The organism is Bradyrhizobium sp. 154 (genome assembly GCF_023073875.1).
Lineage (GTDB): Bacteria > Pseudomonadota > Alphaproteobacteria > Rhizobiales > Xanthobacteraceae > Bradyrhizobium.
Map to the genome: position 1 here is coordinate 1 of NZ_JADPKG010000105.1, position 48,805 is coordinate 48,805.

Sequence of the window (48,805 nt, forward strand, 5' to 3'; positions counted from 1 at the left end):
CATCATCGGCGACAGCGTCAGCGCGACCACGCCCGACACGATCACCGAGCCCGCCAGCGTGAAGGCGAATTCGCGAAACAGCGAACCGGTGAGACCGCCGAGGAAGCCGATCGGCGCGTACACGGCGGCGAGCGTGATGGTCATCGAGATGACGGGGCCGACGATTTCGCGCGCGCCTTGCAGCGACGCCTGTACCGGCGTCTTGCCCTCTTCCAGATGGCGGTGGATGTTCTCTACCACAACGATGGCGTCATCGACCACGAGGCCGATCGCCAGCACCATCGCGAGCAGGGTCAAGAGGTTGAAGCTGAAGCCCAAGGCCAGCATCAAGGTGCAGACGCCGATCATCGACAGCGGGATGGTGACGACGGGAATGATGACCGAACGGAACGAGGCGAGGAATAGGAAGATCACCACGATCACGATGATCACGGCTTCGCCCAGCGTCTTCTCGACCTCGTCGATCGAGGATTGGATGAACTTGGTTGAATCGTATGCGACCTTCATCTTCATCGACGGCGGCAAATTACGTTCGAGCTCGGGGAACAGCGCGCGCACGCCCTTGACCAGCGTCAGCGGGTTGCCCTGTGGGGTCGCCTGCACGCCAATGAAGATAGCGTGTTCGCCATTGAAGGCGACGCTCGCGTCCGTGCTTTGGGCCGCAAGTTCGACGGTGGCGATGTCCTCCATCCGCACGAAACCGCCGTCCTTGGCCTTGACGATCATCTTCTTGAACTGGTTGACGTCGGTCAGGCCCGTATTGGTCGAGACGTTCGAGACGATGAGGTAGCCCTTGGTCTGGCCCGCCGCGGACTGGAAGTTGTTGGAGGCGATCGCGGCCGAGACGTCGGCCGGGGACACGTTGCGGCCGGCCATCTTCATCGGATCGAGCCACAGCCGCATGGCAAAGGTCTGGCCGCCCAAAATGTCGGCGGAGGCCACGCCGTCAACGGTCGACAGCACCGGCTGCACCACGCGCGTCAGATAGTCGGAGATCGCCGAGCCCGACAGCTCCTCGGACGAGAAGCCGAGATACATCACGGCCGTGGTCTGGCCCGTGGACTTGGTGACGATCGGGTCGTTGGATTCCTTCGGGATCAGGTACTTGACCGAGTTCGTCTTGGCCAGCACCTCGGTGAGCGCCTGGTTCGGATCGAAGTTCAGCTTGATGTAGACTTGGATCGTCGAGGTGCCGAGCACCGAGGACGAGGTGATGTAGTCGACACCCTCGGCGGAAGCGACCGCCTGTTCAATCGGCGTCGTGATGAAGCCCTGGATCAGGTCCGCGGATGCGCCGGGATACACGGTCGTGATGTTGATGACGGTGTTCGACAGCTTCGGATACTGCCGGATCGGCAGCACCATCGCCGCGCGCAGGCCTATCAGCAGGATCAGCAGGCTGACGACGACCGACAGGACCGGTCGCTTGATGAAAATGTCGGTAAAGGCCATCGCGGCGATCTCGATTTCTATGTCTCAAGAAAAGTGACCCGGCCAGGCCGGATCACTTGAGTGTGGGGAATCAGTAGCGCGGTGGCTGCGCGGGTATCTGCGGAGCGGGGTCGGTCGAAATCGACACCGCCGCGCCCGATTGCAGCTTGAGCTGGCCGACGGCGACGACCTTGTCGCCCGGCTTTACGCCTTTGAGGATTTCAACGCGACCCTCGACCCGGCTGCCGGTCTGCACGAAGGTGCGCACCGCGGAGAGGCTGGTCTTGCCGTCCTCTTCCTTCTTCTCGGTGATCACGAACACGGAGTCGCCGTACAGCGTGTAGTCGACTGCCGTCTCCGGCACGGTGATCACCGCCGGCTTGTCCGGCAGCACCACGGTGGTGGTCACGAACATGCCCGGCTTCAGGATTTTCTCCGGATTGGAGACGGTCGCCTGCACGCGGATGTTGCGGGTGTCGGCCGAGATCTGCGGCTCGATCGTGGTGATCTTGGCGTCGAAGGTGCGGCCCGGATAGGCGTCGACCTTGAGCCGAACCGATTGGCCGACCTTGAGGTTGCCCGAGTCCTTTTCCGTCACCGTGAAGTTCGCCCACAGCTGCGACAGATCGGTCAGAGATACGATCGCCGTGCCGGCCGTCAGATATTGTCCGACCTCGACCTTGCGTATGCCAAGATCGCCGGAGAACGGCGCGCGGACCAGCTTCTGCGAAATCAGCGCCTCGGTCTTGGCGATGCCGGCCTGCGCCTGGTCGTAGGCGGCCTGAGCCTGATCGACGGTCGCCTGCGGGCCGAACTGGCGCGAGGCCAGCTGCTTGGCACGGTCGAGTGACAACTGCGCGACGGTGGCCTGCGCCTTGAAGCTCGCCAGATCGCCCTGCTCGGCCGCGTCGAACAGCTGCGCCAGCGGCGTGCCGGCTTCGACACGCGTACCGGGCTCGAACTTGATCTCGGTGACGCGGCCGTTGACGTCGGCACTGACGTCGACCTGGTGCACGGCGGCGAGGCCGCCGACCGCGGTCAACAGGTTCGGCACCACTTCGGACTTCGCCTCAGCCGCACTCACCGCGGTCGGCGGCGGCTTGTTGTTGGCGAAGAACTGCTTGATCATCTGGCCGCGGAAATAGTTGAACCAGACCAGGCCACCGACGAGCACGCTGAGCAGCGTGCCGACGATGATGAACCACAGCACCGGCCGAACCGGTCGCTTGGGAGCCTTGTTGTCGATCGGTTCGCCCGAAATCTTGTGTTCGGTCACGATGTTCATGTCATGCACTTTCTGCAATCGCCGTCTTGCCGGCATTCGCGGCCTGATTGTGGCCCAGATGCGCAGCAATTGCGGCGTCGTTAAGTCCGATACCTCTCAGGAGAAACTCACAGAGCTGCCGCTCGAGGTCGTTCGCCTTGCCGTAAGCGAGACAGGGCGTGGCCGGCAGCCTGGTCAGTGCCGCCGTCATCAGCGAATGATGCGCGAACCAGAAAAGATTGAGCGGATGGCCGGTCCACGGCCGCGCGTCCCCGGCGGCAACGGCACGCTCGAGCGCGGCAACGAACACCGGCCCGATCAGCGTTTCGATCTTGGCATACAGCAAACGGGCGAATTCGCCACCATCCAAATGGCTCGTGGCCATCAGTCGCAGGCGCTGCGCCTCCTCCTGGTCGGGACCGTCGGCGATCTGAAGGAAGTGCCGGACCATGCCGCGGATCAGCTCGACCAGGGCAGCCGTCGACGGCTCCCGCTCGAGCAGCTCCATCAATGCTGGTTCCGCCTCGCACTCATCGCTGAGGATCTCGGCATACAGCGCCGCCTTGGAGGGGAAATGCTTGAACAGCAGCGCCTCGGAAATAGCAGCGGCGGCCGCCACGCTCTTGGTCGTGGTGCCGGTATAGCCATGCCGGGCAAAACAGCATTTCGCGGCACGGAGGATCAATTGACGCCTCAGGTCGCTCGTCATACGCAATGAGCTCATGTGAGTGAGCAAGCACTCACCCGCGCTAAAGTCAAGCTAATTGGTGCGACGCAACCTTTGAGACTATCAAAAGGTATCCTCGGGTTCTAAATCGGCCGGAAGCCGAGATCGCCGCGAATCCGGTTGAAGTCCCGTCCCGGCTGGGCAAAATCCGCTCAAGGCTAGCGCTGTCAATCTGAACATTGGCAAACCTGAACATTGGCAAACCTGAGCGCGCGCTCTCCTGGCCCCCGACCGTGGTGAAATGGTCCTGGTGGCCCTTGAGATAGGCCATGAATACGACGCCGGTCTTGTAGAAGCGCGTCGGCGCCTTGAAGATGTGGCGCGACAGCGGCACCGTCGGCCCGAGCACGTCGTGCCGACCTCGTCGCCGGCGGCCAATCGCGACAGCGCGTAGGACGCCGCCGGCGCAATAGCGTCGAAGATGCCGAGCAGCGCGTGCGAGAAACCCCGCTCATCCCGGCGATCAGCTCCGCATATTGAGGTCGTCGCCGGTGTACATCTTGATGCGCTTGTCGAGGCGCCGTCGCATGTCGATCTCGCGCTGCTTGTCAAGCAGCGAGACCTTGACACCATCGACCTTGGCGGCGTTGCCGTTGATGATGGCAACGGTGGTGTCCATCGCCTCGTCGAGATCTTGTGCCCAGTATCCCGTCAATGCGGGATCGAACATGCCGCCGAGCCAGTGGATGATCACGCGCTCTCGAACCTGCGGCAGCACGCGGTCATATACCTTGGCGTAGTCGTCGGCGTCCGGCCGAGTTTTTGCGAGCGCGCGATGCCATCAGAATGATGCGGCCGCCGACCTTCTCGACCGCGGAGATCTGCTCCTCATAGGCGCGGATCACGTCGTCGATGGTCTTGGCATCCTCCAGGCAAGACGATCGGTGCCGGCGCCCGAAAACACCAGCGCATTGCGCCGCTTCGCGGCAGACACCGAGCGCGTGATCAGCTCCAGCGAGGTCGGCCAGTCCAGGCCCATGCCGCGCTGCGCGCTGTCCATGGCCTCGGCGACACCAAGCCCGAGATCCCAGACGTGCTCGCGGAACGCGATGGTCTTGTCCCAATCGACCGCGACCGAGAGCCAGGGATCGTTGTCGCAAAGGCATCGGCGACAATGTGCACGGCCGAGAACGCGATGCAGTTGAGCGGACCTTCGAGCTTTGCGGGGAATTCTCGATCGAACGATCGGCTTTCGGCAGCTTGAGCGACAATGAGGACATCGGCTGGACGGGCCTGTTCATGATTTCGGACCTCTCCCCGTCATTGCGAGGAGCCACCCGGTCCGGCCTTCGGCCGGCCGGACCTAAACTCCGCGACCAAGCAATCCAGACTGTCTCCGCGGAGGCATTCTGGATTGCTTCGCTTCGCTCGCAATGACGGCTCAACAGACATCGACACTTGTGCAATAGACCTCAGGCCTTGATCGGGGCGACGTCGATCCAGCGCCGCTCCTTCCAGCTCTTGAGTGCGGATTCGGCGAGCTGCACACGTTTGACGCCTTCGAGCAGCGTGAACTTGTAGGGCTCATCCTCGTAGACGTGATGATCCTTGCGCGCGATGTCACGCTCGCACAGCAGGATCAGCGTCTCACGCGCCGACAGGTTCGCGCGCGCCGCCTCCTCGAGCAGGTTGTCGAGCTGGTCGCGGATGCCGGAGAGCTGCAACACCAGCATGGCCTCGAGCCGATCGATTGGCGCTTCGGTAGCTTTCTTTGTACGCGCCATCAGAAGCTCCCTCCGATCGCTGCTTCGTATTCGGCAAGAGGACGCAACAACGAGGGCAGTGAAGGCGCCGGCACTGTCGGTGTCGCGATTGCCGGTCGGCAGAAGGCGCCAGTGCGACCGGCAACCCCGTCGAGGTGGGCGGAATCGATGATCCGCAGCCGGCGACCTTCCGATTGCTTATGGACCGCAACCTCGCGCATGCCGTGGCGGATGCGCACGTCGCCGGCCGCAACCGTCACCGCCACGCGCTCGCCGATCGATCTTTTCAAGCGAGGTCTGATGCTTTGGCATCGCGGTCTCCGTTCCCGCAAAACATGGACGCATAAGCCCGACAACATTCATTAAAATAGGAAGAAACATAATTTACACCACTCCGACGCACCGGGGCGGCTATGCTAACGCCTGGACGGAGCGAGGTTCCCGTTGCGGGCTGGCTGATTCCTCGTGGAAAACGGCGAACCGTATCTGCCCAACCCGATCTTAGCCGAGACGGCAGACTCGGCGGCGTGCACCTCCCACCACAGGCCAGCGGTTCGCGTATCTCGCCAGCGCTGGTGAGGCGCCACGGGGCATCATCCGACGGTGTCTCGCCAGCCGACATGGAGGAAATCCATGAGGATCCAGACGCCGGACGGACCTGGGCAGCGAGTTCAATTTTGAACTCCTTGGATATCGGAGCGGGAGCACTCTATCAGAACTATGCGTTTCTCTGACAGTGCTTTTCGACGCGCGATTACGGAGCTCACGCAGACGCGAATGCTTGCTCTGGGAGGCTCAACGCAAGGGGGGTGATCGAACCAGCGGAATAAGAAAGACCCAATCAGCGACGGCTCCTTGGGGGCGGACCACCGCGTCTGGGCTGTGCGCTACAATTCGCCGCCAGCGGCCAAATTTTATTGATGGACGAGCCGGCGCTCCGCGGCAGCCACTACACATCTGCACGAGAAGCCGCGTGAACCGAGAACGGGTCCGCTATGCACCGGCCCCAGCAACAGACTTACGCCGCCGTCACCCGTAAGTATTTTTACTCCGCTTTGCTTAGCACATCTGCTCTCGACTACGCGCCTCATCGCCAGGAATGCCCTCACGCGCGCCGCGGCACTTCAAGAAATTCATTTTCATTCGACGCTGCCGAGGTCAGCATGAGCGAAGCGTTGCGAGTAATCGCTGCGGCTTGGCTGTAGCGCGGCGCAGAAATTTACGCTAGCTTCTGCTTGCGAGTTTGCAAATGCGTGCCCGCATCCGATCTCTCCGAAGACAACGAGCGACCATTCGACCGCTTGCCCCCTCCCATCGTCAGAGCTGGGATAATCCGGACAATGACGAAATCTGGTTTGAGTTGGCGCGTGCTATCGGACGTCAGCTCGCACGGGATGAACATCACGGTTCGGGGCAGCCGATAGAGGACCGGCATGACGACAGCGTCATCGAAGAAAACGGCCGTACTATACGCCCGTTATTCCAGCGACATGCAAAAGGCGACCTCGATTGACGGTCAGCTATTGCTCTGCCGGAAGGTCGCATTGCGCAACAACCTCGATGTCATCGGCGAGTTTGTGGATGCCGCAAAATCTGGTCTTACCGAAGGTGCGAGGGACGGCTATCAACGTTTGCTCAACGGGGTGCGAAACCAGGACTTTGACGTGGTCGTGGTTGAACATTTCGACCGCTTGTCGCGTGATCCCGCAACCATCCAGCGTCTCAAGCAGGTTTTCGAGTTCAATGGCGTCGAGCTGATGGATCAGAAAGGGGTCTATGCGACCGCCACTGACATCAGCATTGCAAGTCTCTACAACACGATTTACAAGCCGCAGCTCGCCGAAAAGGTTCGGCGCGGCCATGACAACGCTGTTGCCAACGGAAGAATTCCTGGCTCATACGCCTATGGTTATCGACCGAGGCCGGGCGCGCCGGGCGAACGCGTGATCGATGAGAACGAAGCAAAGATTGTGCTCCGCATCTTCACCGAATATGCAGCGGGCCGCTCGACCCGAACTATCGCCGCTGATCTCACCCGCGAAGGCGTGCCCTCACCCGGTGCAACTCGTCACAAGAACAAGGCTGGTCGTACCACCTGGAATCATCAGTGCATCACAGGCGGTCGGCATGGTCGCGGCATTATCGGCAACGATCTATATATCGGCGAGATACATTGGAACGTTCGCTCGACAATTCTCAACCCGGAGACCCAGAAGAAACAGAAGCGCCGCAATCCAGAAGAGCGCCACATCATAGTCAAAAAGCCGGAGCTACGGATCGTTCCGCAAGTGCTCTGGAATCGAGCGCAGGAGGTTCGTAGCGCGCGCGCCGTATCTATGTTCGGACCGACTGGCAAGCCGCGGCGTCGCGCCGTGATCCCGCGCAACAATGAGCACCCGCTTGCCGGTGTGCTCCGGTGCGGCGTCTGCAATGGCCACATGCGAATCGCTCAATCCTCGCGTAACGGTGCACCGCGCGCGGCATGCGCGAGCGCGCATCAGCGGGGCACCTGCGAGCACACCCGCAGCTTCGACATGGACGTTCTGCTCGAGGATGCCTCCGACAAAATCCAACTGAAATTGCTTTCGCCGAAAGCCATTGAAGAGGCGATGTGTGCCTGGAAGGAGGAGCGCAAAAACGATCGGAACAAGGGCAGCGAACACGCTAAGCTAGAGCGTCGACGCCGCGTGTTGACTACCGAGATCGAACGCCTGTCATATGCCATCGCAAATAGCCGTCGGAAGCCGGACGAGTTGCTCAAGCGGATCGATGAGTGCGACGTGGAGCGGGAAAGCGTTGAAGAGCGCTTGCGGCTGCTGGGCGGTGGCGGCGAAAATGTCATCGGCTTCGATCACTCGAAATTCAGTGACGGATACCGTTCGGAGGTTAGAAGGCTGGTCACCGCGCTCAAGACGAATCCGAAGGCGATCGAAACTCGCGTCGCGTTCCGCAACTTGATTGAATGCATAGTAGTGCATCCGGTTCCCAAGCGGATGCCCTACGAATATACCCCCTACCTAAACAGCTCCGCGCTTTACGGCAAGAAGCTTTTCCCTGAAAACCGTAGCAAGGAGCGAGAAATCAGCACGTTTGCCTACTACGACAATGGCAAGTCAGGGAAATCCGTGTCCTCGTAATAGACGCGGACCTGCATGTGGTGGCGGCCGTCGCGGATCTCGCCGTCGAGATGAGCTGTCACGTCGCGAGCCTCTTGGCTTGTCGATAACCAGCCCGTTTTGCGCAAAAACCGCCGGCCGCGCAAGCCGAGCTAGGATACAACCGGCCGCCTCGTCCCACCCAGCGTCACCTCGACGATCTCAGGCGGCACGCCGACGCGGAGCGGCATGATGCTGCAACCGAGGCCGCCGGAGATGATCACGTCGCATTTCAGTCGGACATGGCCATAGGCGAGCCGTATGCCATGCTGCGGCGGGACCGCCGGCGACCAGCCAAGCAGGCGCACCTGACCGCCATGGGTATGGCCGGACAGTTGCAGCGCGACGCGCGCCGGGACGCGCGGCGCGATGTTAGGCTCATGCGCGAGCAGGATGATCGGCGCGTCATCCGTGACCTTGGCGAGCGTGGCGTTGAGATCGTCGGCACCGAAGTGCACCATGCTGCGGAAGCGTCGCGCCGGCAGGAAGGCGAGCTGATCGCCGAGACCCGCAAGCCAGAACGGGCGGCCGTCCTTGGTGAGACGCACGACATCGTTCTCGTAGACGGGTATACCGGCCGCTTCCAGCGCCCGATGCGCGATGGTTGGGCCATACCCGGCCCGTTGCACGGTCTTGTCGTCCCAATAATCGTGGTTGCCCATGACGGCGTGAACGCCGAGCGGCGCCCTGAGGCCGCCCAGCACTCTGGCCCATTCGCTCGACGGGATGGTACGGGTGACCTGGTGCAGGCCGGCGACATAGTCGCCGAGCAGCACGATGAGGTCGGCATTCAGCGCGTTGGTGCGGTCGACGATGGCCTCGATCCGCTCCAGCGGCATCCAGGGATCGCAGGCATGGATGTCGGCGATGACGGCGATTTTCAGCGGAAGATCCGTCGGCCATTGCCGCGGCGTCGGATGATAGCGGGTAACGCGGAGCCGCAGCATCGGCTCGACGCCGACACCGTAGGCCGCGGTCGAGGCGCCGAGGGCGGACAGGGCGCCGATGGAACGGATGAAATGACGGCGAGTGATCATGGACGCTCGATGGTGATGCTGGTTCTCGATGCGACCCGATTGGAGCGGAATTGGGGTGCGCTCGTGCAGACCGTCTGCATCTCCGTGCAGGGACCTGCACAAGATTACCGGAAATTCATGAGAACTGGAGCACTTTGCACTTGCGCAAATCAGTCGTCGCTCTCGTCCGAGCCGAACAGGCCGAACTGGGCCGCGTCGCGCGAGGGCTCGGCGAGACCGAGATGACGGAAGGCGTGCGAGGTGAGCAGGCGGCCGCGCGGGGTGCGCTGGAGATAGCCGCACTGGATCAGATAGGGCTCGATGATGTCCTCGATCGCATCGCGCGGCTCGGACAAAGCGGCGGCCATGGTCTCGACGCCGACCGGGCCGCCGCCATAGTTCTGCGCGATGGTCGTGAGGTAGCGGCGGTCCATGGCATCGAGGCCTGCGGCATCGACCTCGAGCGCGCTGAGTGCGTGGTCGGCGATCTTGCGGTCGATCTTGTCGGCATCGGCCGCCGAGGCGAAGTCGCGGACCCGGCGGAGCAGACGGCCCGCGATGCGCGGTGTGCCGCGGGCGCGGCGCGCGATCTCGTTGGCGCCATCGGCGGTCATGCCGACATTGAGCACGCGCGCGCCGCGGCTGACGATGCTTTCCAGTTCTTCAATGGTGTAGAAATTGAGCCGCACCGGAATGCCGAAGCGGTCGCGCAGCGGATTGGTCAGCAGGCCAGCGCGCGTGGTAGCGCCGACGAGGGTGAATTTCGACAGCTCGATCTTCACCGAGCGCGCCGCCGGGCCCTCGCCGATGATGAGGTCGAGCTGAAAGTCCTCCATCGCGGGATAGAGCACCTCTTCCACCGCCGGACTGAGGCGATGGATTTCGTCGATGAAGAGCACGTCGCGCTCTTCGAGGTTGGTGAGGAGAGCGGCGAGATCGCCGGCCTTGGCGATCACCGGCCCCGATGTGGCACGAAAGCCGACGCCCAGCTCCTTCGCCACGATCTGCGCCAGCGTGGTCTTGCCGAGACCCGGGGGACCCACGAACAGCACGTGATCCAGCGCCTCGCCGCGCTTGCGCGCCGCCTCGATGAAGATCGAGAGGTTCTTGCGCGCCTGCTGCTGGCCGACGAAGTCGGACAGCGATTGCGGGCGCAGCGCGGTGTCGCCGACATCATCGCTGCGGCGCTCGGGCGAGACCATGCGATTGGCCTTGGGATCGCTCACTTCGCGAGTTCCTTCAGGCCGAGGCGGATGAGCTGCGCGGTCTCGGCATTCTCGCCCGCACTACGCGAAGCCGACGCAATCGCCGCGGCGGCCTGCGGTTGGCCGTAGCCGAGATTGACCAGTGCGGAGATCGCATCCGCCACGGGGCGCGGCGCGCGCTGGTCGTCGACGGCGCCGGCGAGATGCACCACGGCCGGATCGACATTGGCAAAGGCCGGCGCCTTGTCCTTCAGTTCGGTGACGATGCGCTCGGCGACCTTGGGGCCGACGCCGGGCGTGCGCGCGACCGCCGCCTTGTCGCGGAGCGCGATGGCATTGGCGAGGTCAGCCGGCGACAAGGTGCCGAGCACGGCGAGCGCGACCTTGGCGCCGACGCCCTGCACGGTCTGGAGCAGGCGAAACCATTCACGCTCCTGGTCAGTGCGAAAGCCGAACAGTTTGATCTGGTCCTCGCGGACATAAGTCTCGATCGACAGCACGGCCGCTTCGCCCGGCGACGGCAGATGCTGCAACGTGCGTGACGAGCAATGCACCTGATAGCCAACGCCGCCGACGTCGAGGATGACGAAATCCTCGCCGTAAGTATCGATCAGCCCCTTGAGCTTGCCGATCATATCCCCACGACCTTCAGCCTGAGCGCGGTGCTCTGGCGGTGATGAGCGTGGGTGATGGCGATGGCGAGCGCGTCGGCGGCATCCGCCGACGGCGGCTCGGCCTTGGGCAGCAAAATCTTGAGCATCATCGCGATCTGTTGCTTGTCGGCGTGACCGGCGCCGACCACCGTCTTCTTGACCTGGTTCGGCGCATATTCGGCGACAACGATGCCGAACATTGCGGGCGCCAGCATGGCAACGCCGCGGGCCTGGCCGAGCTTCAGTGTCGCAACGCCGTCCTTGTTGACAAAGGTCTGCTCGACCGCGGCTTCCATCGGCCGGTGATCGGACAGAACGGCCGCGAGCCCCTCATGGATCGCAAGCAGCCGGCTCGCCAACGGCAAGTCGTCCGGCGGTTCCACCGAGCCGCAGGCGACGTAGATCAGACGGTTGCCCTCAGCCTCGATCACGCCCCAGCCGGTGCGGCGCAGGCCGGGGTCGATGCCGATGATGCGAACGGGGCCGCGAATCGGGAGCGCAGTCATGGGCCAGTGATAGCGGCTGGCCGCCCGAAGCGAAACAGAAACAGAACGGAAGTAACAGGGGAAGTGGGATACCGCGGGGCGCACCGCCGCTCAGCACACATTCCGGTGTCATACCCGCGAAGGCGGGTATCCAGTATGCCGCGGCTTATCGGTATTGTTCGAACGTCTCTGGAATACTGGATCGCCCGGTCAAGCCGGGCGACGACAGCGGAGGGTTGAGGGCCTAGCCGCCCATCTTCGCCATCAGCGCGTCCGACACCTCGAAATTGGCGTAGACGTTCTGGACGTCGTCGTGCTCATTCAGCATGTCCATCAATTTGAGCAGCTTCTCGCCGGTCTCGTCGTCGACCGACACCGTGTTCTGCGGCTTCCAGATCAGCGCGGCCTTGCGCGGCTCACCGAACTTGGCTTCCAGCGCCTTGGCGACGTCGCGATAGCTTTCGGTCGAGGCGTAGATCTCGTGTCCGCCCTCGCCGGAGATCACGTCGTCGGCGCCGGCCTCGATTGCCGCGTCCAGCACGGCATCGTCAGACGCGACGCTGCGATCGTATTCGATGATGCCGGTACGGTCGAACATGAAGGAGACCGAGCCGGTTTCGCCGAGATTGCCGCCGGACTTGGTGAAGAAGGAGCGGATATCGGACGCGGCGCGGTTGCGGTTGTCAGTCAGCGCCTCGACGATGACGGCGACGCCGCCGGGGCCGTAGCCCTCGTAGCGGATCTCGTCATAATTCTCGCCCTCGCTGCCGAGCGCCTTCTTGATGGCGCGCTCGATATTGTCCTTCGGCATGTTCTCCTGGCGCGCGGCGATCACGGCGGCGCGCAGGCGCGGGTTCATGGCGGGGTCGGGTGTACCCAGCTTGGCCGCGACGGTGATTTCCCGCGCCAGCTTGCCGAACAGCTTCGACTTCTGGGCATCCTGCCGCCCCTTGCGGTGCATGATGTTCTTGAATTGGGAATGTCCGGCCATGCGTGGTCTCTTGAAGGGTCTTGGGATCGTTCGCCGATGGGTGGGAGGCGCGGCCTTATAGGCCGCCAACCCACCGGAATCAAAGGGATCTGCTGCTCTAAGGTAGCACTGTAAAGGTAGCCGCCGTAATGGCCTCTGCCTAGGTCTCAGGCATCGTTAACCCTGACTTCATTTCAGCCTGCGAAAATAGCGTCCGACCGTCCCCCGACCAGAGAGACCCGATGGCGTTCGGACTATTTCGGAAGCGTCTGCCGGACATGGCTGCGCCTGCGGCAGCCCCGCAGGCTGCGCAACCGGTGGCTCATTCCGAGCCCGCCGGGACCGCCGATGGCGACTCGGCCCGCGAGATCCTGGAACTGCTGGAACTCGAGCTCGGCGCGATGATCCGGCAGCTCGAGCGCGCCGCCAATTCGGTGGCCGGCGGCGCCGAGGCGACCGCGGCAACCCTTGCCGCCATTCGCGACCGCACCGACGCCCTGACCGGCCGCACCAACGCGGCGCAATCGACCGCCTCGACCTTCGCCCATGCCGCCGACAAGTTCACGCAGTCCGCACTGGGAATCGGAGCGCAGGTTCGCGAGGCAGGCAAGCTCGCCGACGAGGCCAGCGCCGCCGCGCAGGAAGCCCGCGCCAATGTCGATCGCCTGCGCGAGTCCTCCGCCGCCATCGGCAATGTCGTCAATCTGATCGCGCAGATCGCACGGCAGACGACGCTGCTCGCGCTCAACTCGACCATCGAGGCCGCGCGCGCCGGCGCGGCCGGCAAAGGCTTTGCAGTTGTCGCGACGGAAGTGAAGGCGCTCGCAGTGCAGACCCAGGGCGCGACCGAAGAGATCACCAAAAAGATCGATGCACTCCAGCGCGACGCCGCCGGCTCTGCGGATGCCGTGCACCGCATCTCGCAGGCGATCGAGGCGATCCGCCCGGTGTTCGAGACCGTCAACGGCGCCGTCGCCGAGCAGAACGCCACCACCAGCGAAGTCTCCGGCAACGCTGCCAGCGCCTCAGACTTCATCGTCTCGGTCGGCGAGAGCGCGGCCGAGATCGATGCAGCCACCAAAGCGGCCGAGACCCATGGCGAGAACGTCGCCAGCGCCGGCCGCGCCGTTACTACCTTCGCGCAAAAGCTGAAGTCGCGTTGCGCCGTGCTGCTCCGCCAGAGCGAGCACGATGACCGCCGCAAGACCGAGCGCTTGCCCTGCCATCTCAAGTTCGAAACCGCGCGCGGCGTGATGCCAGTCTACGAGATCGCGATGGACGGCGTGCTGATCGGCGGCGCGGACGCAGGCCGGCTTGCGCCGCAAGCGCTGGTCGAAGGCACCCTCGAGAACGTCGGCGCCTGCCGCCTGCGCGTGGTCGAGCAATCCAAAGCCGGCGCCCGCGCGCAATTCGTCGGCCCCAATGCCGAGCTCCGCGAGAAGATCGAGGACAGGCTGTGGTCGATCCATGAGGAGAACACGGAGTTCGTCACCCGTGCCATGGAAGCCGGCAACGCCCTGACGAAGATATTCGAGCAGGCGGTCGCGCGCGGCGAGGTCAAGATCGACGACCTTTTCGACACCGACTATGTAGAAATTGCGGGCACCGATCCGCAGCAATATCGCACAAGTTATCTGGACTGGGCCGACCGCGCGCTACCGCCGTTCCAGGAGGCATTCCTGGCAAAGGACCAGCGCATGGCGTTCTGCGCCATGGTTGATCGCAACGGCTTCCTGCCGGTGCACAACAAGATCTATTCGCATCCGCAGCGGCCGGGCGAGGTGGCCTGGAACACTGCCAACAGCCGCAACCGGCGGATATTCAACGATCCGGCGGGGCTCGCCGCCGCGCGCAACCTGCGCTCGTACCTGGTCCAGAGCTATGCGCGCGACATGGGCAACGGAAACACCGTGATGATGCGGGAGATCGACGTCCCCATCCGGGTGCAGGGCCGGCACTGGGGCGGATTCAGGACGGCCTACAAATTGTAGTGCACACTCAGGCAAGACGGCAGGCGCGAATCATCCTTTAAAGCTGAAGCTGGAATGGGAATGCCGCCGTGAGCCGGCGAACGGCTCTCCTTGAGGACTCATCGCACATGTCCGCCGTACAACTTGCAGTCATGGACACCGGCTCCAACCGGACGCTGGCCGAACGGCTCATCGACCAACTCGCCGATCGCATCGGCGGCCTCGGCGTGGAACTCGCCGACATCGCCGGCAATGTCCAGGAAGTCGCAAGCCGCGTCGCCAACCAGTCGGAACGGTTTCACCACCTCCAGAAGACGGCCGAGACGATGGTCTCGGCCAACCACGAAATCGCCAACGCATCTCAGGCAGTGCAAACGACGTCGTCCGCCGCGGCCGACGAGATCGCGCAGTCGCGCAGCGCAGTCGATACCGCCGTCAGCCACATCTCCGAGCTCGTCGCCGCGGTGGAGCGGATCGAGGCGCGATTGAGCGCCGTCGGCTCGGCGCTGGCCCAGGTCGCAAAGGTCTCCGGCTCGATCGAGGCGATCGCCAAGCAGACCAATCTGCTCGCGCTGAACGCAACGATCGAAGCCGCGCGCGCCGGCAATGCCGGCCGCGGCTTCGCCGTGGTCGCGAGCGAGGTGAAGAACCTCGCCGAAGCCACTCGCCAGGCCACACATCAGATCTCCGACACCGTGCGCGATCTCGACGGCCAGATCGAAGGCCTAATCGGCGAGAGCAGCGACGCTTCGCAGCGTGCCAAGACTGCCGGCGAAGGCGCCCAGCAGATCTCCAGCATCATCTCGCGCGTCCAGCAGGGTTTCGCCTCAGTGGAGGCGGAGATCGGCAGCGTCACGCGAGCTGCGACCTCCAACCTCGGGCATTGCGACACCGTGATCGGCGAGCTCAACGAGCTTGCCAAGGGCGTCGATCTGTCCTCGCGCGATCTCAGGAGTGCCGACCAACGGATCGCAAAACTGCTCGACACCTCGGAAGGCCTGATCGCGCTGATCGCCGACAGCGGCGTGGCGACGTCGGACGCGCCGCTGATCCGCGTGGTCATCGAAACCGCCAAGCGAATCTCCGCCGAGTTCGAAGCCGCGGTCGATCGCGGCGATATCACGCTCGACCAGCTCATGGACGAGAAGTACCGCGAAATTCCCGGCACCGATCCGAAACAATTCCTCACCAATTACGTCGAGTTCACCGACCGCGTCCTGCCCGCGATCCAGGATCCGATTCAGAAATCCGATCCCCGTATCGTGTTCTGCGTCGCCTGGGCGAGGGGCGGCTATCTGCCGACCCACAATCCGAACTACCGTCTGCCGCAGGGCAAGGACCCGGTCTGGAATAACGCCAATTGCCGCAACCGCCGCCTGTTCACCGATCGCGCGGTGAAGAAGGTCGCGGCCAACACCAAACCGTTCCTGCTCCAGACCTACCGCCGCGACATGGGCGGCGGGCAGTTCGTGCTGATGAAGGATCTGTCCTCGCCGATCATGGTCCGCGGCGAGCACTGGGGCGCCTTCCGGATGGGTTTTCGCCAGAGCTGAGGGCCCGCAAGGCGCCTTGCGCGACGGCACTCCGGTGCCCTCAAAACAAAAATTGAAAAACAACCCATGCACAGTAGCCGGGGCCAGCGAAATCAAAGGCTTACGCGGGCAGGCCCGAAGAAGCCGCGACGCGGTTGACGCGTCGGGCAAAACAGGGGCATAATGCGATTATTCCGAAATCGCGCATTTGCGCTTATGCTGCCTCGTGGGAGCGGGCCGCGTAGCCGGCTGCGACCCCATTCGTCTCGCGCGGAGAGCCCTGACACGCTCGCACATGACGTTAATGCTAACGTTGCGCAGGGCAAGCGGAGAAGATCCTGCAGTCAGGCGGAAGCCGAATTGCTCTGAGTTACAAGCCGAGCGCGATCTCGGCCCATTTCAACATGCGGTCGCTATTGAGGAACGCCAGCACCGCCGGTTCCAGTGACGCGGGCGCGCCCGATCCAACCAAAGCCGTGGCGGCCACCATGTCGCACCGCTGATTGAAGGCGAGTGAGAGCGCGTTGCGATTTCCCTCGACGCGATAGGGCCGGCTGCGGCCGCGCATCGGACCGACGATGATCTCTCGACCGGCACCGATCGGCGTTGCCTTGCCAATCAGCGCCAGGTCGCCCATTTTTTCGAGGTCGTCATCGTCGGCGACGCCGGTGGCGCAATTGCAAAACCCGAGCTTGGCGCGAACGTAGAGCTGGACCTCGCCGCCGCAATCCTCGGCCTTGCAGCGGAATGCCTTTCCTTTCCCCCAGGGATCTGCGCCGAAAGGCCAGTCGGTTTCTGACCACACCGGGCGGACCTCGCCGAGTGCCGCTGTAGCACGTGCCGGTTCGCCGGATCGCAATGTCCAGAGCGCAGCGACTGCGCAGAGCAGTGCTGCGGCTGCGCCGATCGCCATGAATTTGCCTGTCAGGCGCATGGAAGCTGCCACGGCACTTTTGCTAATTCTGAGCCAAGAACTTTCGTGCAGCCGCGAGGTCCTCCCGCGATGTGTCGCCATCGCGCGCCATGTCCACGACTTTCCCGTAGTACTGGCGCGCCTTCACGGCGTCGCCCGCTTTCTCGGCGGCGTGAGCGGCGCCGATCGTCGCACCAAAGCGGTTCGGCTCCTTGCGCATGGTGCTTTCGAATGCGGCCAATGCGTCCGTCGCCATGCCGCGCTCGAGCAGCATGGTCCCGTAAAGCTCGCGTGCCGGGGCAAGCGGTCCCGGCGTCACGATGGATTTTTCGGTCTTGTCTTCGGCGTCGGCGGCAAGGCGCATCGCCTCCAACGCGTCTGCCTGTTTTCCCTGGGCATTGAGCTGCCAGGCTGTGGCGACCTGCCGCTGAATGTCGACGATCTCGGCCCAATACGCATCCTTGTCCTGCTGCAGCTTGTCCCGCAGCTCCGCCAGCTTGGCGATGTCCGCCGTTGCTGCGTCTGCATTGCCGGAGCGCGCGGCGCCAAGGGCGCGGGCGAAATGGGTGATCGCATCGACATAGCCAAACCGGCTCGGCTCAACCTTCAGCGCGGCGGCGCCCTGCCAATCGCCGCGCTCGACCATATAGCGCGCCTGGCTGGCCGCTATCGCGTAGGGACCGGCGCGGACGGCCGGCGCATAGCCCGTGGTCGCAACCATGTCCGCAATGACGTCGCGAGCTCGGCTGTCCTGCGCAAGCTGGAGCAGGGCGTAGACCATATAGTCGTCGGCATGCAGCTGCTCGCTGGGGTCCTTGCCCTCCTTGGCAGCCTTGGCGGAACGGCTGTTGGCCTCGATGGATTCGTTCCAGTAGCCGACGCGTGTGAAGATGTGCGACGGCATATGCAAAGCGTGCGGCGCCGCCGGCGCGATCTCGGAATAGCGCTTGGCAGCGTCGAGACCTTGCTCGGCGATCGCCGGATAGTCGTAGAGGTGGATCAGGTAATGCGCGACGCCGGGATGCCGCGGTTGCCGCTTGAAGATCGGCTCCAGGATGGCCGCGCCCTTGAGCTGGTTAGCATAGGTCTTGTCGTTTGGTGACGCCGTCACATTCAGCGTAATGGCGTAGGCGATCTGCGCCTCGTCATCATCGGGATAGCGCGCGGCGACGGCTTCGGTTGCCTTGAGATAGGCCTGCGCGCGTTGACCAAACGTCGTCTTTTCGTCGCCCGAATAGAAGGCCAGCAGCGCATCGATATAGTCGCGTTCGCGTTCGCTCTTGGCGCCGAGTGCCTTGGCCTTCTGCAGCGCGGCGAGGCCCTCGGTGAGGTTTTCCTTCGGCGCGGGAAAATGCGGATTATACAGCAGGCTGAGGGCAATGCCCCAATAGGCGATCGCGCATTCCGGATCGGCCTGCAACGTCTCCTCGAAAATCTCTTTCGCGGGCCGGTACCAGAACGAGTGCTGATAGCGCATCCCGCGGTCAAAGCGGCGCTGCGCCAATTCGTTGCAGGACGTCTGGAAGTGAACCTTGCCAAACTGCTCGTCGGTCCCGTCCTCCGCGCGTGCGGCAGGCGTGGCAGAGATCGAGCCCAGGATAGTGAGGGTAAGAAGAGAGACGGTTCTCAAGGCGAGCGCGCGCATCGGCCCCTCCGTTTCTATTCAGAAAATTGAGTCGGATAGCGCCGATAAAGTCCGAGGCGCCGAAGTTCGCAGTGCTGAAATTGGCGATGGCAATTGCGTTGTAAGGATTTGCCCATTCGCGAGGCGTGTCAATAGGAGCGGACAAATTTGCATTAGGGAAGCACGCCTGTCAGGCTCCGTGATCGAAATCGTAAGGCGGATGGCGAAGCGTAGCCGCCATTTCACGGACGCCGATCTGCCGCCGGAATATTGGCAGACGCTCCTCGACGATCCACGCGCTGAGGCCTGGTCACTGCGGAGTCACGCTGCGGCTGAGCCAAACTCCTCAACCATTTCCCGGGCGATCTGCCAATCTGGCAGCCCACCAGCTTCGAGTTCGTGATCAACCTCAAAGTAGCGATGTCACTTGATCTTGAAGTCCCACCGGGGGACCTAGGGTGAGGTGCGCCAACGCGCCGCCATCACGAGCAGAGCAGGCTAATACGAAATGGAGCGCAAGTTTAAGTGTACACGCCCTAGCTCAACCAGAACTTCGGCGTCGTCGGCTCCAGCCTGCCTCCTAGCCGCACCGGCGAGATCCGCAGCGCGAGCCCCGTTGCATCATCGGTCTCCACTGCTACGCCGCTGAGCGTCGCCATTCCAGCGGCGGGCTCGAACCGGCCCGACGGAATCCCCGAGGTGAACCGGCGCAGCGGCTCTTCCTTCTGCATGCCGATGATCGAATCGTAATCCCCGGTCATGCCGGCATCGGTCATGTAGGCGGTGCCGCCTGACAGGATCTGATGGTCGGCGGTCGGCACATGCGTATGCGTGCCGACGACGAGGCTGGCGCGGCCGTCACAAAAGAAGCCGATGCCCTGCTTCTCGCTGCTCGCCTCGCAATGGAAGTCGACGATGATGGCATCGGCCGCGACGCCGAGCGGGCAGGCGCCGAGCTCGCGCTCCAGCGCCGCGAACGGATCGTCGAACGGGGTCATGAAGACGCGCCCCAAAGCGTTGACGACGAGCGCATGCTTGCCGTTCTTGGCCTCGACCAGCGCAGCGCCGCGGCCCGGCGTGCCGCGCGGATAGTTCGCCGGCCGCACCAGGCGCTCGGCGCGCTCGATGAAAACCAAGGCTTCACGCTGGTCCCAGGAATGATTGCCGAGCGTTACCGCGTCGGCGCCGGCATCGAGGAATTCCTGGTAGATCGCTTCCGTGATGCCGAAGCCGCCGGCGGCATTCTCGCCGTTGACGACGACCAAGTCGAGCGACCAGTCCTTGACCATGCCAGGCAGATGATCAGCAATCGCCGTGCGTCCGGCGCGGCCGACGACGTCACCCACGAAGAGAATGCGCAACTTCAGAACTCCGGAAATCGAACACGTCCGATTCCGTTAGCACATAATCCAGCGCGACGTCGTGCGATAGTGCAGGAACCGCCTCGATCTCCTGCGCCGCAAAGGCAAGCCCGATCCCGACGATATTCTTGGCTTTCCGCAAATGCGCGAAGGTGAAATCGTAATGCCCCGCACCATAGCCGATGCGATGGCCAAGACGGTCGAAGGCGGCGAGCGGCGTCAGCATGATGTCGGGGATGACTTCGCTGGCGGCCGGCGACGGCTCGGGAATGCCGAGCGGGCCGAGCATGAGGCGGTCGCTCGGATGAAAGAGACGGAAGATCAACGACTGGCCGCGCGCGGTGACGCAAGGCAGCGCCAGCTTCGCGCCTTGCTCGGCGAGCTTTCGCATGAGCGGCATCGGATCGATCTCGCTGCGGATCGGCGAATAGCCGGAGACAATGCTGCCGGGCAGCAGCTTGAACGGCAGTCCGCGCTCCGCGAGCTTCGCGGCGGCGTTGGTGCGCTTCTTCTCGCTCAGCGCGTCGCGCTTGCTGAGCGCTTTGGCGCGGAGTTCGGCTTTGGAGCTGGACATGCGCGTTTTCCCCCGAGGGCGAAGTCTTGCTCCGCCGTCATCGCCCGCGCAGGCGGGCGATCCAGTATTCCAGAGACGCCAGTGCTTGAACCTCAACGCCGCGGCGTACTGGATGCCCGGCCTGCGCGGGGCATGATACCGAGAATGACTGAACCGCAAGCGCGTCGGGGACGCAATTCGACAAACACGACCAGAAGAAACAGTGCGAAGCCGCGGACGCCGTTGAAGCACTCGATCCCGGAGTTCCCTACGAAAGTAGGTGGGCACCATATGTCCGGGCCCACGGGCCCGGCCAGGGACAGTTCCCTAAAGGATCGATAAGGCCCCGGGGATATATGGCTCCTGACGCACGTCGCAGCCTCGCTTGCGCAATGTAACAACGATATTGACGAACCGCCAGCCCGGCGAGAGTGCGGAGCTTCGGTGCAGCCACGGCGGAAGTGCGCTCCCTCCCCCGCTTGCGGGGGAGGGTTGGGGAGAGGGTGTCTCCACAGGCGAGACTCCCCAAGAGGTGAGAGCCCTCACCCGCGCCTCCGGCGCGACCTCTCCCGCAAGCGGGAGAGGTTGAGCCCGCCGCCACATCGAGAACGACAGCTCAGCGCGTCTCATCTATCGCGGCTCTAACCGATTGCGATGCCGTTGCCGACGGTCCGGTTCAGGACCTGGGTCGACTTCTCGATGCGTTCGGCGGCGGCGTTCAGCGCATTCACCACCGCGGTCTGCGTCATCCGGGCGCGCTCGACGGCGGCGTTGCGGAAATCCCTGAGCTCGATCAGCTCCTGCTCCATGGTGCGGATCCGGTTGCCGGCGTCGACCAGCTCGTCGCACACGGTCAGCGCTGCCATCACCGTGAGGCGCGCATCGCCGATCTCGCCGAACTTTCCGCGCAGGGACTGGATGCGGGTCTCCAGGCTTTCGGCGAGCTTCAGCAGCCGCACCTCCTGGCCCTCCTCGCAAGCCATGCGGTATTGCCGGCCATTGATGGTGACATTGATGTGGCTCATCCGTCCTCTCCGGTATCGAGCACCGAACGTATCGTGACGATCGCGGAATCCAGCCGGTCGGAGATCTCGCGATTGGTGCGCTCGAGCTTGCGCGCCTTCACCAGCGCACCATCGAGCTCGTCGGCGAGCCGCGAGCGGTCCGCGCCGAGCGCCTGGATTCGCGCCGCGAGCTCGTTCTCGTCGCGATCGGCATCGCGCCGCCGCTCCACCGCGCTTTCGAGTGCGTCGAGCGCCGCCGTGAGCCTGCGGGTCGCGATCTCGATCTCGACGGCGGATGATTCCGTCATGGCAGAGCTGTTGGATACGCGATCGTTCATGCAGTCAGCGGCGGAACCTACCGGCCTTTGCCCAGTGGCCTTGTTACTGGGGCTCGCCGTCCGGCAAAAGACTCGGTTCGGCAAGCGGTTAGAAGCAGAAATTTACGTGGCAAGCTAGCCAAGCGCAACGCCGCCGCGAAACTATGCACCGATAGATCGGGAGAAGGTCGTGCTGATCCGTCAGTTCTCCTGGGCCCGATCCGGGCGGAAAACCGATTTCCACACAGGCAACTTTTGCGGCCAAACCGGCGTTTGATTGCCTTGGACTCCCGGAACCGAGGTGCTATCCCAGCCCGGACCTTCAGTGGCCGCCAGGCTCCTTCCCGCGCGGGCGTACATCGCCTCCAAGCGCTTCATTTCAGACGGATTTCAGACATGACGCAGGTCGATCACACCCGTATGGCCAACGCGATCCGCGGCCTCTCGATGGACGCCGTCGAGAAGGCCAAATCGGGCCATCCGGGCCTGCCGATGGGCGCTGCCGACATCGCCACCGTGCTGTTCACCCAGTTCCTGAAATTCGACGCCTCCGCGCCGGCCTGGCCGGATCGCGACCGCTTCGTGCTCTCGGCCGGTCACGGCTCGATGCTGCTCTATTCGCTGCTGTACCTAACCGGCAATTCCGAGATGACGCTGGACCAGATCAAGCAGTTCCGCCAGGTCGATTCGCTCACCCCAGGACACCCCGAGAATTTCCGCACCAGGGGTATCGAGACCACCACCGGCCCGCTCGGCCAGGGCATCTCCACCGCGGTCGGCATGGCGCTCGCCGAGAAGATGCTGGCAGCCGAGTTCGGTAAGAAGATCGTCGACCACCACACTTACGTGCTCGCCTCCGACGGCGACCTGATGGAGGGCGTGTCGCAGGAAGCGATCGCGATGGCCGGGCACTGGAAGCTGAACAAGCTGATCGTGCTCTACGACGACAACGGCATCTCCATCGACGGCCCGACCACGCTCTCCGATTCCGTCGACCAGGTGAAGCGCTTCAAGTCGGCAGGCTGGGCGGCCGAGAAGATCGACGGCCAGAACCAGGCCGCGATCACCGACGCGATCACGCGCGCCAAGAAATCGAACAGGCCGACGCTGATCGCCTGCCGCACCACCATTGGCTTCGGCGCGCCGCACAAGGCCGGCACGTCGAAAGTGCATGGCGAGGCGCTCGGCGCCGACGAGCTCAAGGCCGCCAAGGAAAATCTCGGCATCTCGCTCGAGCCATTCGCGGTCGCCGAGGACGTGCTGAAGGCGTGGCGTGACGCCGGCCGTCGCGGCGCAGCAGCGCGCCAGGAATGGGAAGCACGGCTCGGTGAGCTCGGCAGCCGAAAGCGCGCCGAGTTCGAGCGCCGCCTGCGCCATGAGCGCCCGGCCTCGCTGGCAAAGGCGCTGCGGGCGCACAAGAAGGAGCTGTTGGAAAAGCCGCTGACGGCGGCGACCCGCAAATCGTCGGAGGCGGCGATCGAGGCGATCGCGGCCGCGATGCCGATGGAATTCCTGGCGGGCTCCGCCGACCTCACCGGCTCCAACAACAACAAGGCCAAGTCGGCGACCGCCTTCTCCGCCAAGACGCCGAAGGGCCGCTTCATCCATTACGGCATTCGCGAGCACGGCATGGCCGCCGCGATGAACGGCATCTTCCTGCACGGCGGCTTCGCGCCGAACGGCGCGACCTTCCTGGTGTTCACCGACTACGCACGTCCCGCGATGCGCCTTGCCGCGCTGATGGGCGCCGGCGTCGTCTATGTGATGACGCACGATTCAATCGGCCTCGGCGAAGACGGTCCGACTCATCAACCGGTCGAGCATCTCGCCGCATTACGCGCCATTCCCAACATGCGCGTGTTCCGTCCTTGCGATTCGATCGAGGTCGCCGAGTGCTGGGAGCTCGCGCTCAACCGCGTCGACGGCCCGACCGTGCTGGCGCTGACGCGCCAGAACCTGCCGCAGCTCCGTACCAGCGCACCGAACGACAATCCCTGCGCGGCCGGCGCCTATGAGCTGGTCGCAGCTCAGGGCGAAGCCAAGGTGACGCTGTTCGCCTCCGGCTCAGAGGTGGAGATCGCGGTCGCCGCCCAGAAGCAGCTCGCCAAACGCGGCATCGCGTCACGGGTGGTCTCTGTTCCTTCGCTCGAGCTGTTGTTAGCGCAACCAGAGGCCAAACGCGCCGCGATCATCGGGAACGCGCCGGTCAAGATTGCGATCGAGGCCGCCGTGCGCTGGGGCTGGGACGCCGTGATCGGCCAGGACGGCGAATTCATCGGCATGCATTCCTTCGGCGAAAGCGGTCCTGTCAAGGAGCTCTACAAGCATTTCGGCATCACCGCCGAGGCCGCGGTTAACGCTGTGCTGAAGCGCGTTTCCTGAGAGTTGAGCTTGCCGCAAAAAAGGACTACCTAATCTCCCATATGATCAAGCACCGCCCGGCCGAACCGGGCGCCCGCCCCTAAAAAACCCTCGCAGGCGCACGAAAGCGCGTTGTGCGGGATGACAACGGTCATTGAAGGAGACGAAACATGGCAGTCCGCGTCGGAATTAACGGTTTTGGCCGCATTGGCCGCAACGTCCTGCGGGCTATCGCGGAGTCAGGCCGCAAGGACATCGAGGTGGTCGGCATCAACGACCTCGGCCCGGTCGAGACCAACGCCCATCTGCTCCGTTTCGATAGCGTCCATGGCCGTTTCCCCGGCACGGTCACCGTCGACGGTGACTCGATCAACCTGGGCAATGGCAAGATCAAGGTGACCGCCGAGCGCGATCCCTCGAAGCTGCCCTGGAAAGATCTCGGCGTCGATGTTGCGCTGGAGTGCACCGGCATCTTCACCTCGAAGGACAAGGCGTCTGCGCATCTGACCGCCGGCGCCAAGCGCGTGCTGGTCTCCGCGCCCGCCGACGGCGCCGATGCCACCATCGTCTACGGCGTCAACCACGACACGCTGACCAGGGATCATCTGGTCGTCTCCAACGGCTCCTGCACCACGAACTGCCTCGCGCCGGTCGCCAAGGTGCTGAACGATCTCGTCGGCATCGAGACCGGCTTCATGACCACGATCCACGCCTATACCGGCGACCAACCGACGCTGGACACGCTGCACAAGGATCTCTACCGCGGCCGCGCCGCCGCGATGTCGATGATCCCGACCTCGACCGGCGCCGCCAAGGCGATCGGCCTCGTGCTGCCCGAGCTGAAGGGCAAGCTCGACGGCGTCGCGATCCGCGTGCCGACCCCGAACGTCTCGGTCGTCGACCTCAAGATCGTCGCCAAGCGCGCCACCGACGCCAAGGAGGTCAACGCGGCGATGAAGCGCGCCTCCGAGCAGCAGCTCAAGGGCATCCTCGGCTACACCACCGCGCCGAACGTCTCGATCGACTTCAATCATGACCCGCACTCCTCGACCTTCCACGAGGACCAGACCAAGGTGCAGAACGGCACGCTGGTGCGCGTGATGTCCTGGTACGACAACGAGTGGGGCTTCTCGAACCGTATGGCGGACACCGCCGTCGCGATCGCGAAGGTGATCTAAGGCCGCTCTCGTCCCGGACGCGATGCAGCGTGAAATGCTGCTTCGCAGATCCGGGACCCATTCAACCGCGGGACTCGCCGCAACGTGCGGTCCCGGTTCTGCACAGCGGCACTACGCGCCGCTAGTAGCGCCCGGGACAAGGGGCCTCCAATGACGAAATCATTCCGCACCCTCGACGACGTCGACGTGAAGGGCAAACGCGTATTGCTGCGCGTCGATCTGAACGTACCCATGGAGAATGGGCGCGTCAGCGACGCAACGCGGCTCGAGCGCGTCGCCCCGACCATCAGCGAGATCTCCGACAAAGGCGGCAAGGTCATCCTGCTCGCGCATTTCGGCCGGCCGAAGGGCCGCGATCCCAAGGAATCGCTCAAGCCGGTTGCCGAAGCCCTGTCCAAGGTCGTGAAGAAGCCCGTTGCCTTCGCCGACGACTGCATCGGCGAGCCGGCGGCCAAGGCCGTCGCCAGCTTGAAGGACGGCGACATTCTCTGCCTGGAAAACACCCGCTTCCACAAAGAAGAGGAAAAGAACGATTCCGCCTTCGTCGCGGAACTGGCAAAGCTCGGCGACATCTGGGTCAATGACGCGTTCTCGGCGGCGCACCGCGCCCACGCCTCGACCGAAGGCCTCGGCCACAAGCTGCCGGCCTATGCCGGCCGCACCATGCAGGCCGAGCTCGACGCGCTAGAGAAGGCGCTGGGCTCGCCGACCAAGCCGGTCATCGCGATCATCGGCGGCGCGAAAGTTTCGACCAAAATCGACCTGCTCGAAAACCTCGTCACCAAGGTCGATGCGCTCGTGATTGGCGGCGGCATGGCCAACACCTTCCTGCACGCCCAGGGCGTCGCGGTCGGCAAGTCGCTGGCCGAGAAGGATCTCGCCGCCACTGCGCTGCGCATCATGGAGAAGGCGGAAGCCGCCAATTGCGCCATCATTCTCCCCGTGGACGCCACCGTGGCTTACCATTTCGCCGCCAACGCGCCGTCGCATGCCTATGGGCTTGATGCGATCCCTGCCGACGGCATGATCCTCGACGTCGGCCCGCAATCCATCGTGCGCGTTCACGCCGCGATCGACGATGCGGCGACGCTGGTCTGGAACGGACCGCTCGGCGCCTTCGAGATGCAGCCGTTCGACCGCGGCACGGTCGCGGCCGCCAGGCACGCCGCCGAACGCACCAAGGCGAAGAAGCTGATCTCGATCGCGGGCGGCGGCGACACCGTTGCCGCGCTCAACCAGGCCGGCGTCGCCGGCAGTTTCACCTATGTCTCGACCGCCGGTGGCGCGTTCCTTGAATGGATGGAAGGCAAGCCCCTGCCCGGCGTCGAGGTGCTGCGCATCAAGTAAGCTTTAAGTCGGCAAACATTGAGTGGCCTTGCAGGCCCAAACCGGAGAAAAAGACAGATGGCTCGGATCACGTTACGTCAACTGCTCGACCATGCGGCGGAAAACGATTACGGCGTACCGGCCTTCAACATCAACAACATGGAGCAGGCGCTGGCGATCATGGACGCGGCCAACCAGGTCGACGCGCCTGTCATCATCCAGGCCTCGCGCGGCGCGCGCTCCTACGCCAACGACGTCATGCTCAAGCACATGATGGACGCGGTGACCGAGATCTATCCGCACATTCCGGTCTGCGTGCATCTCGACCACGGCAACGAGCCGGCGACCTGCATGACCGCGATCCAGGCCGGCTTCACCTCGGTGATGATGGACGGCTCGCTCAAGGCCGACGGCAAGACCCCCGGCGACTGGGCCTACAATGTCGGCGTCACCAAGACCGTGACCGACATGGCCCATCTCGGCGGCATCTCGGTCGAAGGCGAACTCGGCGTGCTCGGCTCGCTCGAGACAGGCATGGGCGACAAGGAGGACGGCCACGGCGCCGAAGGCAAGCTCAGCCACGACCAGCTCCTGACCAATCCCGACGAGGCCGTGAAGTTCGTGAAGGAGACCAAGGTCGACGCGCTCGCGATCGCGATGGGCACCTCCCACGGCGCCTACAAGTTCACCCGCAAGCCGGACGGCGACATCCTCGCCATGAACGTGATCGAGGAGATCCACCGCAAGCTGCCGAATACGCATCTCGTGATGCACGGCTCCTCATCGGTGCCGCAGGACCTCCAGGACATCATCAACGCCTATGGCGGCAAGATGAAGCCGACCTGGGGCGTGCCGGTGGCCGAGATCCAGCGCGGCATCAAGAACGGCGTGCGCAAGATCAACATCGACACTGACAACCGCATGGCGATGACCGGCCAGATCCGGAAAGTGCTCAAGGACAATCCGGAGGAGTTCGATCCGCGCAAGTACCTGAAGCCGGCAATGGAGGCGATGACCAAGCTGTGCAAGCAGCGCCTCCAGGAGTTCAATACCGCCGGCCAGGCCTCGAAGATCAAGAAGGTGCTGACCACCGCCGAGATGGCCAAGCGCTACGCCAAGGGCGAGCTCGATCCCCGCGTCGCATAGCGATCGCGCTGGCGTAACGCCCTTAGGCATACCTCCCGTCATTCCGGGACACGCGAAGCGTGGGCCCGGAATCCATAACCACAGCCGGGGGTTATGGATTCCGGGCCTGCGCCTTTCGGCCATCCCGGAATGACAGAAGGCCCTTCACCCTGCGACGAACGTTAACTCGGCAATTGCCCGAGAACGGTCTATTTTCACGGGCAAGGGCAGAATCGTTTTGGGAGGACCTCTCGATGAATCTGACTGAGCTCAACAGGATTGCGACCGCCATGGTCGCGCCCGGCAAGGGCATCCTTGCCGCCGACGAATCCTCCGGCACCATCAAGAAGCGTTTTGACGCAATCGGCGTGGAATCCACGGAAACCAACCGCCGCGACTATCGCGAGATGCTGTTCCGCTCGAAGGAGGCCATGAGCCAGTACATCTCCGGCGTGATCCTCTATGACGAGACGATCTGGCAGGACGCGAAGGATGGCACGCCGCTGATCAGGCTGATCGAGGAGACCGGCGCCATCCCCGGCATCAAGGTCGACGAAGGTACGCAAGCCTTGCCGATGTGCCCGGGCGAACTCGTTACCGTCGGCCTCGATAAGCTCGCCGAGCGCCTGCAGAAATATTACGAGCGCGGCGCGCGCTTTGCCAAATGGCGCGCGGTGATCGACATCGGCAGCGCCATTCCCTCGATGACCGCGATCAGTGTCAACGCCCATGCGCTGGCGCGCTATGCCGCGCTGTGCCAGGCCGCGCAGATCGTGCCGATCGTCGAGCCGGAGGTGCTGATGGATGGCGATCACGACATCGATCAGTGCTATGAGGTGACGCAACGCGTGCTCAACACGACATTTCAGGAGTTGCGCGTGCAACGCGTCGCGCTCGAGGGCATGGTGCTGAAACCGAACATGGCGATCTCAGGCAAGAAGTGCGCGAAACAGGCTTCCGTCGAGGAAGTCGCGGAGAAGACAGTGCGGCTGCTGAAGGCCTGCGTGCCGGCGGCGGTGCCGGGCATCGCCTTCCTCTCCGGCGGCCAGTCCGACGAGGAGGCGACCGCGCATCTCAACGCCATGCACAAGCTTGGCCCGCTGCCCTGGAGCCTGACTTTCTCCTACGGCCGCGCGCTCCAGGCCGCGCCGCAGAAGGCCTGGTCCGGCAAGGCGGAGAACGTCGCGGCCGGACAGCGTGCCTTCAGCCACCGCGCGCGGATGAACGGCCTTGCGTCCAAGGGCGAATGGCAAAGCAGCCTGGAACAGAAGGCAGCCTAGACCTTGTCGAACAAGCCGCCTCCGCCGCGCCCGGCGCCGCGTCTCTATCTCGCGACGCCTGTTGTCGACAATCCGGCATCGCTCGTCGCCGAGCTGCCTGCCCTGCTCGCCTCTGCCGATGTCGCCGCCGTGCTGCTGCGGCTGAAGGAGACCGACCAGCGCACCATGATCTCGCGCATCAAGGCCTTGGCGCCGCCGGTGCAGAAGGCAGGGGCCGCGTTGCTGGTCGACGGTCATGCCGAGCTGGTCGCGCGGGGCGGCGCCGATGGTGCGCACCTTACCGGCCTTGCCGCGCTGGAAGAGGCGGCGCCCTCGCTCAAACCGGATCGCATCGCCGGCGTCGGCGGGCTTGCCACGCGCCACGATTCCATGAGCGCGGGCGAAATAGGCGCCGATTACGTGCTGTTCGGCGAGCCTGACGCCAAGGGGCAGCGTCCGTCGTCACAGGCGATCGCCGAGCGGCTGGACTGGTGGGCCGAGCTGTTCGAGCCGCCTTGCGTCGGCTTTGCCACCTCGCTGGAAGAGGCTTACGACTTCGCCGCCAGCGGCGCTGATTTCGTGCTGGCCGGCGAGTTCATCTGGGCCGATCCGCGCGGGCCCAAGGCCGCGTTGATCGAGGCCGATGCTGCCATCAAGAAGGCCCATGCGACGGCGCCGGCTCGCCAGGAGCACGGCTAGCACCGGACATGAAGCTCCCGCGCATCACCATTTTGGCCACGCTGCTGCTCACAGTGCCTGCGGCCGCGCAGCTCCAGATCACCCCGCCGGCCACAACGCCGAGCGCGGCACCTGAGAAACCGAAGCCGAAGCCGCACGCGCTCACCAACAAGAAGGAGGCTGCACCGGCGCCGAAGCCTTCAGCCTCCCCGAAGCCGGCCCCCTCCTCCAAGCCGGCCCCGGCCGCGACCGTGATCCCCGCGCCGCCGACCGACAATTCCAATGTCGATCTGGTGTTCGGCGCCTACCAGCGCGGGCAGTACAAGACGGCGTTCGAGCTCGCCACCGCCCGCGCGCAAGGAGGCGATCCCAAGGCGATGACCATGCTCGGCGAGCTCTATTCCAACGCCATGGGCATCCGCCGCGACTACGCCAAGGCGCAGGAATGGTACAAGCGCGCTGCGGACGCCGGCGACCGCGAGGCGATGTTCGCGCTCGCCATGCTGCGCATCTCCGGCCGCGGCGGCCCGGTCGACAAGGCCGAAGCGGTCAAGCTGATGGCGTCCGCCGCCAAGCTCGGCGAGCCGAAGGCGGCCTATAACCTCGCTTTGCTGTATCTCGACGGCCAGACGCTACCGCAGGACGTCAAGCGGTCCGCCGAGCTGCTGCGCCAAGCCGCCGATGCCGGCCTTCCCGAGGCGCAATACGCGCTCGCGACCTTCTACAAGGAAGGCACCGGTGTGCCGAAGGACCCCGAACGGGCCGTGCGGCTGCTCCAAGCCGCTTCGCTCGCCGACAATGTCGATGCCGAAGTCGAATATGCCATCGCCATGTTCAACGGCACCGGCACGCCGCAGAACCAGCCGGGGGCTGTCGCGTTGCTCCGCAAGGCATCCCGCCAGGGCAGCGCGATCGCGCAGAACCGGCTGGCCTGGGTGCTGATCAACGGCATGGGCACGTCCGTGGACAAGATCGAAGGCTTCAAATGGCACCTGGTGGCCAAGACCGCCGGCAAGGGTGACCCGGAGCTCGACAAGCAATTGTCCGATCTGCCGGCCGAAGACCGGGCCAAGGCCGAGGCCGCGGCCAAGAAATGGCTTGGGACCAAATGACTTGACCTTGGCGCCCTCGCAGGGCACCCCATCCCTTAACAGGCGCGATTTCGCGCCATTTCCCCCCGATCAAGACCAGAGCTCATGCTGTACTCCGCAACGATCAATGTCATGGTGAAGGCTGCGCGTCGCGCCGGCCGCAGCCTCAAGCGCGATCTCGGCGAGATCGAGCATCTTCAGGTCTCGCTGAAGGGCCCGGCGAATTTCGTCTCGCTCGCCGACAAGCGGGCCGAGGAGATCCTCTACCAGGACCTCGCCAAGGCGCGGCCCGGCTACGGTTTCATCGGCGAAGAGGGCGGCACTCGCGAAGGCAGTGACAAGAGCCATACCTGGATCGTCGATCCCTTGGACGGCACCACCAACTTCCTGCACGGCATCCCGCAATTCGCGATCTCGATCGGCCTTGCACGCGAGGGCACGGTCATCGCGGGCGTGATCTACAACCCCGCTAACGACGAGCTCTACATCGCCGAGCGCGGCAAGGGCGCCTTCCTCAATGACCAGCGGCTGCGCGTGGCCGGCCGCCGCCAGCTCAACGAATGCGTGGTGGCCTGCGGCCTGCCCCATCTCGGCCGCGGCGACCACGAGGAATTCCGCCGCGAGATGACCGCGATCCAGGACCGCGTCGCTGGCCTGCGCCGCTTCGGCGCCGCCTCGCTCGACCTCGCCTTCGTCGCCGCCGGCCGTCTCGACGGCTATTGGGAACGGAATCTGTCACCCTGGGACATCGCGGCCGGCCAGATCATGGTGCGGGAAGCCGGCGGCACGGTGAGCGATATCGACACGCCCGGCGATGCGCTGGTGACCGGACATCTCGTGTGCGGGAACGAGTTCGTGCACGGGGAGCTTGTGAAGATCTTGCGGAAGTCGGCGTAAGGTGCCGCCACAGCGACGCTGCGCTCCCTCGCCCCGCAACCGGGCGAGGTAAGGGATGTGACGCGACCTGCTTAGTGTCGAACCGGCGCCGGCGGCCCGTAGGCCTCGCCTTCCTTCGCCGCCACCGGCTCCCGATCCCCGCCCAACACGCGCTGCACCGAGACGAAGAACACCGGCACCATCAAGAGCGCCAGGATCACCACCGCGATCATGCCGCCCATCACGACGGAGCCGAGCGCTTGCTGGCTGGCGCCGCCGGCGCCGTGGGCGATCGCCATCGGCAGCACGCCGCAGATGAAGGCGAGGCCGGTCATCAGGATCGGGCGGAAGCGCAGGCGGCAAGCCTCGATGGTGGCCTCCACCAGCGGCTTGCCCTCCTTGCGCAGATCTTTCGCGAACTCGATGATCAGGATCGCGTCCTTTGCGGCAAGGCCAATGATGGTGATCAGGCCGACGGTGAAGTAGACGTCGTTGGGCAAGCTCCGCAGCGTCGCTGCGACGACCGCGCCGACGATGCCCAGCGGCACGGTGAGCAGCACCGCGAGCGGAATGGTCCAGCTTTCATAGAGTGCGGCAAGGCACAGGAACACCACGAACACCGACAGCGCCAGCAGGAACGGCGCCTGCGAGCCCGAGAGCTTCTCCTGGAGTGACTGCCCCGTCCATTCATAACCAAAGCCGCGCGGCAACCTGCCGGCGAGCCGCTCCATCTCGGCGATCGCATCGCCCGAGGTGAAGCCGGGTTTCGCCTCGCCGGAGATGCGCACAGCCGGGTAGTAGTTGAAGCCGGCGATCTGCGTCGGCCCCCGCGCCCATTCCACCGTGGCGAACGAGGAGAACGGCACCAGCTGGCCGCGGCTGTTCTTGACGTTGTAGTTGAGGATGTCCTCGGTCCGCATGCGGTCGCGGGCGTCGGCCTGCACCACGACGCGCTGCATGCGGCCGCGGTTCGGGAAGTCGTTGATGTAGTTCGAGCCGAGATTGGTCGAGATCGTGTTGTTGATGTCCTCGAAGGTGACGCCGAAGGCGCCGGCCTTCTCGCGGTCGATCACGAGATTGACCACGCCGGCCTCGGGCAGGCCTTCGATATAGACCTTCTGCAGCACGGGGCTCGCATTGGCTTCGGCGATCAGTTGATCCGCGGCGCGCATCAATTGCTGATAGCCCTTCTGGCCGCGGTCCTGGAGACGGAACGAGAAGCCCGAGGAATTGCCGAGATTGTCGATCGGCGGCGGCTGGAGCGCTGAGATCTTTGCATCGCGAACGGAAGACGACAGGTCGCGGTTGATGTCGTTGACGATCGCGGCGGCGGAGTCCTTTGGCCCGCGTTCCGACCAGTCCTTCAAGGTGATGAACGCCTGCGCGGTGTTCATGCCCTGGCCGGAGAAGCTGAAGCCGGTGAGGAAGGTGACGTTGTCGACGCCCGGCCGCTGTGCCAGATATTTTTCCACCTTTTCGATCACGGCTTCGGTGCGCGCGTAGGACGAATCCGACGGCGTCTGCACGTCGGTGGTGACGAAGCCCTGATCGTCGACGGGCAGGAAGCCGCCGGGCAGGTTGATGAAGGCCCAGGACAAGCCGACCAGCAGCGCGGCGTAGACCAGCATCAGACGGCCGGTCCGCTTCAGCGAGAATCCGACGGTTCGGGAATAGCGCTCCTTGCCGCCTTCGAGCATGCGGTTGAACCAGCCGAACACGCCCCTCTTCGCGTGACCGTGGCCGGCCTCGACGGGCTTGAGCAGGGTCGCGCACAGCGCCGGCGTCAGCGACAGCGCCAGGAAGGCGGAGAAGCCGATCGCTGCGACCATGGTCACCGAGAACTGGCGATAGATGATGCCGACCGAGCCCGGGAAGAATGCCATCGGCACGAACACCGCCATCAACACCAACGTGATGCCGATGATGGCGCCGGTGATCTGCGACATGGCTTTCCGCGTCGCTTCCTTCGGCGGCAGGCCTTCCTCGGCCATGATGCGTTCGACGTTCTCGACCACGACGATGGCGTCGTCGACGAGGATGCCGACCGCGAGCACCATGCCGAACATCGAAAGCATGTTGATGGAGTAGCCGGCAAGCAGCAGCGTGGAGCAGGCCCCGAGCAACGCCACCGGCACCACGATGGTCGGAATGATGGTGTAGCGGATGTTCTGGAGAAACAAGAACATCACCACGAAGACCAGCACCACGGCCTCGACCAGCGTCGACAGCACCTTCTTGATCGAGGCTTCGACCACCGGCGTGATGTTGTAGGGAATCTCGTAGGTGATGTTCGCCGGAAAGAAGCGCGACAGCTCCTTCATCTTCGCTTCGACCGCGCTCGCGGTTGCCAGCGCGTTGCCGGTCGGCGACATCAGCACCGACAGGCCGGCGGTCGGCTTGCCGTCGAGGCGCGTGTTGAACTGGTAGCTGAGGCCGCCGACCTCGATACGTGCGACGTCGCGCAGGCGCACGGTCGACCCGTCGGCATTGGCGCGCAGGATGATGGCGCCGAACTCGTCCGGGGACGAGAGCTGGCCTTTGACCAGCACCAGCGCGGAGGTGCGCTGGCTCGACGTCGACGGCTCCGCGCCGATGCTGCCCGAGGCGACCTGCGCGTTCTGCGCGGCGATGGCCTTGTTGACGTCGTCGGCGGTCAGCCCATAACCGACGAGCTTGGCCGGATCGACCCAGACGCGCAAGCTGCGCTCGGTCGAGTAGAGCGTGGCGCGGCCGACGCCGGGAATGCGGCGGATCTCACCGAGCACGTTGCGGATCATGAAGTCGCCGAGGCCGACCTCATCGAGGCTGCCGTCGGTCGAGTTCAGTGTGATGATCTGAAGCACCGCGCTGGAGGCTTCCTCGATCAAGATGCCCTGCTGCATCACGGCGCGCGGCAGGCGCGCCTCGACGCGCTTGATGCGGTTCTGCACCTCGACCGAGGCCGCGCTGGTATCGGTGCCCGGCTGGAAATTCGCGATGATCTCGACCTGGCCGAGCGAGTCGCTGGTCGATTCGAAGTTGAGGATGTTGGCCGCGCCGTTGAGCTCCTCCTCGATCAGCCGCGTGACGCTGTTGTAGAGGTTCTCCGGGGAGGCGCCGGGATAGCTGGTCGAAACCGAGATCGAGGGCGGCGCGATGATCGGATATTGCGCGATCGGCAGCAGCGGAACCGCAATCGCACCGATCAAGCAGATGAATAGCGCAACCACCCAGGCGAAAATCGGCCTGTCGATGAAGAAACTCGGCATGGCGCGTTACCGCGTGAGCTTCTGGGCGTGCCGGTTGTCCGCAGTCGCGTCCGCCTCCGACCAGGATTGCGGTTTGACCTTGTCGCCGGCCGCGAATTTCTGGAAGCCTTCGACCACGACCTTGTCTCCGGCCTTCAGGCCTTCGGTGACGAACCAGAGTCCGTCCTGCACCGAGCCGGTGCGCACCGCCTGCACCGCGATGTGGTTGTCGTCCTTGACGACGAAGACCTCGCTGCCGCCGCCGCCATTGCGCTGGATCGCCTGCTGCGGCACCGCGATCGCGTCGCTATCGAGACCCTGATCGATGCGAACGCGGACATACATGCCCGGCAGGAGCTCGCGCTTGGGATTGGGGAACTCGCCGCGCAGCGTCACCTGGCCGGTATGGGCATCGACCTTGGCGTCGGAAAACAGCAGCTTGCCGTCGAGCGAATAGATGGTGTTGTCATCGAGCACGAGGCGCACCTTGGCGGCGTCGGCCGCAATACGCTCGAGATCGCCGCTTTCGAAGGCGCGCCGGAGCTGGTTGAGCTCGGTCACCGACTGGGTGAAATCGGCATAAATCGGATCGAGCTGCTGGATGCTGGCGAGATTGGTCTCGTTCTGCACGACGAGCGCGCCCTCGCTGACCAGCGCCGCACCGACGACGCCGTCGATCGGCGCGCGCACGGTGGCGTAATCGAGGTTGAGTTTTGCGCGCGCGAGTTCGGCCTTGCGGCCTTCGACCTCGGCCTGGGCCTGCCGCTCGGCGGCGATTGCCTTTTCGTTCTCGGCCTCCGGCGCGGCGCGATCCTTGGTGAGCGCAGCGACGCGGCGTGCCTGCTGGTGCGCTTGCATCGCAGCAGCCTCGGCCTTGGCGACCGCGGCCTCGTTGGCCATCACCTCGACCTCGAATGGGCGTGGATCGATGCGGTAGAGCGGATCGCCCGCCTTCACTTCGCTGCCTTGCCGGAACAGGCGCTCGACCACGATGCCGGAGACGCGCGGCCGCACGTCGGAGACGCGGGTCGGCGCGATGCGGCCCGGCAGCTCACGCACCACCGCACGGGGCTGCGGCTTGACGACGACGATGCTGACGTCAGGATCGGCCGGCGGGGCGGCGGACACGGCGGAGCTGGACTCCTCGCAGCCCGCCAGCAGCGGCGCTAAGGCCGCGAGCATCATTGCAACGCATGCCGATCGCGCACGAAGTCCTGACATGAAGTGGGGTGCCCCGATGTTGTTGAAACTGATCATGCTCGCGCGAGGCCCGTTCTGGGCCTTTTACACGCGGCTGATGCCGCCAAAATAGAATGCATCTGCTGCGATGCAACGCATGGCGCGGGCGGCTCATTGTCACACAGCGTATGGTGTTGAGTTGAGGCGCTTTTTGCCCTGTCACTTGATTGTGAGTCGGGGTCCACCGCCGCGTGCTGCGACGGAACATCGCAATTACTCGGCGGCCTTCATCCGGTAGTGGCTGACGCCCCATTCGGTTCCATCAGCGTAGCCGAACAGGCCCGACGTCGCGAGGAGAAACCAGCGCCAGCGCCGCATCCAGAGTGCGGTCTCCTCGCCATAGACCTTGCGCAACGCGGCCTCGATGGTGTCGCGATGCGCATCGAAATTGGCGAGCCAGTCATTCGCGGTGTGTTGGTAATGCGCGCCGCTCCAGCACCATTCCTTCTCGATTGCGAAGATGTCGTCGAATTGCCTGACGAGGTGATGGCTCGGCATCAATCCGCCCCGTGAAGGCGTGCTGCGCGATCCAATCCTCGCGATTCGCTGGGTTGAACAGATGGGAGCCGGAGCGATGAGTGACCACATGCATGAAGAAGCGTCCGTCGGGCGCGAGCCATGCGCGCAGGCGTGTCATCAGCTTGCGCCAGTTCATCATGTGCTCGAACGTCTCGACCGAGATGATGCGGTCGAACTGCCCCTCGGGCGCGAACACGTTCATGTCGGCGATCACGACCCGCAGGTTCGACAGCCCGCGCCGCCGCGCCTCATCCTCGACATAAGCGCGCTCCGCCTGCGAGGCCGACACGGCCGTCACCTTCGCGTGCGGAAACTGCCGCGCGATCCGCAGCGATAGCGAGCCCCAGCCGCAGCCGAGCTCGAGGATGGTCTGCCCGTCGGCAAGACCGGCATGCTCGACGGTCTGGCGTAGAGCCTCCTCCTCCGCCTCCTGCAAGGAGGTCGCGTCGGTTTTGTAGAAACAGCAGGAAAATTTGCGGTTGGGGCCGAGCACTTGCGCGAAGAACGAAGCAGGCACCTGGTCGTGCCGGCCGCCGGCAGCATCGGCGTCCTCGGCGATCGGCCGCAGCATCATCCGCCCGGCGAAGGCGGCATCGTCGACCGCCCCCAGCGTGGACAGGCGCGTCGCCGTGCGCGAGCACAGGCGCTGGATCGCGGCACGAATCACGACGTCCGGTAACGGCACACGTTCGGCAGTCCCGATGATCGCGGAAACGACGCTCATGCGGCCCCCGAATGGCGAGCTCTTGCAGACACCTGCCTATCAAAGCGCGGCTTCCGGCCCAGGTTCCCCAAGCTCTCCCCGAAATCGGCGCATCCGGCGCTTTTTTTGGGCTGGCGCTGTGCCATAGTGTGCGCCGCAAGCAAGCTTCGTAACGGATGATATCGGCCATGCCGTCTGGCACTTCCCGCTCCACCATGGATATCGAGTACACAAAACTGTCCTCGCCCAGCGTCTTCCTGGTGCGGATGCTGGTCTTCCTGGTTCTGTGTACGCTGGTCGGCGTGGTGCTCTACAAGCAGATCATCCAAGCCTTCTTCGCCAATCCCGGCCTTAATGCCCTGATCGGGGCGGTGCTGTTCATCGGCATCGTGCTGGCCTTTCGTCAGGTCATTCGGCTCTATCCCGAAGTCTCCTGGGTCAACAATTTCCGCATCGCCGATCCCGGCCTGGCGCCGGCCCGGCACCCGAAGCTGCTGGCGCCGATGGCGGCGATCCTCGGCGGCGAGCGCTCGGGGCGGATGACGATCACCCAGACCACGATGCGGCATCTGCTCGATTCGATCGCGACCCGCCTGGACGAAGCCCGGGACATCTCCCGCTACATGACCGGCCTGCTCGTCTTTCTCGGCCTGCTCGGCACCTTCTGGGGCCTGATCGAGACGGTCGGCTCGGTCGGCAAGGTGATCGACGGCCTCAAGGTCGGTGGCGATGCCGGCGCGCTGTTCGACACCTTGAAGGAAGGCCTCGCCGCCCCGCTCGGCGGCATGGGCATCTCGTTCTCCAGTTCGCTGTTTGGCCTCGCCGGCTCGCTGATCCTCGGCTTCCTCGACCTGCAATCGAGCCAGGCGCAGAACCGCTTCTACACCGACCTGGAAGACTGGCTCGCCAGCACCGTGCGCGAATATGGCAATGGCGAAGTGGCGGTCGCTTCCGGCGGCGGTGGCGTCGCCAGCGGCGAGCTCCAGGCCGCGGTCGAGCGGCTGCGCTCCGTGTTCGAGGAAGGCAGCGCCAGCCGCGGCACTACCGCGGCGATGGCGAGCCTTGCCGAAGCGATCCAGGCGCTGGTCTCGCACATGCGCACCGAGCAGCAGATGATCCGCGAATGGGCCGACGGCCAGGGCGAGCAGAACCGCGAGATCCGGCGCCTGCTCGAGCGCCTCGCCCGCCAGCCCGAGAAGAGTTGAGCAGCTAATACGGAAAGGCGATCATGGCTCTTGCCCGCGCCCGCCGCAGCGAAGGCACCTTCAACTACTGGCCCGGATTCGTCGACGCCTTGTCGACCCTGGTGCTGTCGATCGTGTTCCTGCTGTCGGTCTTCCTGGTTGTGCAGTTCTTCCTGTCGCAGGAGGTCACCGGCAAGGACAAGGCGCTGGAGCAGCTCAACGCCAAGATCGCGCAGCTCAACGAGCTCCTGTCGCTGGAGAAGCTCGGCAAGCTCACGCTCGACGACCAGGTCTCGCAACTGAAGGCGGGACTTGCCTCGGCCGAATCCGAGCGCGACCGCATCAAGGGCCTCTATGAGGGGCTCGCCAATGCCGGCAACGACGCGCAAGGCAAGACCGCCGAGCTCGGCAAGGCACTGGACTCCGAGAAAGCGGTCTCGGCGCGGGCGCTGGCGCAGATCGAGGTGCTGAACCAGCAGATCAGCGCGCTCAGGCGGCAATTGGCGGCACTTGAAGAGGCGCTGGATGCCTCCGAGAAGCGCGACAAGGAATCGCAGAACCGGATCGCTGACCTCGGTTCTCGCTTGAATGTTGCTTTGGCGCAGCGCGTGCAGGAATTGTCGCGCTACCGCTCGGAATTCTTCGGGCGCCTGCGCGCCATCCTCGGCAACCGCCCCGACATCCGGATCGTCGGCGACCGCTTCGTGTTCCAGTCCGAAGTGTTCTTCGATACCGGACAGGCGACCTTGCTGCCCGAAGGCCGCGCCGAGCTCGACACCTTGGCGGCAGCGCTGATCGAGCTCGACAAGAAGATCCCGAGCGAGATCCCGTGGGTGCTGCGCGTCGACGGCCACACCGATGTGCGTCCGGTCAATGGCCCGAACTTCAAGTCGAACTGGGAACTGTCGGCCGCCCGCTCCATTTCGGTGGTGCAGTACCTGGTCTCGCTCGGCGTGCCGGCCCAGCGCCTCGTCGCCGCCGGCTTCGGCGAATTCCAGCCGCTCGATCCCGGCAACACCGAGGAGGCCTATAAGCGCAACCGCCGCATCGAGTTGAAGCTGACGGAGCGGTAGTGAGCGCCCTCCGCCTCCGCCCCTACCGACCCGAGGACGAGGCGGCCACGATCGACCTCTGGCATCGCACCTGGCAGCAGGCCTATCCGCAGATCGATTTCGCGGCGCGGCTGGACTGGTGGCGGGAGCGCTGGCGCAAGGACCTGGTGCCGAAAGCCTCTATCGTCGTCGCCGAGCAGGATGGCGCGCTCAGCGGCTTCGTCACCATCGACGATGACGGCTATCTCGACCAGCTCGTGGTCGATCCCGCGCACTGGGGCTCGGATGCAGCCAGGCTGCTGGTGGAAGAAGCCAAGCGGCTGTCGCCCTCAGGCGTTACGCTGCTCGTCAACAAGGACAACGCCCGCGCCATCCGCTTCTACGAGCGCAACGGCTTTGCCCATGCCGGCGACGATGTGAACCCGACCTCGGGGCGGCCGGTGCTGAAGATGGCGTGGCGGGCGTGAGGCCCGTCACGCCGGGATCCCGCGACGTTCGTTAGTCGTTGTAGTCAGAGCAGCGATGACAAGCGGATGAAGACGATCGATGAAGCTGCGCGATCTGGCCAAGGGTTGCTCGGTTTTTCTGGCCGTCATCGTCGCCGGATATGTGTCGACGGCCTATGTCGACCAGCGCTTTGCGACGCAGGTCAACACAACGAGTTCTCCGGCGAGCAGCCCTGCGCCATCGGCCTGCGTCGATAATGACGGCAGCTGGAAGAACTGGCCGTGGCCGAACGTGCCGGCGCTCTCGCCGAAGTGCCGGTAAAGACGGCTCCTTCACCGCTGTCATTACCCGCGCAGGCGTGTGATCCAGTATTCCAGAGACAGCACTTGAACCGAGACGCCGCGGCGTACTGGATCGCCCGCTTTCGCGGGCGATGACACTGTGGGTGGGGGCAGCGATCGCTGCGCCTCACGTCGATCGCTCAGGCTCTCACGCCCCCTCGAACTGCAACCGCGCCAGCCTCGCGTAAAGCCCGTTCGCTGCCACGAGTTCGGCATGCGTGCCCTGCTCGACGATCCTGCCCTGGTCCATCACCAGGATGCGGTCGCAGGACAAGACGGTGGCGAGGCGATGGGCGATCACCAGCGTGGTGCGGTGGCGCATCAGCTCTTCCAGCGCGGTCTGCACCAGCGTTTCGCTTTCAGCATCGAGCGCGGAGGTGGCTTCATCCAGCAGCAGCAGCGGCGCATCGCGCAGGATGGCGCGCGCGATGGCGATGCGCTGGCGCTGGCCGCCGGAGAGCGTCACGCCGCGCTCGCCGAGCGCCGTCTCGAAGCCTTCGGGCAGCCGGCGGATGAACTCGGCGGCATGCGCGAGCTCGGCGGCGCGCTCGACCTCGGCATCGGTCGCATCCGGCCGGCCGAAGCGGATGTTCTCGCGAGCGCTTGCCGCAAACACCACCGAGTCTTGCGGCACCAGCGCGATGCGGGCGCGAACATCGCGCGGGTCGGCGGATCTGACCGGCACGCCGTCGAGCGAGATCGCGCCGCTGCGCGGATCGTAGAAGCGCAGCAGCAGATGAAAGATCGTGCTCTTGCCGGCGCCGGACGGACCGACGATCGCGACCTTCTCGCCCGGATGCACGGTGAACGACACCGCATCGAGCACGTTAACGTCGCGCCGCGCAGGATAGGCGAAGCTGACCCGATCGAAGCCGACCTCGCCGCGCGCCGGCATTGGCAAGGCGCGAGGCGCGGCGGGCGCGGTGATCTCGGGTCTTACATGCAAGATCTCGAACAGGCGCTCGGCAGCACCGGATGCCGCCGACACTTCGCCCCAAACCTCGCTGAGCTGGCCGAGTCCCGCCGCGGCGAACACGGCATAGAGCACGAACTGGCCGAGCCGACCGGGCGTGATCGCACCGGTGAGCACGTCATGCGAGCCGATCCAGAGGATCGCGACAACGCTTGCGAACACGATGAAAATGATGATGGCGGTGAGCACGGCGCGGGCCTGGGTCGAGGTGCGCGCCGCCTCATAAGCCTGCTCGACATTGCCGCCGAAGCGCTTCTCGGCGAACTGCTCGCTGGTATAGGCCTGCACGGTGCGGATCGCCCCGATCAGCTCGCCGGCATAGGCGGAGGCATCGGCGAGCGTGTCCTGCGCATTGCGCGACAGCCGCCGTACCCAGCGCCCGAAAGCCACCAGCGGCAGCACGATCAAAGGTATGGCCAACAGCACGAAGCCTGACAATTTCGGGCTGGTGATCACCATCATCGCGGCGGCGCCGAGAAACATCATCAGATTGCGCAGCGCGATCGACACCGAGGCGCCGACGGCGGATTTGATCTGGGTGGTGTCGGCGGTGAGCCGCGAGATCAGCTCGCCGCTGCGCGCGGAGTCGAAGAAGGTCGGCGAAAGCGACAGCAGATGCCCGAACACGTCGCGCCTGAGGTCGGCGACGATGCGCTCGCCGATCGTCATCACGAGGTAGTAGCGCGCCGCGCTCGCCAGCGCGAGCACGGCAACCACCGCAAGCATCACCGAGAAGTAGCTGTTGATCAGCTCGATGCCCTCGGGCGTCAGGCCGAAATCGATCATCCGGCGCACCGCGACCGGCACCAGCAGCATGGTCAGTGCGGCGACAGTCAGCGCGAGGAAGGCCAGTGCCGCGCGGCCGCGATAGCGGCTGATATAGGGCGCGAGCGCGAGCAGCGGCCGCAGCTTGGCGCGGCCCTTGGCGGGCTGCTCGATCAGATCGGCCTCGATCGATGAGGTGTCGGCGGAATTCAGTTGGGAATTCACTTGGGAATTCACCTGGGAATTCATTTCAGGCTGATCGACATATTGGTCATCAAGCCGTTCCACTGCGCTCATGAGATCCGACCCATTGCATTCGTTTGCTCCCAATAGGCCGGAGCAAGGGTACTGGCAAATCCGGGATGTCCCTTAGGGGAAGCCCGGTTCACCGCCCGCGATGGCTTGTTTTGCAGGGGGTGGTGAGGTATAGAGCCGGCCAAATCCGTCATTCGCTAGCCACCCAAGAAGGCGCCGGGGCGCCGAGGAATTGCCATGAAAGCCGAAATTCACCCGAACTATCATACGATTAAGGTCGTTATGACCGACGGAACCGAGTACCTGACCCGCTCGACCTGGGGCAAGGAAGGCGACACGCTGAACCTCGACATCGACCCGAAATCGCACCCGGCCTGGACCGGCGGCAACGCCCAGCTCATGGACCGCGGCGGCCGCGTCTCGCGCTTCCAGAAGAAGTTTTCGGGCTTTCTCAAAAAGGATTGATCCGGCTGCAGGCTGGAGACGAAAAACGCCCCTGGGAGACCGGGGGCGTTTTTGTTTTCTATCACGCTGTCGTTCCGGGGCGGCTCGGAGAGCCGAACCTGGAATTTCGAGATTCCGGGCACGATGCTCACGCATCGCCCCGGAATGACGCTGAGACCCCTACCGCTCGAACGCAGCCTTCAGCGCGTTGAGGTGCGGCACCAGCGGGTTGCCGATCGCGACGTGGTCGGCGGGCGGGGTGTGGATGGTGGTGTCGAGGCGGCGCACGCGGGTCTGAAGGCTCATCGAGCGGTGGATCAGGTCCTGGAGCTGCGCGGGCAGCTTCTCGATGGTGTCGGCGGGGCCCGGATCGGCGGCGGTCAGCTTCACCTTGGTCTTCTCGCGATTGGCCTGGCTCAGCGTCATCTCGCCTTCTTTCACCGCGCGGTGCAGCAGCAGCCACGAGGCGAGCTGCATCAGGCGGGTCGTGAGACGCATGCTCTCGGTTGCATAAGTCAGGCTAACGGCACGGTCGAGCGCCTTGGCCTCCGTGCGCCCGGCGCCGTCGAGATAGGCGGCGGTTTCCTCGACGAGGTCCATGCCCTCGCGGAACAGGACGCCGAACGCCGCAGAATTGGTGAACCGCTCGCTGAGTTGAACGAGAGCGCCGTCGGCTTGCAAACGTTCCATGGTTAACGCCCCTTACGCAACTGTCTGACTGTCCGGCTTGGCGCCGGCTTATGATGAACAAATCATTGCCCGGGCAGGACGCCGAGTCCAGCCACAAGCGCGGATATGGTTTCCGCGGGTCTTTCCCAGGGATTCAACCGTAACGAGACGCAAAAAGGCGGAGTGGAGGCAAAAAAAGAGCCGCCGGAGACCGGCGGCTTTGAAAGTTGATAACAGGGAGGCGTCAAACAGAGTGGACAGGAGCCACTCGGTGTCCAAACGAGGACAGTTCCAGTCATAAACCCGAAAGCTTAATCTGAAGTAAACGAGCTAATTTTTTGAGAGTTCGTTAGCCATGTCGGCCAATGGCTGAGTGGGGTCTCGTGCCCCGGACGCTGTGCCGCACGAACGCCCTCACCCGTCATTCCGGACGCGACGAAGTCGCGAGCTATGATGCGCAATTGCGCATCTGAGAATCCATAAGCGCGGACGGATGGAGCGGCCCGCCTCTATCAGAGTGCCCGCTTCGATTTCCTGGGGTTATGGATTCCGGGCTCGGCGCTGACGCGCCGCCCCGGAATGACGGCGAAGAGATGAAGAGATTACGACTTGAAAACACTGTTCGCCGCATCGCGCGAGGCGCGCTTCTTGGTGGCGGCTTCTTCCAGCCTTGCGATCTCGGTCTTGAGCAGGATGACGCGCTCGGTTAGTTCCTCGACCGACAAGAGTGAGAGATCCTGTCCGATTTCATGGCTGATCTTCTTGCGCGGCCGGTCGTCGTCTTCCATCGGCATCGTCGTTCCTCCTGCGTTCGCGGCTGAGGCGGTTGCCAGCTTGGAGCGCGCTGGCTAAGCAATGGCCTCGTTCCCATTTCCGCACCTTTGCTCAAGGACACATCATGGACAAGCTGCCCGCGCAAATGACCGTGGTCGCTATCTCCCAGCCCGGCGGACCGGAGGTGCTGGTGCCGGAACAACGGGCCGTGCCGCAGCCCGGTCCTGACGAGATCCTGGTCAAGGTCGAGGCCGCCGGCGTCAACCGGCCCGACGTCGCGCAGCGCTCCGGCGCCTATCCGCCGCCGCCCGGCGCCAGCGACTTGCCGGGCCTGGAGATCGCGGGCGAAGTGGTGGCGGTCGGCAGCAATGCCAAGCGGCACAAGGTTGGTGACAAGGTGATGTCGCTCGTCGCCGGCGGTGGTTATGCGCAGTACTGCATCGCGCAGGACGCCCATGCCATGAGCGTGCCGCCGTCGCTGTCGATCAAGGAAGCCGGCGCACTGCCGGAAACTCTGATGACGGTCTGGCACAACGTGTTCGAACGCGGCGGCCTCAAGGCCGGCGAGACGCTGCTGATCCATGGCGGCTCCTCCGGCATCGGCACCATGGCGATCCAGCTCGCCAAAGCGTTCGGCGCAAAAGTGTTCGTCACCGTGGGGTCGCAGGACAAGATCGATGCCTGCCTCAAGCTGGGTGCCGACCGCGCCATCAATTACAAAACTGAAGACTTCGTCGCCGTGATCAAGGAAGAGACCAACAAGGCCGGCGTCAACCTGATCCTCGACATGGTCGCCGGCGATTATGTCGATCGCAACTATGACGCCGCCGCAGTTGACGGCCGCATCGTCCAGATCGCGACCCTCAACGGCCCCAAGGTCAACGTCAACGTTGCCAAGGTGATGGTGAAGCGCCTCACCCATACCGGCTCGACGCTGCGCCCCCGTAGTAATGCGGACAAGGCGGCGATGGTGGCCGCGATCGAGGCGAAAGTGATGCCGCTTTTGCGTGAAGGGCGCATCAAGCCGCTGATGGACAGCACTTTCCCGCTGGAAAAGGCAGCCGATGCGCACCGGCGCATGGAGACGAGCGCACATATTGGCAAAATTGTGTTGGAGGTGTAGGCCGCCGGCCCACAGGGCAAGGCGGAAACCCTTTGATTTTCCTCGCTTTCGTGGCATCTATCGCGACGCACCGAACCAATTCTGTCCGGTCTGAAATCGCCTTGCACTCGAAGTTTGCGTCGAACGCGGAGAACTGACCTTGCGTCTGATCAGGTGCCTCGCGCCCATCGCGCTGGGCCTCATGATGCTCGTTGCCGCGTCCCCTGCACGCGCGCTCGACGCTGTCAGCGTTCGCAGTGACGCGCCCGCGATCGATCTCACCGGTGTGCTCGAGCATCAGCGCAGCGATGCTGATCGCATCCAGGTTTCGACCGCGCCCGGCACCGACGGCATCGTCCGCCGCATCGAGGTGCGCGCCCGCGAAGGCGGCCAGAACTGGGTGGTGTTCGCCCTCGCCAACAACACCGACGACCAGCTCGACCGCCTGATCGTCGCTCCGCATTACCGCATCGTCTCGTCAGGGCTGCTCTGGCCCGACCTCGGTCTGTCGCGCATCGCCACCATCACGCCTTCGACCGGTGACCGGCCCGAGCGGCAGGAAAGTCCGACCGCCGATGTCTTCCGCATCACGCTCGACCCCGGCGCCGTCATCACCTTCGTTGCCGAGCTGCGCACCGACAAGCTGCCGCAGCTCTATCTGTGGGAGCCGGAAGCTTACAAGGACAAGGTCAACTCGTTCACGCTCTACCAGGGCATCGTGATCGGCATCTCCGGCTTGCTCGCCTTAGTGCTGACCATTCTGTTCGTGGTGAAGGGCAGCATCATGTTCCCGGCCGCCGCGGCGCTAGCATGGGCGGTGCTGGTCTATATCGGCGTCGATTTCGGCTTCTGGGGCAAGGTGCTCGACATGTCGAACAACGCCGAGCGCATCTGGCGCGCAGCGGGCGAAGCGATCCTGGCGGCGACGCTGCTGGTGTTCCTGTTTGCCTATCTCAACCTCAGTCGCTGGCATGTGCGCTATTCGCACATCACGGTGGGCTGGCTCGCCTTCCTGGGATCGCTGGTGGCGCTTGCGTTATTCGATCCGGCGGTCGCCTCCGGCATCGCGCGTATCTCGCTGGTGCTGATCGCCTTCGCCGGCTTCGCGCTGATCGTCTATCTCTCCACCCACGGCTTCGACCGCGCGGTGCTGCTGATCCCGACCTGGTTCCTCCTGGTGGTCTGGGTCGTGGCGGCCGGTATGACGGTCGCCGGCTCCGTTACCAACGACATCGTCGGCCCGGCCCTGCTCGGCGGCCTCGTGCTGATCGTGATGCTGATCGGCTTCACGGTGATGCAGCACGCCTTCGCCGGCGGCGGCGCCTCGACCGGTGTCGTCTCCGACATCGAACGGAGGGCGCTGGCGCTGGCCGGCTCCGGCGATCTGATCTGGGACTGGGACGTCTCCGCCGACAAGGTCTTCACCAGTCCCGAGACCGAGGCCCTGCTCGGCCTCAAGCGCGGCACGCTGGAAGGCCCCGCTGCCTCGTGGCTCGAAGTGCTGCACCCGCTCGATCAGGATCGCTTCCGCGCCGCGCTGGACAGCGTGCTCGACCAGCGCCGCGGCCGCCTGGTGCAGGATTTCCGCCTGCGTACGCCGGACGGCCACTTCATGTGGTTCGCGCTGAAGGCGCGCCCGGTGGTCGGCTCCGACGGCGAGGTCTCGCGCGTGGTCGGCACGCTCACCGACGTCACCGAGCTGCGCAACGCCGAAGAGCGCCTGCTGCACGATTCCGTGCATGACAACCTCACCGGCCTGCCCAACCGAAAACTGTTCATGGACCGGCTGGGTGCGGTGGCGCATTTCGCCAAGACCATGCCGACGCTGCGACCGACGCTGATGGTGATCGACCTCGACCGCTTCAAGCAGGTCAACGATTCCGTCGGCATCGCGGTCGGCGATTCCATCCTGCTGACGCTCGCCCGCCGCCTCACCCGCATCCTGAAGCCGCAAGACACGCTGGCACGGATGGCCGGCGACCAGTTCGGCCTGATCCTGCTCTCGGAGCAGGACCCCGCCCGCATCACCGCCTTCGCCGAGACCATCCGCAAGACCATCCGCGCCCCGATCGCCTTCAACGATCGCGAGATCTTCCTCACGGCCTCGATCGGCCTCGCTTTGTCTGATCCGCAGACCCAATTGACGGACGAGATCATCAAGGACGCCGAGCTCGCGATGTATCACTCCAAGCGCATCGGCGGCGACCGCATCGACGTCTACAAGCCGGCAATGCGTGCGCGGAAGACCGACCGGCTGACGCTGGAGAGCGAATTGCGCCGCGCCATCGAGCGGCAGGAGATCACGATCCTGTACCAGCCGATCGTGCGGCTGGAGGATCGTTCGATCGCCGGCTTCGAGGCGTTGGCGCGCTGGGACCACCCGAAGCTCGGGCGCATGGCGCCTTCGGAATTCATCACCATCGCGGAAGAGACCGGGCTGATCGTCGACCTCGGCATGTTCGTGCTCGACCAGACCGCAAAGCAGCTCGCGGTGTGGCAGCGCGCGATGCGCTCGCGCGAGCCGATCTTCGCCTCCGTCAACGTGTCGTCGCGGCAGCTGCTGCGCCACGATCTGATCCACGACATCCGTACCGTGCTGTCGCGCTCCTCGGTCGCGCGCGGCACGCTGAAGCTGGAATTGACGGAATCGCTGGTGATGGAGAATCCGGAGCATGCGGCGCAGATGCTGACGCGCATCCGCGAGCTCGGCACCGGGCTGTCGCTCGACGATTTCGGCACCGGCCATTCCTCGCTGGCCTATCTCCAGCGCTTCCCGTTCGACACCATCAAGATCGACCAGTCCTTCGTGCGCACCACCAACCGCGGCACGCGCCCGGTGATCCTGAAATCGATCATCGCGCTCGCGCATGACCTCGGCATGGACGTGGTGGCCGAAGGCGCCGAGACCGATTCCGACGCGGTCGAGCTCTACCAGATGGGCTGCGAATACGCGCAGGGCTTTGCCTTCGGGGAGCCGATGGATGCCGATGCCGCGATGCGGCTGCTGACGGAAATGCGGCTGGAAGCGGCGAGCTGAGCGTTCTCTTCTTCCTCCATCGTTTCGAAAAAAGGTGGCGCGACCTCTCTTACCCTCCCCTGGAGGGCAGGGCTATCGCGCGTAGCGCGAGCGGGGTGGGGTGATCTCTCCACTCGGGCAGTGTTCGCGGCGGAGAGACTGTCACCCCACCCCGCTACGCATTCCGCTTCGCTACATGCGTAGCGACCCTCCCCCTCCAGGGCAGGGCTATCGCATGTGGCCGAGGAGCTCAAAAAGAAAGGCATCGTTCCACCCGGCGCGCTTGAGCTTGAGGCGCAAGGAGATGGTGGTGTCAGG

General features: G+C 64.5%; 38 protein-coding genes, 1 other RNA gene and 4 pseudogenes. 18 read left to right on the forward strand and 25 right to left on the reverse strand.

The window, feature by feature from the left end:
- The 6 genes and pseudogenes from IVA92_RS26045 to IVA92_RS26070 form a co-directional block, all read right to left on the reverse strand.
- Nucleotides 1-1,452: efflux RND transporter permease subunit (locus tag IVA92_RS26045; protein WP_247278112.1), on the reverse strand; the 1,452-nt coding region annotated here is incomplete at its 3' end.
- Nucleotides 1,453-1,522: 70 nt separating this feature from the next.
- Nucleotides 1,523-2,716, reverse strand: coding sequence for an efflux RND transporter periplasmic adaptor subunit (locus tag IVA92_RS26050; RefSeq protein ID WP_247278111.1), 1,194 nt, complete (start codon nt 2,714-2,716; stop codon nt 1,523-1,525).
- 1 nt (nt 2,717) lies between these two features.
- Entirely contained in the window at nt 2,718-3,419 is a 702-nt protein-coding gene (locus IVA92_RS26055) for a TetR/AcrR family transcriptional regulator (RefSeq protein ID WP_247278110.1), read from the reverse strand.
- Between the two features lie 31 nt (nt 3,420-3,450).
- A pseudogene (locus IVA92_RS26060) lies at nt 3,451-4,608 on the reverse strand (DUF993 family protein).
- Between the two features lie 226 nt (nt 4,609-4,834).
- Nucleotides 4,835-4,963: pseudogene (locus tag IVA92_RS26065) on the reverse strand (gfo/Idh/MocA family oxidoreductase); the annotation flags it as partial.
- A gap of 182 nt (nt 4,964-5,145) precedes the next feature.
- Nucleotides 5,146-5,415, reverse strand: a complete 270-nt coding sequence (locus IVA92_RS26070) for a hypothetical protein (protein ID WP_247278109.1) — start codon at nt 5,413-5,415, stop codon at nt 5,146-5,148.
- A gap of 1,143 nt (nt 5,416-6,558) precedes the next feature.
- Here IVA92_RS26070 and IVA92_RS26075 point away from each other — a divergent pair.
- Nucleotides 6,559-8,262, forward strand: coding sequence for a recombinase family protein (locus IVA92_RS26075; RefSeq protein ID WP_247278108.1), 1,704 nt, complete (start codon nt 6,559-6,561; stop codon nt 8,260-8,262).
- On the opposite strand, the pseudogene IVA92_RS36110 reads toward IVA92_RS26075, so the two are convergent.
- From IVA92_RS36110 to IVA92_RS26105, 6 genes and pseudogenes are all read right to left on the reverse strand, one after another.
- Nucleotides 8,244-8,324: pseudogene (locus IVA92_RS36110) on the reverse strand (acyl-CoA thioester hydrolase); the annotation flags it as partial. The gene IVA92_RS26075 and the pseudogene IVA92_RS36110 overlap by 19 nt on opposite strands.
- Before the next feature lie 69 nt (nt 8,325-8,393).
- On the reverse strand, nt 8,394-9,317 hold the full coding sequence (locus IVA92_RS26085; protein ID WP_247278107.1) for a metallophosphoesterase: 924 nt from the start codon (nt 9,315-9,317) through the stop codon (nt 8,394-8,396).
- A 149-nt stretch (nt 9,318-9,466) separates the two neighbouring features.
- Nucleotides 9,467-10,498 carry a Holliday junction branch migration DNA helicase RuvB gene (gene ruvB / locus IVA92_RS26090; protein ID WP_247278114.1) on the reverse strand — a complete coding sequence of 344 codons (1,032 nt, stop codon included), beginning with the start codon at nt 10,496-10,498 and terminating at the stop codon, nt 9,467-9,469.
- A gap of 20 nt (nt 10,499-10,518) precedes the next feature.
- Nucleotides 10,519-11,136: a Holliday junction branch migration protein RuvA gene (gene ruvA / locus IVA92_RS26095; protein ID WP_247278106.1), complete on the reverse strand. Its 618-nt coding sequence runs from the start codon at nt 11,134-11,136 to the stop codon at nt 10,519-10,521.
- Nucleotides 11,133-11,660, reverse strand: coding sequence for a crossover junction endodeoxyribonuclease RuvC (gene ruvC / locus IVA92_RS26100; RefSeq protein WP_247278105.1), 528 nt, complete (start codon nt 11,658-11,660; stop codon nt 11,133-11,135). Before ruvC ends, ruvA begins: the two co-directional genes overlap by 4 nt.
- A gap of 223 nt (nt 11,661-11,883) precedes the next feature.
- Nucleotides 11,884-12,630: a YebC/PmpR family DNA-binding transcriptional regulator gene (locus tag IVA92_RS26105; protein WP_247278104.1), complete on the reverse strand. Its 747-nt coding sequence runs from the start codon at nt 12,628-12,630 to the stop codon at nt 11,884-11,886.
- A 221-nt stretch (nt 12,631-12,851) separates the two neighbouring features.
- On the opposite strand from IVA92_RS26105, the gene IVA92_RS26110 reads away from it, so the two are divergent.
- Together IVA92_RS26110 and IVA92_RS26115 are read left to right on the forward strand one after the other, a co-directional pair.
- Nucleotides 12,852-14,600, forward strand: coding sequence for a methyl-accepting chemotaxis protein (locus tag IVA92_RS26110; RefSeq protein WP_247278103.1), 1,749 nt, complete (start codon nt 12,852-12,854; stop codon nt 14,598-14,600).
- Between the two features lie 107 nt (nt 14,601-14,707).
- Nucleotides 14,708-16,132, forward strand: coding sequence for a methyl-accepting chemotaxis protein (locus IVA92_RS26115; RefSeq protein WP_247278102.1), 1,425 nt, complete (start codon nt 14,708-14,710; stop codon nt 16,130-16,132).
- Between the two features lie 349 nt (nt 16,133-16,481).
- On the opposite strand, the gene IVA92_RS26120 is transcribed toward IVA92_RS26115, so the two are convergent.
- From IVA92_RS26120 to IVA92_RS26150, 7 genes are all read right to left on the reverse strand, one after another.
- Complete coding sequence (locus tag IVA92_RS26120) at nt 16,482-17,045, reverse strand: hypothetical protein (protein WP_247278101.1); 564 nt, start codon at nt 17,043-17,045, stop codon at nt 16,482-16,484.
- Between the two features lie 22 nt (nt 17,046-17,067).
- Entirely contained in the window at nt 17,068-18,669 is a 1,602-nt protein-coding gene (locus IVA92_RS26125; RefSeq protein WP_247278100.1) for a hypothetical protein, read from the reverse strand.
- A 515-nt stretch (nt 18,670-19,184) separates the two neighbouring features.
- Nucleotides 19,185-20,009: a TIGR00282 family metallophosphoesterase gene (locus tag IVA92_RS26130; protein ID WP_247278099.1), complete on the reverse strand. Its 825-nt coding sequence runs from the start codon at nt 20,007-20,009 to the stop codon at nt 19,185-19,187.
- Nucleotides 19,987-20,583, reverse strand: a complete 597-nt coding sequence (locus tag IVA92_RS26135) for a 5-formyltetrahydrofolate cyclo-ligase (RefSeq protein WP_247278098.1) — start codon at nt 20,581-20,583, stop codon at nt 19,987-19,989. The genes IVA92_RS26130 and IVA92_RS26135 overlap by 23 nt, the downstream gene beginning before the upstream one ends.
- 203 nt (nt 20,584-20,786) lie before the next feature.
- Nucleotides 20,787-20,947: non-coding RNA, 6S RNA (gene ssrS / locus IVA92_RS26140), on the reverse strand.
- 256 nt (nt 20,948-21,203) lie between these two features.
- Nucleotides 21,204-21,587, reverse strand: a complete 384-nt coding sequence (locus tag IVA92_RS26145; protein ID WP_247278097.1) for a cell division protein ZapA — start codon at nt 21,585-21,587, stop codon at nt 21,204-21,206.
- Entirely contained in the window at nt 21,584-21,874 is a 291-nt protein-coding gene (locus tag IVA92_RS26150; protein ID WP_008546526.1) for a DUF4164 domain-containing protein, read from the reverse strand. The genes IVA92_RS26145 and IVA92_RS26150 overlap by 4 nt, the downstream gene beginning before the upstream one ends.
- A gap of 405 nt (nt 21,875-22,279) precedes the next feature.
- Here IVA92_RS26150 and tkt point away from each other — a divergent pair, with 405 nt between their 5' ends.
- The 8 genes from tkt (at nt 22,280) to IVA92_RS26190 (ending at nt 31,798) form a co-directional block, all read left to right on the forward strand.
- Complete coding sequence (tkt, locus tag IVA92_RS26155) at nt 22,280-24,265, forward strand: transketolase (protein ID WP_247278096.1); 1,986 nt, start codon at nt 22,280-22,282, stop codon at nt 24,263-24,265.
- 149 nt (nt 24,266-24,414) lie between these two features.
- Nucleotides 24,415-25,422 (forward strand): type I glyceraldehyde-3-phosphate dehydrogenase, encoded by a 1,008-nt coding sequence (gene gap, locus IVA92_RS26160; RefSeq protein ID WP_247278095.1) that lies wholly within the window; start codon nt 24,415-24,417, stop codon nt 25,420-25,422.
- 150 nt (nt 25,423-25,572) lie between these two features.
- Nucleotides 25,573-26,769 carry a phosphoglycerate kinase gene (locus tag IVA92_RS26165; protein ID WP_247278094.1) on the forward strand — a complete coding sequence of 399 codons (1,197 nt, stop codon included), beginning with the start codon at nt 25,573-25,575 and terminating at the stop codon, nt 26,767-26,769.
- A 57-nt stretch (nt 26,770-26,826) separates the two neighbouring features.
- On the forward strand, nt 26,827-27,894 hold the full coding sequence (gene fba / locus IVA92_RS26170; RefSeq protein ID WP_247278093.1) for a class II fructose-bisphosphate aldolase: 1,068 nt from the start codon (nt 26,827-26,829) through the stop codon (nt 27,892-27,894).
- Nucleotides 27,895-28,127: 233 nt separating this feature from the next.
- A complete protein-coding gene (locus IVA92_RS26175) occupies nt 28,128-29,153 on the forward strand; it encodes a class I fructose-bisphosphate aldolase (protein WP_247278092.1) in 1,026 nt (341 codons plus the stop codon).
- A 3-nt stretch (nt 29,154-29,156) separates the two neighbouring features.
- Entirely contained in the window at nt 29,157-29,831 is a 675-nt protein-coding gene (locus IVA92_RS26180) for a thiamine phosphate synthase (protein ID WP_247278091.1), read from the forward strand.
- Between the two features lie 8 nt (nt 29,832-29,839).
- Entirely contained in the window at nt 29,840-30,922 is a 1,083-nt protein-coding gene (locus tag IVA92_RS26185; protein WP_247278090.1) for a tetratricopeptide repeat protein, read from the forward strand.
- 84 nt (nt 30,923-31,006) lie between these two features.
- Nucleotides 31,007-31,798 (forward strand): inositol monophosphatase family protein, encoded by a 792-nt coding sequence (locus tag IVA92_RS26190; protein WP_247278089.1) that lies wholly within the window; start codon nt 31,007-31,009, stop codon nt 31,796-31,798.
- A gap of 71 nt (nt 31,799-31,869) precedes the next feature.
- Here the strand turns inward: IVA92_RS26190 and IVA92_RS26195 are convergent, their stop codons facing one another.
- The 3 genes and pseudogenes from IVA92_RS26195 to IVA92_RS26205 form a co-directional block, all read right to left on the reverse strand.
- Nucleotides 31,870-35,025: a multidrug efflux RND transporter permease subunit gene (locus tag IVA92_RS26195; RefSeq protein WP_247278088.1), complete on the reverse strand. Its 3,156-nt coding sequence runs from the start codon at nt 35,023-35,025 to the stop codon at nt 31,870-31,872.
- 6 nt (nt 35,026-35,031) lie between these two features.
- Complete coding sequence (locus IVA92_RS26200; RefSeq protein ID WP_247278087.1) at nt 35,032-36,225, reverse strand: efflux RND transporter periplasmic adaptor subunit; 1,194 nt, start codon at nt 36,223-36,225, stop codon at nt 35,032-35,034.
- Between the two features lie 231 nt (nt 36,226-36,456).
- Nucleotides 36,457-37,486, reverse strand: a pseudogene (locus IVA92_RS26205) (cyclopropane-fatty-acyl-phospholipid synthase family protein).
- A gap of 167 nt (nt 37,487-37,653) precedes the next feature.
- On the opposite strand from IVA92_RS26205, the gene IVA92_RS26210 reads away from it, so the two are divergent.
- From IVA92_RS26210 to IVA92_RS26225, 4 genes are all read left to right on the forward strand, one after another.
- Entirely contained in the window at nt 37,654-38,670 is a 1,017-nt protein-coding gene (locus tag IVA92_RS26210) for a flagellar motor protein MotA (protein WP_247278086.1), read from the forward strand.
- Between the two features lie 23 nt (nt 38,671-38,693).
- Nucleotides 38,694-39,722, forward strand: coding sequence for a peptidoglycan -binding protein (locus tag IVA92_RS26215; RefSeq protein ID WP_247278085.1), 1,029 nt, complete (start codon nt 38,694-38,696; stop codon nt 39,720-39,722).
- On the forward strand, nt 39,722-40,168 hold the full coding sequence (locus tag IVA92_RS26220; RefSeq protein ID WP_247278084.1) for a GNAT family N-acetyltransferase: 447 nt from the start codon (nt 39,722-39,724) through the stop codon (nt 40,166-40,168). The genes IVA92_RS26215 and IVA92_RS26220 overlap by 1 nt, the downstream gene beginning before the upstream one ends.
- Before the next feature lie 79 nt (nt 40,169-40,247).
- On the forward strand, nt 40,248-40,469 hold the full coding sequence (locus IVA92_RS26225) for a hypothetical protein (RefSeq protein WP_247278083.1): 222 nt from the start codon (nt 40,248-40,250) through the stop codon (nt 40,467-40,469).
- Between the two features lie 168 nt (nt 40,470-40,637).
- On the opposite strand, the gene IVA92_RS26230 is transcribed toward IVA92_RS26225, so the two are convergent.
- Nucleotides 40,638-42,476: an ABC transporter ATP-binding protein/permease gene (locus IVA92_RS26230; RefSeq protein WP_247278113.1), complete on the reverse strand. Its 1,839-nt coding sequence runs from the start codon at nt 42,474-42,476 to the stop codon at nt 40,638-40,640.
- A gap of 243 nt (nt 42,477-42,719) precedes the next feature.
- Between IVA92_RS26230 and rpmE the strand changes: the two genes are divergently transcribed.
- The gene (rpmE, locus tag IVA92_RS26235) at nt 42,720-42,947 is read left to right on the forward strand and encodes a 50S ribosomal protein L31 (protein WP_007599895.1); all 228 of its coding nucleotides are present in this window, start codon (nt 42,720-42,722) and stop codon (nt 42,945-42,947) included.
- A 159-nt stretch (nt 42,948-43,106) separates the two neighbouring features.
- On the opposite strand, the gene IVA92_RS26240 is transcribed toward rpmE, so the two are convergent.
- Both IVA92_RS26240 and IVA92_RS26245 read right to left on the reverse strand, forming a co-directional pair.
- A complete protein-coding gene (locus IVA92_RS26240) occupies nt 43,107-43,616 on the reverse strand; it encodes a DUF1465 family protein (protein ID WP_247278082.1) in 510 nt (169 codons plus the stop codon).
- 581 nt (nt 43,617-44,197) lie between these two features.
- Entirely contained in the window at nt 44,198-44,389 is a 192-nt protein-coding gene (locus IVA92_RS26245) for a DUF1192 domain-containing protein (protein ID WP_247278081.1), read from the reverse strand.
- A 104-nt stretch (nt 44,390-44,493) separates the two neighbouring features.
- On the opposite strand from IVA92_RS26245, the gene IVA92_RS26250 reads away from it, so the two are divergent.
- Entirely contained in the window at nt 44,494-45,492 is a 999-nt protein-coding gene (locus IVA92_RS26250) for an NAD(P)H-quinone oxidoreductase (protein WP_247278080.1), read from the forward strand.
- Nucleotides 45,493-45,631: 139 nt separating this feature from the next.
- Complete coding sequence (locus IVA92_RS26255) at nt 45,632-48,508, forward strand: EAL domain-containing protein (RefSeq protein ID WP_247278079.1); 2,877 nt, start codon at nt 45,632-45,634, stop codon at nt 48,506-48,508.
- The last annotated feature ends 297 nt before the right edge of the window (nt 48,509-48,805 follow it).

Coding starts and splice junctions, on each gene's coding strand:
- IVA92_RS26085 (WP_247278107.1), bottom strand. CDS start 9,317: ATGATCACTCGCCGTCATTTCATCCGTTCCATCGGCGCCCTGTCCGCC.
- rpmE (WP_007599895.1), top strand. CDS start 42,720: ATGAAAGCCGAAATTCACCCGAACTATCATACGATTAAGGTCGTTATG.
- IVA92_RS26225 (WP_247278083.1), top strand. CDS start 40,248: ATGAAGCTGCGCGATCTGGCCAAGGGTTGCTCGGTTTTTCTGGCCGTC.
- ruvB (WP_247278114.1), bottom strand. CDS start 10,498: ATGGTCTCGCCCGAGCGCCGCAGCGATGATGTCGGCGACACCGCGCTG.
- IVA92_RS26125 (WP_247278100.1), bottom strand. CDS start 18,669: ATGCGCGCGCTCGCCTTGAGAACCGTCTCTCTTCTTACCCTCACTATC.
- IVA92_RS26165 (WP_247278094.1), top strand. CDS start 25,573: ATGACGAAATCATTCCGCACCCTCGACGACGTCGACGTGAAGGGCAAA.
- IVA92_RS26055 (WP_247278110.1), bottom strand. CDS start 3,419: ATGAGCTCATTGCGTATGACGAGCGACCTGAGGCGTCAATTGATCCTC.
- IVA92_RS26135 (WP_247278098.1), bottom strand. CDS start 20,583: ATGTCCAGCTCCAAAGCCGAACTCCGCGCCAAAGCGCTCAGCAAGCGC.
- IVA92_RS26190 (WP_247278089.1), top strand. CDS start 31,007: ATGCTGTACTCCGCAACGATCAATGTCATGGTGAAGGCTGCGCGTCGC.
- IVA92_RS26050 (WP_247278111.1), bottom strand. CDS start 2,716: ATGAACATCGTGACCGAACACAAGATTTCGGGCGAACCGATCGACAAC.
- IVA92_RS26215 (WP_247278085.1), top strand. CDS start 38,694: ATGGCTCTTGCCCGCGCCCGCCGCAGCGAAGGCACCTTCAACTACTGG.
- IVA92_RS26210 (WP_247278086.1), top strand. CDS start 37,654: ATGCCGTCTGGCACTTCCCGCTCCACCATGGATATCGAGTACACAAAA.
- IVA92_RS26115 (WP_247278102.1), top strand. CDS start 14,708: ATGTCCGCCGTACAACTTGCAGTCATGGACACCGGCTCCAACCGGACG.
- IVA92_RS26185 (WP_247278090.1), top strand. CDS start 29,840: ATGAAGCTCCCGCGCATCACCATTTTGGCCACGCTGCTGCTCACAGTG.
- IVA92_RS26105 (WP_247278104.1), bottom strand. CDS start 12,630: ATGGCCGGACATTCCCAATTCAAGAACATCATGCACCGCAAGGGGCGG.
- IVA92_RS26145 (WP_247278097.1), bottom strand. CDS start 21,587: ATGAGCCACATCAATGTCACCATCAATGGCCGGCAATACCGCATGGCT.
- IVA92_RS26200 (WP_247278087.1), bottom strand. CDS start 36,225: ATGTCAGGACTTCGTGCGCGATCGGCATGCGTTGCAATGATGCTCGCG.
- ruvA (WP_247278106.1), bottom strand. CDS start 11,136: ATGATCGGCAAGCTCAAGGGGCTGATCGATACTTACGGCGAGGATTTC.
- IVA92_RS26175 (WP_247278092.1), top strand. CDS start 28,128: ATGAATCTGACTGAGCTCAACAGGATTGCGACCGCCATGGTCGCGCCC.
- fba (WP_247278093.1), top strand. CDS start 26,827: ATGGCTCGGATCACGTTACGTCAACTGCTCGACCATGCGGCGGAAAAC.
- ruvC (WP_247278105.1), bottom strand. CDS start 11,660: ATGACTGCGCTCCCGATTCGCGGCCCCGTTCGCATCATCGGCATCGAC.
- IVA92_RS26120 (WP_247278101.1), bottom strand. CDS start 17,045: ATGCGCCTGACAGGCAAATTCATGGCGATCGGCGCAGCCGCAGCACTG.
- IVA92_RS26110 (WP_247278103.1), top strand. CDS start 12,852: ATGGCGTTCGGACTATTTCGGAAGCGTCTGCCGGACATGGCTGCGCCT.
- IVA92_RS26245 (WP_247278081.1), bottom strand. CDS start 44,389: ATGCCGATGGAAGACGACGACCGGCCGCGCAAGAAGATCAGCCATGAA.
- IVA92_RS26195 (WP_247278088.1), bottom strand. CDS start 35,025: ATGCCGAGTTTCTTCATCGACAGGCCGATTTTCGCCTGGGTGGTTGCG.
- IVA92_RS26230 (WP_247278113.1), bottom strand. CDS start 42,476: ATGAATTCCCAGGTGAATTCCCAAGTGAATTCCCAACTGAATTCCGCC.
- tkt (WP_247278096.1), top strand. CDS start 22,280: ATGACGCAGGTCGATCACACCCGTATGGCCAACGCGATCCGCGGCCTC.
- IVA92_RS26240 (WP_247278082.1), bottom strand. CDS start 43,616: ATGGAACGTTTGCAAGCCGACGGCGCTCTCGTTCAACTCAGCGAGCGG.
- gap (WP_247278095.1), top strand. CDS start 24,415: ATGGCAGTCCGCGTCGGAATTAACGGTTTTGGCCGCATTGGCCGCAAC.
- IVA92_RS26075 (WP_247278108.1), top strand. CDS start 6,559: ATGACGACAGCGTCATCGAAGAAAACGGCCGTACTATACGCCCGTTAT.
- IVA92_RS26250 (WP_247278080.1), top strand. CDS start 44,494: ATGGACAAGCTGCCCGCGCAAATGACCGTGGTCGCTATCTCCCAGCCC.
- IVA92_RS26150 (WP_008546526.1), bottom strand. CDS start 21,874: ATGACGGAATCATCCGCCGTCGAGATCGAGATCGCGACCCGCAGGCTC.